Consider the following 57,671-nt stretch of genomic DNA (forward strand, 5'->3'; position numbering starts at 1 on the left):
AACGGAGAGCCACGCAACTCATTCGCCGATGGCGCTCACGGGCTTCTCGGGCTGGAGGGTGTGAACCCTCTCGAATTGCTACGCACCGGACGCGGCGAAGTCCGCTCCTATGGTGCACGCGTCGTGGACGGGCGAGTCGTCGAAGCCTACGCCGACGAGAATGGGTTCCGAGTCGTCACCGATGCCGGCGACCGCCTGCACGCCCGCCAGCTCGTGATCGCCACCGGAACCAGGGACCTGCTGCCCGAGATTCCCGGCCTCGCCGACCGGTGGGGACGCGACGCGATCCACTGCCCGTACTGTCACGGGTGGGAGATCCGGGATCAGCGGATCGCGTTGCTAGCAACCGGTCCGATGTCGGCACTGCAGGCAATGATGTTCCGCCAGTGGACAGACGACGTCACCTTCCTGCCGCAAGGACTCGAGTTTCCCGACGCCGACCACGCCAAACTCGCCGCCGCGAACATCACCGTGGACACCAGGACGGTGATCGGACTCGACGTCGTCGCCGATCGACTCGCCGGCGTGCGGTTCGCGGACGGCACGACAATGCCATTGGACGTACTCGTCGTCCCCACCTTCACGAGGGCGCGTCTGGATGGGCTAGAGGGACTTGGCCTGACAACTAGCGAGTCGCCGATGGGCACGGCAGTCGTCGTCGACGCCAGCGGTCACACGAACGTGCCGGGAGTGTGGGCGGCAGGGAACGTCGCCCACCCAGCCACGCAAGTCAGCGAAGCGGCAGCGAACGGCACCCGCGTCGCGATCACCCTCAACACCGAACTCATCTTCCACGACACCGAGCAGAAGCTCCCCGGAACGGAGAACAACCGATGACCGCCATGACCCCCGTCCGCGTCGACGTCTGGTCCGACGTGCAATGCATCTGGTGCTACATCTCGAGCGCGCGACTACGAACCGCGATCGAGCAGCACCCGGCACCCGTCGACGTAGTCCACCACTCGTTCCAGCTCTCCCCGGAAGCTCCCGTGGACATCGACCGTGACGAGCACATCCGCAGTCACGGCATGGACCCCGCGCGCATGGCACAGATCAAAGCGCAGCTCGCGCAGCTGATCACCGACGAGGGCCTGCCTTACGACCCGGACCGCACCCAGCCGACCAACTCCTGGCAAGCGCTCCAGCTACTCCATCACGCGGGAACGCTTGGCCGGCGTCCGGAACTCACCCAGCGGCTGTTCGAGGCGTACTTCGGTGAAGGTCGGCACATCGGGCACCTCGACGAGCTCCTCGCAATCGGCGCCGAAGCCGGCCTCGATCCCGATACCGCCAGAGATGTGCTAACCAGCAGGCGGCATGAGGCAGCAGTCGCCGAAGACATCGCCCGTGCACAGCAGCTCGGCGCCCGTGGGGTCCCGTTCTACGTCATCAACGACACCTGGGGGCTCTCGGGAGCACAGCCCGTCGAGCAATTCCTCCGTGCCTTCGGCGAGGCAAGCCGCGCATGACCGGCCCAAGCCCGACATCGGCCGACGCAACGACCACCTACTGTGACGACGGGATCTGCGCCATACCGACAGCGCTGACGCCCGCCGCTGTGCCTGTCCTCGAGGAATCCACGTAACGGCCTGACGAGGTACTCCCGGGTGAGCTGACGTCTTGCGCGTGCACTCCGCCATCGAACTTGCTGGCGGAGTTCCCGGCGGACTGGACGTAGCCTAGGACGGGCGCACCAGCGGCCTCGCTGGGGCTCTCTACCCCCACGGAAGGCAGACCCTCATGCGTCGATCGTTGGCGGCTCTGGCCATGTTCGCCATCGTGGCCGCGCTCACGGGATGTGGTGCAGATGCAGCGGATTCTCTGCCCGCTGCGACGACGTCGGGCGTGGTGCGACTTCCGCCCACGCAGGGCGTGTTCGACTATCAGCTCGGCGGTGCTTACGACCTCGTGCAGTCGGACTCCGGCGAGCACGCGCCCGACGTCGTCGCACGCGACGCGACCGCGGCGGCGCCTTCGACCGGATACGGCATCTGCTACGTCAACGGCTTCCAGACTCAGCCCGGCGAGGCCTCCTCATGGACCACGACCCGCGACTCGTTGCTCCTGCACGACGCGGACGGCCAGCCTGAGACCGATCCGGCTTGGCCGGACGAGTACATCCTCGACCCCTCCGCCGCCGATCAGCGCGACGGGATCCTCGCAGTGATCGGCCCGCTCATCGATGGCTGTGCCCGCTCCGGGTTTGCTGCCGTCGAGATCGACAACCTCGACACGTGGACGCGATTCGACCGGATCGACCCTGAGGGCGCTCAGGTGCTCGCTCGTGCCTACGTCGAAAGAGCCCACAGCGCGGGGCTCGCCATCGCACAGAAGAACGCCGCAGAGATCGCCCGCATCGGTCACGACAAGCTCGGATTCGACTTCGCCGTCGTCGAGGAGTGCGCGGCATTCCACGAGTGCGGCGAATACACGCAGGCCTACGGAACCCACGTCCTCCAGATCGAGTACCCCGACTCGCTCAAGGACGCCGGCATCGACTTCTCGGACGTGTGCGCCGATCCCGACCGCGCGGCACTCGCCATCCTGCGAGACCGCGTCCTGTTACCCAGAGGTGAACCCGGCTACATCTACGACCGCTGCCCGTAGTCGGCATCGTCGTCACCGAGGAACTCCGTGCGACCGGGGTGATCCTGACGTGCTCGGACAGGTCGCGCATGCGGAGCTATCCGGCCGCGATGTTGTCCCGGGAGAGTAGCGGCTCGCTCAGGTAGGCGACATGGTGATGGCCGCGCGCGTGGAGGTGCTCGCCGGCGAGCGTCGTCCGGCCTCGTCGTCGAGGAGGACGACCGGCGGATCTTCGCCGACCGGACGGGCACGGCGCACGTCCACGAGGACCAGGGGGAGTGCGGCATCCCGGCTCGTCCGGAGCATCGCCTTCGAGGCGGTGAAACACCGCCTCGCTTCTGGGACTCCGACATGGAAAGCTGCCTTTGGCAGGACCTGCTGTGGTGCCGCGCTGGCGGTGAGTTCCGTAGCGGGAGCAGCGCTTCGTTGAGGGGCATCTGTTTGAGAGAATCCCTCATGCCTCCTGATAACTCGGCAAGTCTGCCGCCGGTATCAGACGCCGAACGGCTCGACTCTGCTGCATCCCGATTCGTTCAGTGCCACCCGGGCTGACCTATTATGTCGCCGCCGCCAGGCGCCTAAGCATGTCTAAGGGCGATGCCTGCTGGCGCGTCCGATCGGAGTTCTCGGCGTCGACATCTGGGAGGCGTGCGAGCGACCTCATCGGCTCCTTCAGCTGGCGCCTGGGCAAGAGGGCTCGACCACGGAACTAGGAAAGACCTCATCGAGGGACGTTTGGCGCCATTCCCGAAGCAGACGGTGGAAGCGAACTGGGCCCGGCGCGTAGTTCTTCATTCCCTGGCTACGGGTACCTTCACCGTTGTAGTAGCCAGGTGTGCATTCCGCCAAGAAGTTTGTGTCCTTGACCGCGACGGCCTCCAGCATGGACAGCCACGCGTCTTCTGCGTCGGTAGAAGGTTCAACCCGCGACTCGCCTCGTTTGCGGGCGCTATCGAGGACCGCCGCGATATGCGTTGCTTGCTCCTGCAGTAGGTGTACGAAGTTGACTGAGTTGGCGTTCTGAAGTGATCCGAGGTGGTACAAGTTGGGGAATCCGTGAGAATAGAAGCCGTGCAGCGTTCGGGGCCCCTCGGCTGACCAAGTATCGAGCAGCTGGATCCCACTGACCCCGAACACGGGCAAAGTCCCGGAGACAACACCTGAGACGCCCGTATCGAATCCGGTCGCGAAGATGACGCAGTCCACGTCGTACTCGGTTTCGCCGACCACGATTCCCGTCTCGGTCATGGCCGTGATGCCTCCGAAGTCAGCGGTGTCGACAAGGGTCACGTTTGGCCTGTTAAACGCCTGTAGGTAGTGATCACTGAACGTCGGGCGCTTGCACATGTAGCGGTACCACGGCTTGAGTCGCGCCGCTGTCTCAGGATCACGAACGACTTCATCAACGCGCGCGCGAATCTGCGCCATCTTTCGTGCATCAGCGACCTCGACCATTCGGTCGCGGGCGCCGGGAGCCAGCGACTCGTCCACGTGCCCGGTCAGCATGGTCCGTTGCAGAGCTGCCGTAGATGTCCAACCGTCTCGAATGAGGTCTACGCGCGTTTCCTCGCCGGAGACTACTGCAAGAAAATTGTCCATCCGTTCCTGCTGCCAGCCCGGCGCGAGATTCTTGGTCCACTCCGCGGGTAGGTCGCAGTTGGCACGCTCGTCGACGCTCGAAGGTGTCCGTTGGAACACGAAGAGCTGGGCGGCATCGCTTGCGACATGGGGAATCACCTGGATGCCAGTTGCGCCTGTGCCGACGACAGCCACACGTTTGTCCGCGAGCCGAGTAAGCCCACCTGTCTGATCTCCTCCGGTGTACTCGTAGTCCCACCGACTGGTGTGGAAGGTATGGCCTTGGAAGCGATCGATGCCCTCGATGGAGGGGAGCTTCGGCTGGGACAGTGAGCCTGACGACACGACCACGTGGCGGGCATGCAACACATCCCCCTGATCAGTGCGAACCTGCCACTTCTCCGTGTCGTCATCCCAGCGCAGTTCCTGAACTCTGGTGTGGAAGAGCGCGTCGTCGTACAAGTCGTAGTGCCGGGCGATCGCGACCGCGTGCTGGCGAATCTCCTCGCCCGGCGCATACCGGCGTGTCGGAGTGGTACCTACCTCCTCGAGCAGTGGCATGTACACCGACGCTTCGATGTCGCAGTGGATTCCTGGATATCGATTCCAGTACCAGGTCCCGCCGAAGTCACCACCTTCTTCCACGATGCAGACATCCGAGAATCCCCGCTCGCGGAGTTTTGCGGCCGTCAGTAGTCCGCCGAAACCGCCGCCGACGATCAAGACTTCGACGTTGTCGCTCCGGGGGGCGCGAGCGCTTCGATGGATGTACGGGTCAGCCGTCCAATAGCCGAACGCCGTGTTCGCGGTCGTGTACTGACGGAGACCGTCGGGGCGGATGCGACGATCTCGTTCTCGACGGTACTTGGCGCGGAGTTGAGTGAGATCGACTTCGGTCATCTCGGTGTCGGCGAGATCAGGCATTGGGAGTTCCTTCGTTCGATGTCAGGTGTGCTCGGAGGGCTACGCCCGAGCCGGCGCGGTCGAGCGTGCCCGGGGGAGGAACGCCGCGATGGTCAAGGCGACCACGGCGGACGCCGCGCTCGCCGCCAGCACTATGCGGAAAGCGTCCTGAGTCGGAACAACAGTCGGCCCGACTGTGAGTACCATCTGGGCGAGGATGACGCCGGCGACGGCGCTCGAGATCGAGGTACCGATCGATCGCATCAATGTGTTCAGGCTGTTGGCTGCTGCAGTCTCGGACATGGGGACGGCGGCCATGATCAGCGCAGGCATGGCGCCATATGCAAGGCCGATCCCTGCGCCGATGATCATCGAAACGAGCACAATGTGCCAGAGCTCCGACATGAACATGATGTTCAAGCCATACCCGGCCGCGACGATGGCGGCACCAATCATGAGTGAGACCTTTGCGCCCGCGGCCCGGGAGATCCTTGCGGACAGGGGCGCCACCGCCATCATGACAAGCCCGGACGGCGCCATGACCAAGCCGACCACCAACATTGGCTGGCCGAGCCCGTACCCCGTCGTAGTGGGGGCTTGGAGCAACTGCGGAAGGACGAGGGACATCGCGAACATAGCGAACCCGAAGATCAAGGAAGCCAGATTCGTTAGGAGCACCTGCCGGCGGGCCGTTACCCGCAGATCTACAAGAGGAGCAGGATTTTTGAGTTCCCAAGCAACCCACAAAGCTAGGAGCGCAGCGGCCGCGACCAGCAAGCCAACCGTAAGAGGTGAACTCCACCCCCAGGTGGATCCTTTGGAGACCGCGAGCAAGAGAGATGCAAGCGCGCCAGAAACTCCGACAGCGCCGACGACGTCGAAGCGTCCTCCGCTGCGGAGCGGCGACTCCGGAACCAGCGTGGCAACCATTACGAACGCGACGATCCCAAGCGCCGCCGATACCCAGAACAGCACGTGCCAATCTGCATAGTCTGCGATGAGAGCAGCTGCGGGAAGACCGAGGGCCCCGCCGACGCCGAGGGAGGCGCTCATTGTCGCGGTCGCACCACCGAGCTTGTCGACGGGCAGTTCGTCGCGCATGATGCTGATTCCCAACGGGATAACTCCAGCGGCGAGTCCTTGGAGCACCCGGCCGATGATCAGCGGCACCAGGGCGGTGCTGACAGCGCCTATGACGGAGCCTGCGATGAGGAGAGCGACGCTGATGAGCAGCATGCGCCTCTTGCCAAACATGTCGCCGAGTCGCCCGACGGTGGGTGTCGCGACAGCGCCTGCGAGGAGGGTAGCGGTCACCGCCCATGTTGTGTCTGTCGGTGGGGCCGAAAGCAGTCTCGGCAGCTCTGGAAGCAGCGGTATTAGCAGGCTCTGCATGAGGGACACGACGATCCCGGCGAAGGCGAGCACGGCGACGAGGCGAGTGCTGCGGCCTGCAGGACCAGGTCGCTGGTCGATGAAGCGGTCAGGCAGAGGTATGGAGTCTGTGGAGGGGGCGGTCATCAAGATCCTCTCGGTAGAGGACAAATATAAATCAAGCGATTGACTGAATCAAGGATCATGTGCGCGATACCGCGATAGGGTGGGCCGACGAGACGGCAAGGGAGCGATGGCGTGGCCGACATGGCAATCCCTCGACTGACGCGAGAGCAGAAGGTCGAGACGACCCGCATAGCGATACTTGACGCTGCTGAGCGGCTCTACGCGGAACATGGCATCGGGGCCGTATCGAACAGGCAGATCAGCGAGGCCGCAGGACAGGGGAACAACACCGCTGTCGGATACCACTTCGGCACCAAGATCGATCTCCTTCAAGCGATCGTTCAACGGCATCAAGAAGACGTCGAAGCTCGACGAGGTATCTTGGTGGCGGACGCCGGCGACAGCTCTGATGTACGCGTGTGGGTGGACTGCCTCGTGCGGCCAACAGCAGACCATCTTGCTTCCTTGGGATCGCCGACCTGGTACGCGCGCTTGAGCGCACAACTTGTCGCCGATCCGGCACTGCGTGGATTGTTCGGCCCGAACGCGCGGAGCACGCCCGCTGCGTTGCTCTCCGTGCTTCGAGCTTTGGATCAGTGCCGACCGGATCTGCCCCAGACCGTGCGGGAACAAAGGGACGCGATGTCACGACAGCTCATCACGTACGGTTATGCCGAACGCGAGGAAGCGCTGGCTGTAGGCCGTCCAGCTGCCCTGCGGCACTCCTGGGAAGTCTTCACGACGGGTCTGGTCGACGCCATCACGGGTTTATGGCTCGCGCCTTGGACACCGGTCGACTAGGGAAAATCTGACGATTGCCGGTCCAGAGATTGCGGCGTCGAGAGGCGCGGCGGCGCGGTTGAGGGTGGCGAGCTTGCCGCAGCGAGACGCGAGACCGTGCCACTGCTTGATGTGGCACGGCCTGCCCGGGCCGGTCGCTAGGGCCGGCTTTCCCGCTCACGCGCGTCTTGATCGGCTGCCTCTCGACTCGCCTTCAACGCCATGATGGTGCCGCCCTCTTGGATCGGCCCTCGTGTCGTGTCGGTCACGATCGCCATCGTGTTCGTGCCGATTTGTGCCGCGTCCCGCTGTGGTCCATCGTTCGGGTCTTCCGCCTGTGCATGCCGTGCAGCCAGCTGCTCGCGAATGTCGGGCATCTGCTTCTCCCACCGGTTGGAGAGCAGAGCGAGGATTACCGCAAACACGGAGATGACAGCTGGGATCAGCCCCATGAGGGCGGCGATCGCGAACAGCGCCGAGGGCGGCTGCGTGTGGAGCGCACCGTCATATCCGGCTAGCCCCAAGAGCCAGCCAGCCAGTCCAGACGAGATGCCGCTTCCCAGATTCTGGGCGAAGTTCGCCAGTGCTCCGTTCGTGCTTTCCAGTCGGCGCCGCCCGCGAGCTTCGTTCATGGCCGAGCTATCGAGTAGCAGGAGAGGAAGGAGAAACGAGAGAGGCACGGCCGCGATGCCGACGAACGCACCGCCGATGAAAAGGACGACCAGGTTTCCGTTGGCGACGAAGTAGATGAGGTATCCGATGGTGCCCAAGATCATCCCGTACATCACGAGCCGCGAGACCGTGAAGCGTCGCATCAGTCTGGGAAGGAGCAACAGCAGTGGAAGAACGATGAGACCTAGTGGGGCGAGGGCGCCGGCGAGTGAGAGATCGCCGACGAGATAGCGGAAGTAGTATGCGCTAGCTCCGATATTGCCCACGATCGCAGCAAAGAGTTGAATGCCCATGATCACCCAGAGCCAGCCGTTCGACCGGAGCGCGGAGACGATCTCCCGAAGCGTGACCTTAGGCATGTCGGGGCGCTCGGTCTCGTACTTCTCTTTGACGGTGAAGAACCGGATGAGCCCGAGGGCTGCAAACGGGACAGAGAACATCCAGATCGTGACACTCCAGCCGCTGCCGGACTTACCGGCCATTCCCAACATGACCGGTAGGGCCGTCGAGACAACGATCGCGGTGAGGCCGGAGAGTAGTCCGCCACGGCTCGAGGCCTTCGCCCAGACCTGACGAGTGGGCAGCGCGCGCGCCATATAGAGAAGCCCCGCGCCGGTGAACAGCGGACCGAAAACCGCGGTATTGAGAACGAACGCAATGAACAGCCATCCGATGCGCAGCCAGAGACTCCAATCCGCCGTAGCCGAGAACAACACGCCGGTGAACAGCCACATGCCGAGGATGGCAAGATCGTACGGGCGTGCCTTCCCCAGTCGGGTCACGGGACTGCGATCCACGATCCAACCGGCGAACAACGTGCCGAAGGCGTCCAAGACCTTCGCGACGAGCAGTAGCGTTCCCACGATCGCGGCTGGGATCCGAAGGGTATCGGTCGCATAAATTGTGATGTACCCGAGGATGAGTACGTTCGCCACGTACGACATGCCGGGGGCGCACCACGCAAGGGTCTTACCCAACGAGAGTCGGTCCGAATCGACCGTCGACAGTGCGACGTCGTCCGCGCTGGAGGCCAGGCGAGGGGATTTGGGCATCATTGCTCCAAGAAGGGGATATGGACGGAAAACTACTATCCACCGCAAACTTCGTGGCGTCAAGCGTCATATTGATTCGTTTCACGGTCGCTGATCAAAGGTAGATGTCGCATTCAGAGAGAAATATTGCCAGTGGGTGCACATTTTGGGAGGGTGGAGGCATGGTGGAAGAAGCTGATCGGCGCGGACCATACGCGAAGAGCGCTCGTCGTAAGGAGCAGATCGCTCGAGCAGCCCTCGAGATCGTCGATGCCGTGGGTCACGACAAGCTCACCACTGCCGCGGTGGCTGCGGTGGTGGGTATGAGTGAACGAGCCGTCACATACCACTTCGCGACGCGCGATGACATCCTGGTGGCCGCTTTGGCTCTGAGCGATGCTGAAGTCGTGACCGAGATGCCTGCCGGTGCGAAGAGCTACGCGGAAAGTTTCGACCTCATCCCCGATCGGATCGTGCGATTTCACATGACGCACCCGAATCGGCAACGCCTGTTCAACTTGCTGAGTGCGCAGGCCTTGGATGCGCAGCATCCGGCCCATGAGTACATCCGCGCACACTCGCAGGAGACTGTCGCGGCACTTGCCGAACTCGTGGCTGGGCGTCAACGTCTCGGTCTGGCACATCCTGACCTGGACGCGGAGTCAGTGGCTCGTCAGATGCTGGCAACATGGAACGGACTCACGGCACAGTGGACCCTTGACTCCTCGTTCGATCTTGCCGATGAACTGAAAGCCGCGTTCCATTCCCTGACCGGGGCGCCAACGATGCAAGCGCGCGCAGTCATGCGAGAGGCTCTCGCGCAGATCTGAGAGGCCGGCTCACAATCCCTGGCCGGGCTCGCTCAAGCGCCGAACCGCGTCCATCCAGTTCACCGCGAGTAGGCGCCGCACGCCCTGGTATAACTCGTTGGGGAGGTCGAAGTCGCGCAGGTGCAGCCAGGCCAGCACCATACCCTCCACGTACCCGAGTACCTGTCGGGCTGCAGCTTGAGCGTCGAGCTCGGGGTGCACCTCGCCGCTGGACTGAAGACGTGTGATGATCTCGGCGAGACCGGCCAGTGCAGCGCGGGTGCGCTGCGCGAAAAAGGCGGCAGCCGGATGTCCTGGTACCGTCGACTGGCCGCCGAGTAGTGAGTACAGTCGGAGCCAGTTGTCCGCCGGGTCGGGTAGCAGAAGGTTGCGGAACACCTCGATAGTCAGGTCCTTCTCGGGGTCAAGAGCCGCGCGCAGCCCGGCGGCATCATCTGCTTCGCGGGATTCGACCACTCCGACCAGCAGGTGGTCGCGGGACGAGTAGTGATACTGGACAGTCTGATCCGGTACCCCGATCGCTCGCGCCACTGCGGCAATGGTGAGCGCTTCGGGCCCTTGCTCATCGACGATCTGGACCCCGGTCCTGAGGATCTGCTGGCGTCTGAGCGTGGAAGACCTGTACTGCCCACGCTTCGTCTTTGCGTCCATGACGCTCATGGTCGCGCCCCCTGCCGGTTGTGCTCAAACTTCACCTAAGCCAAGTTACCAGAGCGTCGCCGACGATTGCGTGCGCGGAAGTTCGCCAATTTTGAGGCCCAAAACCATAGGGCACCAAAAGTAGGCTATGGTCATGTCACCAGACCACGTCTGCCGATGAGGCGACACGACTCGTTGAGGAGCACCCCATGGCGAACTCATCACATGACAGCGGCGGAGTCGCTGCGCCCCCGTCGGAGATGCTGGAGGAGGGGCCACGAACCGGGGAAGCCTTCGGCCCACAGACTGCGATCTGGATCGATGCGGACAGCGTGGACGAGCTCTACTCCCGTCCAATTGTGGAATCGCGGGATTCTCAGAGCGAGCCGGTCTCGCATACCCGCATTGCCGGACGCTTTGAAGGAACCGATACCCGTTTCGTGATCCTACTGCCGAGCCCGTCGAAGTGGGCGGGCCGCTTCTTCCAGTGCGGCTACCCGCTGATGAGCGAGATCCCCGATACGACCCACGCGGAGTTTGCGCTAACGCGTGGGATTGCGGTCGTGCAGGCCACGGGGGCCGCCGGCTATCGCCACGATGCCGCTACAGCCAAGTTTGCACGCGCACTGCTTGCCGAACACCTCGGCGTTGAGGGTACTGGTATCGCCGGCTACTACTGGGGCGGCAGCGGGGGCTCACTTCAGATGGTGGGAGCTCTCGAGAACACGAGCGGTGTCTGGCAGGGCATCGTTCCGTTCGTCCAAGCCATCCCATCTAGCGTCGTCAACAACATGGCAGCTCTCGCGTTCGGGGGGCTCGTATTCGGTGACCGGATGGAGCAGTTGCGAGACACCATCCGGCCTGGCAGCGCGAAGCTGCCCGAGGACGTGCTCGACGAGACGCAATGCGCCGTACTGCGAGAACTGACCGAGTACGGGATTCCGCTCGGATCGTGGGAAGGTCTCGACTGCGACATGATCGTGCGCGTCCTCTGGATGCTGAGCGGCGGCGCACGTGCGATGGACCCAACGTATATGGACGACTTCTGGACGGGCGAGGGCTATCTCGGCAGCGAATCGTCAGATCTCGGCGAGCTCTTCCGTGCGCATCGGCGTCAGGCCACAGGAACGGTGATCGCGGTCAACGATGCGGAGGGCGAGACCGCTGCCTCCATCGTTCTGGATGTCGACCGGAGCTTTTTCCTGCAACCGGGAGTCGAGATCGAACTGATCGAGCGTGACGGCTCGCGCACCCCGCTGCGCGGACAGCCGATGCAGGACGGCGTCTTCGCGCTCGACGTACCCATGGCAGGGCTCGCCACGGGTGCCACCGTCGTTCTCGACAACAGCTGGATTCTCGCCTTGCAGGCCTACTTCCGATATCAGGCGCCCCGCTCGGAGGGCTTCGACGGATGGCGACAGTATTACCGTGACGGCGAACTTCAACAGCCCCGGCGTCCGGTCGATGTCGCGGAGGTTATGGCAACGGGCACGTCCGGCGGTGCGGCATTCAGCGGCGATATCCACGCGAAGATGATCATCATCCAGAACATGTTGGACGCGGGCGCGCTCCCGTGGAATGCGCTCTGGTACGAACGCCGCGTACGCGCGGCCAATCCCGACGCGGACTATCGCATCTGGTTCACAGACAACGCCGAGCACAACAACGGCCCGGTCTCTCCGGAGCAGCAACTCCGGATCATTCAATACGACGGCATCTTTTACCAGGCGTTGCTCGACATCGCGGCATGGGCGGAAAGCGGAGTCGAGCCGGCACCGACGACCGCGCACACTGTCAAGGGCGCCGTGGTGGACACCGCGCGGCGCGCGTCGCGCGGCGGCATCCAGCCTGTCGTGCGGCTTGCCATCGAGGGTTCATCATCAGTGACCGCGCGTGTCGGGGAAGGAGTCGAGGTGACTGTCACCGCTGACGTTCCCGAAGGAACAGGTCAGATAGTCCGGCTGCATTGGAATCTTCAGGGCGATGACAACTGGGCCGTCGACGAGAGCTTTGAGATCGCCGCATCGGTGACGTCCAAGCGTGTGGTGCGGTTTGAGGCGCCGGGAGTCTACTTCCCGGTCGTCCGCGCGACAGCCCAGCGGGACGGGGATCGTGCAGAGCGCTGGACGCTGATCCACAACCTCGATCGCCTGCGGGTTACAGTGCTCGCCGCTGACTGACTAACCCTCGTCGTTGGGTAGCACCACCGCACTACTTCTCGAACTCGACCACAGCGCCACTGCGCGTGATCGACCTCTCTCATCCAAGAACAAAGGAAATGGCGTGACCAGCAACGACTTCTCCGGAGAGACAGAAACTCCATGGGCAGGTGAGCACATCATCGACTGCCACCTCCACGAACGTCCTACCGATGACGCGCTGATTGCTCACCTCGATGGATCTGGAGTTTCGAGCGCGCTTGTACTTGCTTTCGACGACTTCGAGAAGCGGTTCGCCCGCCTTCGTACCCAACATCCCGGGAGGATAGCGGGCTGGGCCCGCGGCGCCCAGCTCGTTCCCGCAACGTCGACGGATCAGACGGCGGTCTCAGCTGCCTTCGACATGACTACATCCGACGTGACTGCGGAGAAGATGTCGACCCTGCGCCGGTTGAGACGTGAGTCGTGGAAGGGCTTCGCTGAAACTACGGGACCCGCCGAGGTGGATAGTCCTCAATCGCAGCAGGTATATGCGCTCGCCGCAGAGCTAGATGTGCCAGTCATGATGCACTTCCAGGAGTCCACAGTGCCGGGCCAACCCGTCTATGGCGTCCGCGGATTCAGTCGGCTCGAGAACATGCTCAAGAAGTTTCCCGATACGCGGTTCATTGGTCATGCTCCGGACTTCTGGGGTGGGATCGACGCTCGATATCGGGATGGTGGAGAGTACCTGCTCGATGCGGTCGCCGTTGGGGGCATCTCGGATCGCCTGTTGCGCGACTACGAGAACATGTATGGCGATCTCGGGGCGCCCAGCGCATTGATCCAGCTCAAGCGCGACCCGGAATTCACGTCGCAGTTTCTTGAACGTCACCAGGACAAGCTGATGTTCGGCAGCGACTGTGGCTGTGTCGACGGCCGCGGCTCCCTCCCGGCAAGCCCCGCCTGGCCGAAGAACGCCGACGATACCGCTGCCACGCCGTCCGACGCAGAACCACCGGCGATCGACGCTGAGACGGCGGCGGCGATGCAGACCGCGATGGCCAGACTCGGCGGGCTCGCGGGAAGATGCATCGCCCGCGAGCTGCTCAGCGTCGCCTGGAACTCCAGTTCGCGCCAGGTATTCAGGAAGCTCGCCGCTGGCAACGCACGCCGCATCTACCGGCTTGACTAGGCCACGGCTTGGGTGTCGCGGGCGCTGCCAACCCAGACCGCGCGGGAACAAAGGGACGCGATGTCACGACAGCTCATCACGTACGGCTATGTCGAACGCGGGGAAGCGCTGGCTGTAGGCCGGCCCTCTGCCTTGCGGCACTCCTGGGAAGTCTTCACGACGGGTCTGGTCGACGCCATCACGGGTTTATGGCTCGCGCCTTGAACACCGGTGGACTACCTGGAAGGCGCGGCTCCTTTAGCTTGACTACAGGCGCTCGGCGAGCCAAGCCGCCTGGCGCGGCCAGTGGGCAAATCCGCCGCCCTCGTGCCCGTTGAACTCGTAGACCTCGATCGTCGCGTCTTTCGTCGCAAGGTGGTTGTAGGCGGCGAAGACGCTCGACGGCAGCACGATGTCGTCCATGAGCCCCACGGAGAACAACGCGGGCTGCGTGATCCGACGGGCGAAGTTGACCCCGTCGAAGTACGACAGCGTATGGAAAACCCGGTCGACGCGATCGCGGTGCACCGAGAGGTAGCGTTCGATCTCGCGGAACGGGTTCTCGGGAGTGAGCGCGACCGACCGGCGGAAGTGGCACAGGAATGGCACGTCGGGCATGGCTGCGGCGATGCCGGGGTGCAGGGCGGCAGCCGCGATGCTGATTCCGCCGCCCTGGCTGCCGCCCGTCACGCCGATTCGCGACGAGTCCGCGTAGGGGAGGGCGCGCACGGCGTCGACGAGCAGGACCGCGTCGGTGAAGACCCGCCGGTAGTATTAGTCCTCACGACGCGAGATGCCGCGTGTCATGTATCCGGGAGTCGCACCGTCGGACCCGTGCGGATCCGGGGTGTCGCCGCCCGTACCCCAGCCCGCGCCCTGTCCGCGGGTGTCCATGAGCACGTGGACGTAGCCCGAGGCCGCCCAATGCAGGCGCTCGCCGGGCGTGCCGCGGCCTCCGCCGTAGCCGATGTACTCGATGACGACGGGGAGGCGTCCCGAACGGCGTGGACGCGTGATCCAGCCCCGGATCCGTTCTCCGCCGAAACCGGAGAACAGGAGGTCCTCGACGATGAGCTCGTCGATCGGCGTCACCGCGGCCGAGAGCTCAGGGGCGGCGGCGAAGGCACGGGACTCGGCGAGGGTCTCCCGCCAGAACGCATCGAAGTCGGCGGGCTCGGCGACGTCCGGGCGGAAAGAGAGGAGCTCCGCGAGAGGGAGATCGGTCAGCGGCATGTCCTTCAGCCCCGGATCGGATCGGCGGGTCCTGCGGCGATGACGGATGCGGCCTGACGGGCGGCGCCGAGGGCGACGTACTCGCCGGCATCGGGGATCACGACGGGCACGCCGAGGATCTCCGGGGCGATCCGGCGGACCGCCTCGGACTGCGCGCCGCCGCCGATCAGCAGAGCGCGATCGAGGGGGACGCCGAGGCCGCGGAGGGCGTCGAGGCCCGCGCCGAGACCGCGCAGCATGCCTTCGACGGCGGCGCGAGCGAGGTTCGGCCGTGTCGTCGACGCGAGTGTCATGCCGGTCAGCGTCGCGGTGGCGTCCGGGAGGTTCGGGGTGCGCTCGCCCTCGAAGTACGGCAGCAAGGTCAGTCCGCCGGCGCCAGGGGCGGCGGACAGGGCGAGGCGGCTGAGCTCGTCGTGCGAGATGCCGAGGAGGGCGGCGGCGGTATCGAGCACGCGGGCGGCGTTGAGTGTGGCGACGAGGGGGAGGAAGTGGCCCGTCGCATCGGCGAATCCGGCCACGGCGCCGGAGGGATCCACGATCGGATCCCGGCTGATCGCGCAGACCGTGCCCGAGGTTCCGATCGACACGACGACGTCGCCCGGCTCTGCGCCCAGACCGAGCGCCGCTGCCGCGTTGTCCCCTGCGCCAGGGGCGACGCGACGCCCGGCAGGGTCCTCGACCGACTCGGCCGGTCCGAGCACGCGCGGCAGGATCGCATCGTGGCCTAGTGCGGCGATCAGCAGCTCGCGGTCGTAGGAGCCGTCGGCCGGATTCCAGTAGCCGGTGCCGCTCGCGTCGGACCGATCGGTGACGAGCTCGTCGAGGACCGGGCCGCGCGGCGATCCGCTCTCGGGTCCGTAGCCCCGCAGGCGCCAGGTCAGCCAGTCGTGCGGGAGTGCGACCGCTGCCACGCGCACGGCGTTGCCGGGTTCGGCGTCGCGCAGCCAGCGCAGCTTCGTGATGGTGAAGGATGCGACGGGGACGAGGCCCGTGCGGGTGGCGAACTCGCTCGCGCCGAACTCGGCGATCAGATCCTGGGCGGCCTGCGCCGAGCGGGTGTCGTTCCACAGCAGCGCGTCGCGGATGACGGATCCGTTCGCGTCGAGCGCGACCATGCCGTGCTGCTGGCCGCCGATCGACCACGCCGCGACGTCGTCGATCCCGCCCGCATCGGCGATGGCCTCGTTCAGCGCGTGCCACCACATCTCGGGATCGACGGCCGTGCCGTCCGGATGCGCGGCGCGTCCGGCGCGGACGACGGATCCTGTCTCGGCGTCGACGATGACGACTTTGCACGACTGCGTGGACGAGTCCACGCCCATCACGAGGGGCATGCGGGTCTTCCTCTCACTACGGTGTGATGCGTCGAGGCCCCTCTCCAGCGTCGAGGCCCCCTCCGGGCAGCGCGGTTGAGAGGGGGCCTCGACGCTCAGAGGGGGCGTCGGCGGTGGGATTGTGGTCAGCGAGCGCCGAGGAGGTGCTCAGTGGCGAGCTGCTGCAGGCGCACGAAGCCGAAGCCCTTGCCGCCGAAGTACGCGTCTGCGTCGAAGTCCTCGTAGGCGGTGCGGTCGGCGAGGAGCGCGTCGTAGCTCTCGCCGGAGCCGAGGGTCGGGGTGGACAGCTCGTCGACGCGGGCAGCGGCCAGCGCCTCCTGCACCTCGGGGTCGGCGCGGAAGGCCGCGGCGCGCTCCTTGAGCAGCAGGTAGGTGCGCATGTTCGCGGCGGCGGAGTTCCAGACGCCGGTCTCGTCCTCCGTGCGGCTGGGCTTGTAGTCGAAATGGCGGGGGCCGTCGTAGGCCGGGACGCCGCCGGGGCCGCCGTTCTCGAGCAGGTCGACGAGGGCGAAGGCGTTGTGCAGGTCGCCGTGGCCGAACACGAGGTCCTGGTCGTACTTGATGCCGCGCTGGCCGTTCAGGTCGATGTGGAAGAGCTTGCCGTGGTACAGCGCCTGCGCGATCCCTGCGGCGAAGTTGAGCCCCGCCATCTGCTCGTGGCCGACCTCGGGGTTGAGGCCCACGAGCTCGGGACGCTCGAGCGAGTCGATGAATGCGAGCGCGTGGCCCAGCGTCGGTAGCAGGATGTCGCCGCGAGGTTCGTTGGGCTTCGGTTCGATCGCGAAGCGGATGTCGTAGCCCTTGTCAGTCACGTAGTCGCCGAGGAGGTTCACGGCCTCGCGGTAGCGCTCCAGCGCCGCCCGGATGTCCTTCGCGGAGTCGTACTCGGCCCCCTCCCTGCCGCCCCACATGACGAACGTCTTCGCGCCCAGCTCGGCGCCGAGGTCGAGCTGGCGGAGCACCTTGCGCAGCGCGTATCGGCGTACGGCGCGGTCGTTCGAGGTGAAACCGCCGTCCTTGAAGACGGGGGCGCTGAACAGGTTCGTCGTCACCATCGGAACGACCAGCCCGATGTCGGCCAAGGCCCCCTTGAGACGGTCGATCTGCGTCTGACGCTCGGCCTCGGTGGATCCGAACGCGAACAGGTCGTCGTCGTGGAACGTCAGGCCGTAGGCGCCGAGCTCGGCGAGCTTCTCCACGACGTGCACGACGTCGAGCGCCGGGCGGGTCGGGCCGCCGAACGGATCCGCGCCGTTGTAGCCGACGGTCCAGAGACCGAACGAGAACTTGTCCTCGCGGGTGGGAGTGAGAGCCATGATGATCCGCCTTTGGAGAGCTGAATAATAAGTTGCGGGAAACAACATATTTGGCTCCGCGAGATCTTGCAACCCCTGGCACACTGGATGCCGTGGGCACGGTGAGTGAAGTCTGGTCTGGTGGCGCCTTGGGTATCTCTCAGTCGGACAATGCCCGACGACTGCTCACGATTCTGCATCGCGAGGGCCCGCGCTCTCGTGCACAGCTCACCACCGCTCTTGGCCTGAATCGCTCCACGGTCGCCGCCCTCGTTATCGCATTGGCAGATGCCCAACTTGCCTTTGAGCGCGCTCCCGAGCTGACGCAGCGAGCGGGGCGCCCATCTCCTCTCGTCTCTGCGTCACCGGAGGTTGTCGCAATCGCGGCGAATCCGGAAGTCGATGGGATTCGCATGGCGGCGATCGGGCTGGATGGCACCGTGCGTCTGCGCCGCACAATCGGTATGCAGACGGTTCCCACGCCAGAGCAAGCGGCGGATGCAATTGCCCGGACCGTTTCAGAATGGCAAGCTGGTGCGCTTGCTGGCGCTCTCATGGTCGGGATTGGTGTTGCCGTGCCAGGTCTTGTGCGCCTTGAGGACGGGCGTGTGATGTTTGCTCCGCACCTCTCGTGGCGAGATGTGCCGTTCGCCGACCTTATTGCGCAACGTGCGGGACTGATGGTCGAGGTGGGCAACGACGCCAGCCTTGGGGCGCTCGCCGAACACAGGTTTGGCGCAGGTATTGGACACGAGGACGTCGTCTATCTGAATGGCGGCCCGTCGGGTATCGGCGGCGGAGTGATCGTCAGGGGTGAGCTCCTGCGTGGGGCGACAGGCTACGCGGGCGAGTTTGGGCATCTCATCGCCCCGTTCGAGAACGCTATCGATCGCCGCACAGCGTCCGGAAAGCTTGAAGATGAGGTGAACCCCGCACTGCTCGCCGCGGGTGGGGCGCGTGAGGCATCGCGTCAACTTCGAGTCTTCGCAGGCGCTGTGTCGAGCGCGATCAATGTGTTGGATCCGACGGCGGTGATTCTTGGTGGTGGCCTCGCTGACCTGGTTGCAGGGCGACGAGATGAATTCAGCGCCCTCGTCTCGTCGGGCACGATACGACCTGATGATGCTCCTGTGCTCATCGTTGCGGCGGCGCTCGCCGAGGACAGGCTCCTGGTGGGGGCCGCAGAGCTAGCCTTCGCGCAGCTTCTCGGTCAGCCGGGATACTGAGCGCTGCGGGGCTTGGATGTCGAACGCAGGCGGGCAGTGCGTCGTCACTCCGCATCTGCAGGCAAGGATAGCTGCACCGGCATCCCAGACGGCGTGGCGTCGTGCGACGTCGTCGTCGCCATGACCACCACGTACACTCGCAGGCGTGAGTGAGTCGAAGCTGCAGCGGGCCGTGGGGGTGCGGGACGTTGCGGCGCTGGCCGGAGTTTCGCGGCAGACCGTGTCTCGTGTGCTCAACGATCATCCGGACGTCGCGCCCGAAACGCATGCCCGTGTGGTGGCGGCGATGGAGGAGCTCGGTTACCGCATGAACAACGCGGCGCGGGCGCTGGGCACTCACCGCACGCGCACGATCGGGGTGCTCGCCTCGGATGCTCTGCAGTATGGACCGTCGCGGAGCATGGCGGCGATTGAGGCGTCGGCGCGGGCGGCGGGGTACTGGATCACAGCGGCGTTCGCCGATTCTGGTGACGAAGCGTCGGTCACTGCGGCGATCGAGCACCTGCGCGCGCAGTCTGTGGACGGGCTGATCGTGTTCGCGCCACACGCCCGCACGCTCGACGTGCTTGACGCGCTGCGGATCACGACCCCGGTCGTGATCCTGCACGCGGCAGAGCGTGCGGACTTCTCGGTGGACCAGCGGGCCGGCGCGCGCCTTGCAGTTGAGGTCCTCGCGAGTGCCGGGCATGAGCGGATCGCGCACCTGGCCGGCCCTGCAGACTGGCTCGAGGCGGTGGCCCGCGCAGCCGGCTTCGCGCAGGAGCTCGAGGAGCGCGGGCTGCCGGCAGGCGCGGTCTTCGAAGGCGATTGGAGTCCGCGCTCTGGGCACGAGGCGGCGGCGGCCGTCATCACCTCGGGGGTGACTGCGGTGTTCGCGGCGAACGACCAGATGGCGCTCGGCCTAATCGGCGGCCTGCGGGCGGCCGGGGTTGCCGTTCCCGAGCAGATCAGCATCGTGGGCTTTGACGATGTGCCGGATGCGGCGTACGCCTGGCCGCCGCTGACGACCGTGCGCCAAGACTTCGAAGAGGTCGCACGCCTCGCCGTCGCGCAGGTGATCTCCGGATCCGGTGCCGTCGATTCCTCGGGCCGAGCCGGATCCGATGGCGGTGCGGCGCGGCGCGTGACGGATCCGATCGCGCCCGTATTGGTCGTCCGCGACTCCGTGGTGCCGCCCCTGGTCTGATCTGTGCGGATTCGATCGGGCCTTGACGCCCTGTCCTCATCGGTGTCACAATTACCGTGACCGGTCACAGTCGCCCAAGATGAACTTCGGGCGGAACCCGAGAGGATCTGGATGGCCCCCTTCGCCCCAGAGATCGAGCAGGCGATCGCCGCGGTGCGCGCCGACGTCGCCCGGCTCCACGCCGAGCTCGTCCGCTACGGACTCGTCGTTTGGACCGGCGGCAATGTGTCGGGCCGGGTGCGCGTCTCGGCGGAGGGCGATCGCGACCTCTTCGTCATCAAGCCCTCCGGCGTCGGCTACGACGACCTTGCGCCCGAGAACATGATCGTATGTGACCTCGACGGAGCCGTGATCCCCGGCATGGCGGGCAGTGACCGCGCCCCGTCCAGCGATACCGCCGCGCACGCGTACGTCTACCGGAACATGCCCGAGGTCGGCGGTGTCGTGCACACCCACTCCGACTACGCCGTGGCCTGGGCCGCGCGCGGTGAAGAGATCCCCTGCGTGATCACCGCGATGGCCGACGAGTTCGGCGGACCGATCCCGGTCGGCCCGTTCGCTATCATCGGCGACGATTCGATCGGTCGGGGGATCGTTCAGACTCTGCGTGGGCACCGCAGCCGTGCGGTGCTCATGCAGAACCACGGCCCGTTCACGATCGGCGTCGATGCCGTGGACGCGGTCAAGGCCGCCGTCATGGTCGAGGACGCGGCGCGCACGGTGCACCTCGCCCGCGAGGCGGGGCCGCTCATCCCGATCCCGCAGGAGGCGATCGACCGTCTCTACCGGCGGTACCAGAACGTGTACGGCCAGAGCGCGGACGCCCGCCGATGACGCTGCGACGAAGCTCCAGCACCGCCCGCGATGACATCCTCACCGGGCGCACGAGCCTCGGCATCGAGCTCGGCTCCACCCGCATCAAGGCGTGCCTGATCGGATCCGATCCGTCCCACGTGCTGGCGACCGGATCCGCGTCCTGGGAGAACCGCCTCGAGGACGGGCTCTGGACTTATGGGCTGGACGAGGTCTGGGGCGGTCTCCAGGAGGCCTATGCGGCGCTCGTCGCCGATGCGCACGATCGCTACGGGGTGCGCCCCGAGACGTTCGGCGCCCTCGGGATCTCGGCGATGATGCACGGCTACCTCGCCTTCGACGCGGCGGGCGAGCTGCTCGTGCCGTTCCGCACCTGGCGCAACACGAACACCGCCGTCGCCGCGGCCGAGCTTACCGAGCTGTTTGGCGTGAACATCCCGCTGCGCTGGTCGATTGCGCACCTGCACCAGGCCGTCATCGACGGTGAGGAGCACGTGCCGCGGATCGCGAGCGTGAACACCCTGGCCGGGTACGTGCACGAGAAGCTCACCGGCGTGCGAGTGCTCGGCGTCGGCGATGCCTCGGGCATGTTCCCGATCGATTCCGCGACCGGCGACTACGACGCGGCACGGGTCGCGTCCTACGACGAGCTCGTCGCGGGCCGGCTGCCGTCTCCGCTGACGGACCTGCTCCCGGTGGTGCTCCCGGCGGGAGCGGCGGCGGGCGCGCTCACCGCGGCGGGCGCACGGCTGCTGGACCCGTCCGGGGCGCTCGGCGCCGGGATCCCGCTCTGCCCGCCCGAGGGGGACGCGGGCACCGGCATGGTCGCCACGAACGCGGTCGCCCCTCGCACCGGAAACGTCAGCGCCGGCACGAGCATCTTCGCGATGGTCGTGCTCGAACGGCCGCTCGGCGGGGCGCATCACGAGATCGACCTCGTCACCACGCCCTCCGGCGACTCCGTCGCGATGGTGCACTGCAACAACGGCGCGAGCGAGCTGGCGGCCTGGGCCGGGCTGTTCACCCGCTTCGCCGCGGCGGTCGGCGCGCCCGTCGGCGACGACACCGCGTTCGGGGCTCTCTTCCGCGAGGCGCTCACGGGTGAGGCCGACGCGGGTGGCCTGCTCGTGTACAACCACCTCGCCGGAGAGCCCATCGCGGGGCTCACCGAGGGGAGGCCGCTGCTCGTGCGTGCACCGGCCAGCGACTTCACGCTCGCGAACCTCATGCGCTCCCAGCTCTACGGGGTGTTCGGCACGCTCGCGCTCGGCATGCAGACACTCACCGGTGAGGGCGTGGAGCTCGACCGCATGTACGCGCACGGCGGCCTGTTCCGCACGGCGGGTATCGCGCAGCGTTTCCTCGCGGCAGCGTTGGGTGCGCCGGTCGCCGTGGGCGAAGCGGCGTCCGAAGGGGGAGCGTGGGGGATCGCGGTGCTCGCCTCCTACCTCGCGCACGCGGGCGACGTGAGCCTCGGGGAATACCTCGATCGATCCGTGTTCGCGTCGGCCGCCCTCATCGTCGCGGATCCGGATCCCGCCGATGTCGCGGGATTCTCGGCCTACCTCCATCGCTACCGGGCCGGCCTCGCCATCGAGGCCGCTGCCGTCGCCGCCCTCTGAACCTGACCGGACTCGCATCCCTGCGATCGCGGGTCCACCCGACCACTGCTCCGAACGGAAGACTCCGATGACCCGCACCCCGCTCACCACCTCGCTTGACGGCTACGAGGTCTGGTTCCTCACCGGAAGCCAGCATCTCTATGGTCCTGAGACCCTCGCGCAGGTCGCCGAGCAGTCGCGACAGATCGCCCGGATCCTCGATGAGGCCGGCGACGTGCCGGTGCGGATCGTGTGGAAGCCGGTGCTCACGAATGCGGCGGCGATCAAGCGCACCGCGCTCGAGGCCAACGCCGACGACCGTGTCATCGGTCTGGTCGCCTGGATGCACACGTTCAGTCCGGCGAAGATGTGGATCGCGGGTCTGGACGCGCTGCAGAAGCCGCTCGCCCACCTGCATACGCAGGCGAACGTGGAACTGCCGTGGGCCGACATCGACTTCGACTTCATGAACCTGAACCAGGCCGCGCACGGCGACCGTGAGTTCGGCTACATCCAGACCAGGCTCGGCGTGCCGCGCAAGACGATCGTGGGCCACGCCTCCGACCCGCGCGTCCGGCGCGAGCTCGGCACCTGGCAGCGCGCGGCGGCGGGCTTGGCCGCGTCGCGCGATCTGAGGCTTGCGCGCTTCGGCGACAACATGCGTTTCGTGGCGGTGACCGAGGGAGACAAGACCGAGGCCGAGCTGCGCTTCGGCGTGCAGGTGAACACGTGGGGCGTGAGCGAGCTCGCCGCCGCCGTCGACGCGGTTGAGGAGCCCGACGTCGATGCGCTCGTCGCCGAGTACGAGGAGCTCTACGAGGTCGTCCCCGAGCTGCGGCGCGGTGGCGAGCGGCACCCGTCCCTGCGCGATGGCGCGGCCATCGAGCTGGGTCTGCGCTCATTCCTCGAGGAGGGCGGCTTCGGCGCCTTCACCACCTCATTCGAGGATCTCGGCGCGCTGAAGCAGCTGCCCGGCCTCGCAGTCCAGCGCCTCATGGCCGAGGGCTATGGTTTCGGTGCTGAGGGCGACTGGAAGACCGCGCTGCTGGTGCGCGTCGCGAACGTCATGGGAGCGGGGCTGCCGGGCGGCGCGAGCCTCATGGAGGACTACACCTATGACATGACCCCTGGCGACGAGCTCATCCTCGGGGCGCACATGCTCGAGGTCTCTCCGTCTCTCACCACGCTGAAGCCCACGCTCGAGGTCCACCCGCTCGGGATCGGCGGCAAGGACGATCCAGTACGTCTTGTCTTCACCGCGGATCCCGGACCCGCCGTCGTCGTCGCACTCAGCGACATGCGCGACCGGTTCCGCCTCACCGCGAACGTCGTCGAGAACGTCCCACCACGCCAGGCGCTGCCGAACCTGCCCGTCGGCCGCGCCGTGTGGAAACCGCAGCCCGACTTCACGACCTCGGCCGCCGCATGGCTGACCGCCGGCGCCGCGCACCACACCGTGATGTCCACCGCCGTCGGCATCGACGCGTTCCGCGACTTCGCCGAGATGGCCGAGATCGAGCTCCTCGTGATCGACGAGGGCACCACCCTGCCCGAGTTCCAGAAGCAGGTGCGCTGGAACCAGGCGTACTACCGCCTCGCCCAGGGGCTGTGACGGTGACGGATCGAGTCGTCGCTCCGGCCGCGGCGCGGCGGTCCGGGCGTCAACTCCGGATCGCCGCGCACGGCTACGAGGCCGATATCGCCTCGGTCGGCGCGACGCTGCGCCGGCTGCGGTTCGAGGGCCGCGATCTCGTGGTGCCGTTCGACGCCGACGAGCTGCGTCCGAACTATCGCGGGGCGACGCTCGCGCCGTGGCCGAACCGCATCGTCGACGGGCGCTACACATTCGGCGGCGTCGAGCAGCGGCTTCCGCTCACCGAGCCGGAGCGCGGACACGCCCTGCACGGGCTCGTCGCCTGGACCGACTTCGCCGACCGGGTCGCGGAACCGGATCGCGTCGTGCTCGCCACGACCATCGAACCGCAGGCGGGCTACCCGTTCCGTGTCGAGGTCGAGGTGGAGTACCGGGTGGGCGCCGACGGACTCACGCAGGTCGTGACCGGGCGCAACCTCGGTGCCGAACCGGCGCCCTGGGGGACGGGCCCGCATCCATACCTGGTGGCCGGACCGGACGACATGTCGACCAGCGCGCAGCCGGTCAACGGCTGGACCCTGCGCCTGCCGGCCTCCGCCGTGCTCACGGTGACCCCGGATCGGCTCAGTCCTGTCGCACTCGAACCCGTCGATGCGCACCCCGAATGGGACTTCCGCACGCCGCGGCGGATCGGTGCGACCTTCATCGATCACGCGTTCACCTCCCTCGCGCGAAACGGAGGCGTCGCAACGGTCGAGGTCCGCGCCGGAGACGGCCGCGGCGTCGCGCTCGCCTGGGACGCGGCGTGCCCCTGGGTGCAGATCCACACAGCGGACACCCCCGTGGATCCCTCGACGCATCGGATCGGGCTCGCCGTCGAACCGATGACGTGCGCGCCTGACGCGTTCAACTCGGGTGCCGGACTCGTGGTTCTCGGACCGGGCGTCGAACACATTGCGTCATGGCGTATCCACGCGCTCACGAGCTGACAGACAAACACGTCCGGTGTGAGTGACGAGCACCGCTTAGTTGGCCGTGTCAGGTCTCCGCCACGCTCAACGACGGAGCGGTTGGACAACTGAGTCGAGAAACCGCTGCAGCACGTCCGAAGGTCGAGGCCTGCGCCGATCGAAGAGCCACTGCAGATGCAAACCATCTGACAACGCTACGAAGCTCGCGGCAAGGTCGTCGACCGACAGCGACGAATCGACTAGTCCTCGTGCTGCGACAGATTCGAATGCCGCGACTACGTACTCGTGCAACATGCTGTAGCGCGCCGTGAAGTGATCGTGCGCGGGGTGCGCGGCCGAAACCGACTCAGCGATGAGGACAGCTTGAAGCTCAAGCATGTTGGGGCTGTTCTCCAGCCAACGCTGCTGATCGACAAGGGCCTGAAGCGCGGCAAGGTCGCCCGTTTCGGGGAAGCCGGCGGCAGTGCGTTCCTCGTGGCGTTCGAGGACGCCGGTCAAGAGCTCCGACTTTGACGGAAAATGGTGGACCAGTCCGCGCTCGCTGATCGCTGCCCTTGCGGCCACCTCTTTCATCGTCGCCGCAAGGAATCCTGACTCTGCGAACACGAGCTCCGCGGCTTCAAGAATGCGATCGCGGGTTGCTGCCGTCTTCGCGTATGGCCCGCGCGGCCCCTCTCGACCTGACATCGGTCCCCCTTCAGTCGCCCACATCGGTTGGCAGACGAGTCACGTCAAACTACCACCGCGGCGCGAAGTCGAATCACCCGGTCGTGTAGCTCACCGATTCGACGATGACGTTCCCATGCAGGATCTCGACGCCCCACATGCGGCCAGTGAATCCCCCCGCAACTTCCGTCGAAAGGTAACGACCGTCGAACTCGCCGAGAGGTAGTTCCGTGCCATCTGCATTGACCAGGGCGAAGCCGATCAGGTCCGGTTCGGGATGAGCACCCCATTCCGGAGCCGGTCGCTGGTGCACACTCATCTTCACCGTGAGGGGCGCATGCGTCGACGACGGCATCCGTACCGGAGCGCTGATGATCGGGCCGGCGCAAAGTGTAACCTCGATGTGTTTCTCATCGATCGTGAGCGCATACCAGTGTTCGTCGTCGATCCTGAGGATGACTCTTGCGCTCCCGCGAGAAACATCGAGGCGAAACTCTGCCGACCAGGACGGATCGAGCGCGCGCGTCAACAGGATGGGCCTCGACTCCAGCCCGGGGGTCGCCACGAGATTGAGTCCTTGGGGGCATGGCGTGCTGAATGCCGTGGGGCTAGTGCCAGGCGCCACCCAGCGTGGATGGAGACTAGCGTCGCTGAAGCCGTCCGTGAAGCTGTGGTCCCGGGCGGGAACCTGAAATCGATCCTCGCGTACGACCGGCCAACCGTCTCGCCAGTCGATGCCGGCGATGAAAGTCTCTCGGCCGTTGACGTGGAAGCCGTGCCCGATCCCTCGTGGGCGAACGCCGAGATAGACCATTGCCCACTCTCCGGTCACGGTTTGGATCAGGTCACCATGGCCCGTGTTCTGCACCGAGCTGCTGGTGCTTCGGTGAGTGAGGATCGGGTTGCCTGGAGCGCCCTCATAAGGTCCTCGTAGCGATCGTGAGCGCGCCACGCTGGCAACATGTCCGCGTTCGGTTCCGCCCTCGGCCACGAGAAGATACCACCATTTGCCAACCTTGTAGAGATGGGGGGCCTCGATGTGCGGCAGCCCCGTCCCCTCCCAGAGGATCAGCGGGTCGCTTAAGAGCTCGCCAGAGGCCAGATCGATCGGTGCGGACGCGATTCCAAGCAGGTCGGGATGAAACGACTTCCAGGACAGATGAGCTGTACCTTCGTCATCCCAAGTGAGGTCAGGATCGATCCCTACTGCGCCCGGCACGAACACGGGATCCGACCAGGGACCCTCGGCGTGATCGGCGTTGACGATCAGCTGACCATCGAATGGCCGTGAAGTGTCCGTGGTCGCGAGCCAGAACCGCCCTTTGTGGTGACGGAGTGTTGGCGCGTAGATGCCGCTGCTGGGTGTTCCAGGGGAAGGTCGCAGCTGGGAGGGGCGGTCGAGGGCGTTGCCGACCAGCTCCCATGTGACGAGGTCGTTGCTTCTGTGAATGGGTATGCCGGGGGAGTACTCAAAGCTCGACGTTGCGATGTAATAGGAGTCGCCGGCGCGGCAGATTGTCGGATCTGGATGAAAGCCGCTGATCACTGGTTCGGTCATTGTCGCCCGTTCTTCGTCCAGTCGTTGGGTTGATGTTGGGCTCACGAAAATATCGATAAGCCGCGAAATTCAGAATCATGCTTTCGAGCGCATCATCCGCGACGCGCAGCCGTACACCGTGAGGTGCTCATTCAGCAGGATCAACGACGTGCTTTCAGGCGCCGATCGACGGCGTCGACAACCACTCCGGGCCGCGTAGCCGCCCGTTCGCCGCCGTGGCCCGCGACTCGAGCTCGCATCGTCGGCTTAGCGGGGGACCGTCTCCTGATACTGCCAGGGAACTGAATCCGCTTGATACCAGGAGATGTCCGCACGTTGCCACATCAAGCTGTGTCGCGCCAGCCGCGCTCGATACTCCTCCCAACTCGAGACGCCAGAGGACCAGGCGACCTCGGCAACCGCAGGAAGCCTCGGAAGCAGCAGGGCGGCCCGTGCCCCTCTCGTATCGGCGTGCTCAGTCCAGAGCGCGGCCTCCACGCCCACTATCCGATCTGCGGGGATCGTCGGTGTCACCGTCGCCGGATCCCATTCCAGGTAGGCACCCAGCGGTGTCGGTGGATAGAGTCGCATCCCGAAGTCCTCAGAGCGTTGTCCGGGATCTAGGGAGCGATCCTGGTGGGGGCGGTCTAGATAGGCGTGTCCGGTTGGGGAAAGCACCACGCGAACACCCTTCTGCTCGATATTCCGGGCATCTCCCGCCGCCTTGCTGAAGTTCAGGGTTAGCTCCCTCAGGACGTCGGGAGGGAGCATCCTGGTCGCGAGCTCGGGCTGAGTGTCCGTTGAATCCGTCGGATCGTCGATCTCTTCCGAGCTTGAGAAGTCGATCCAATGCTGCACGAGCTGTCCGGGCTGTACACGAGCGCGGCTGATCTCCTGCCAGCCGATCGGGATCTTTCCGCAGGCGACGGTGCGCTCGAGGACCCGCTCCACGAAGGAAACGTGCGCTGCATCGTCCATTCCGAAAGCCTCATCGCCGCCGACGTGGAGGTAAGGGCCGGCAGTGACGGACGCCAAAGCCTCCACAATGTCGTCAACGAACCTCCACGCCGTTGCAGAGGCGGGATCCAGATTCGCTCGTGGGAAGGGGCGATCAAGCTCCGATACCGCAAGCCTGTTCAGTTCAGGATAGGCGCGGATGGCAGCTCCGACGTGCCCAGGCAGGTCGATCTCTGGGATAACGGTAATGAAACGATCGGCGGCGTAGCGACTCAATTCGGCCAGGTCAGAGGCCGTGTAGTAAGACGAGCCCGTGCCGGTGAGACGTGGCCATCCGGGCATTTCAAGCCGCCAGCCTTCGTTGTCGCTCAGATGCAGGTGGAGAACGTTGACCTTGTACAGGGAGAGGACATCGATGATGCTGCGGATCTCGTCGACCGGAACGAACGAACGTGCGGTGTCCAGCGAGAGTCCGCGCCATCCATACCGTGCTGCGTCCACCACCTGAAGGTGAGGAATGGTGCGACCCAGCGTCGCGAAGAGCTGCACAATCGTGGTCAGGCCTCGATGAAGGCCCTCGGCAGAGTCCGACGTCACGAGAACGCCAGAGCCATCGATAGTGAGTGCGTAGGCGCCATCCGCGCTCACCGACTCAGGGGACAACCCAGTGCGGTCGCCCTCGCTCTGCAACTCGATCCGGACACCGATCTCGGAGTTGGGTGTTGCGCTCGGCCGGCTCAGGTCGATCCCTGCCCATCTCTGGAGATCATCGCGGAACCGTGTGGCGACGGTGAATGCAGAAGGATGATTGAAAGTGATGCAACTGATTGCATCGATTGCTAGCTCACCCCTATTGACGGAGAGGTCGGCCGGTCTCGGGATAATCGGGAGGGACTCGATCAAGGGACGACCTCGATTTCGACCTTCGCGAGGGCAAGATCGCCTGCGGATGCGGACACGCGAATAGTCCCCTCGCGTGTTGGACGGATGATGGCCAGGAGGCGTCCGCGAAACGCGCGATGGGTGGACTCACCGAACGGCTCGGGATTATCTGGTCGAGCACTCCCGAGCGCCTGCAGGACGCCGGCACCTTCGACCATGACCGTTACGCTGCGTTCGTCTGAAGCGATCAGCGTTTCCGCTTCGTCGACGAGTTCGATGGGGAGATAGACCAGGCTCCCCGAGTTCAGTCGAAGCGAACGGACCTCTGGGCTAAGGCGTAACCGGGTGTTCCCGAACCGCGATCGCAGCGTGGTGCGTCCGGTTTCGGTCCCTCCCGACCATCCGACAGCAACAAGCTCGCCGGGCTCATATGCGACATTGAAAAGGGCGGTGAATCGATGGTTCGGGCCCGCCGGGCGGCGGCCGAGAGTCTGGCCGTTCAGGAGCAGTTCGACTTCATCGTCGGCAGAGTAGACCTCGGTCACGATCGGGCTACCCGTCTCAACGCCCCAGTCCCAGGAGCCTTGACTGTCCGACCAAGCCCAGCCGCCCGTAATCTGGCTGAGGCCGATGGACTCGGGGCTGCGGACAGCGATGTACGGCGCCGCCCTCAAACCGAACACGATCTCGCGGAAATAGGACGCTGGGCGACGGAACCCAGTGATATCGAAGTCACCGCACCATGCGAGAAGCCATGGGAACGGTGCCTCGAGTTCGAGAGACTCGCCTTGGTACCGGGGGCGTCCGATGCCGACTTCACCGATGTAGTCCCATCCGGTCCAGGTGAAGTCTCCGATGACGTTGGCATGCCGCTGTACCAGGGGCCAGTTGTGGGCGATTCGAGCAGGGTAGGTCTCGCTGCCGACGATGATGCGTCGAGGGCGCTCTTGCGCGTCGAGGTCGTAGCGGGCGTCCCCATAGTTCATACCGGCCACGTCTAGGATGCCGAACGACTCGGCAGTTCGAGCGGTCACGAGTGGCGAACGGCTGAGCTGGTTCATGCCGTCCATGGTGTCTTCAGCACTCATCGCATCGTTGACTCCGCCGAAGCCAGTGCCCTGTTCACCTGTCTCGTTTCCGAACGTGCCTGATTGCATCATTCTTACGACGTCGTCGATGACAGAGACGAATCCGTTGATTCCGTTCGTCACGAAGCGATCAGGGTCCAGCGACTTCACCTTCTCGTACATCCGGCGACCGAGTTCGGCCCCGAACCCGTCTCCGGTTTCCGGAATCTCGTTCCCAATCGAGTAGAACATCACGCTCGGATGAGTTCGGTCGCGCCTGACCATGGCTTCGAGATCGCGCTCCCACCACTCGGGGAAGGCGATCGAGTAGTCGAAGGACGACTTCTGTACGGTCCAAACATCGAAGGACTCGTCCATCACGATCATTCCCAGTGCGTCGCATGCGTCGAGCATTGCTTCGCTTACGGGATTATGCGAGCTCCGGATCGCGTTGAACCCCGCCTCTTTGAGGAGTCGGATCTTACGGAACTCGGCATCGGCGAAAGCCGCGGTGCCAAGCAGGCCGTTGTCGTGATGTATGCACGCGCCGCGCAACTTCACAGGCGCGCCGTTGATACGCAGGCCTCGTCGTGGGTCCAGGTCCAGGGTTCGGATCCCGACATGAAGTTCAGTCGAGTCGAACGCTGTTCCGTCATCCAACAACTCCACGGTAGCGCCATACAAGTAGGGGTCGTCGACGCTCCAGCGGTGCGGGTCATCCACGTAGGCGCGGATGCGAACGAACGCGGTGGCCTGTGGAAGCACCGTCACGGGCTCCGCGGCGTCGGCAATCGTCAGCCCGTTCTGGGCCGTGAGCCGGACGCACGCTTCAACGGTTCGCGTCTGCCGTGTGAGGTTCGCGACGGGGAATGCGAACTCGACCACGGCCAGCTCGTCATCGATGGCAGGGGTCGTCACCTGGAGGTCGTTGGCGCGGATGTGGACCAGGTCGCGAACCTCAAGTCGAACGTCCCTGTATATGCCCGCGCCGGCGTACCAGCGTGAGTCGTCATGGGTGCGCATCTCCACACGCACGATGTTGGGCTCGCCATAGCGCAGGTACGGATCGAGGACAGCGTCGAACGGCATGTAGCCGTTGGCTCGATGTGTGACAAGGGTCCCGTTCAGATACACCATCGCATCTCGGTAGACCCCGTCGAAATGGAGGATGACGTGCTTACTGTGCCACAGGTCGGGAACGTCGAACGTCTTCGAGTACTGGAATGCGGCGCTAGGGAAGAACGCTCCCTTGCCACGGTTCTCGGTCGCCCGGGGCATGGTGATCAATGCGTCATGCGGCAGCGCGACTATCTGGGATTCCGTTGCGCCGCCGAGTTTGGCGAACAAACTGACTTGCGGTGCAACGGCCCAGTCGTGGTTGAAGTTGATGATGGTCATACGTGAGCTCCGTGGTGAGGCTGAGGGATATTGTGGGAGTTTCAGCGGACCGCTTTGACTTTGATGTAGATGATCAGCGCGCCCATCAGGGCGAATGCACCGGCCAAGAGATACAAGAGGGTGTAGTTCTTCGCATCTGTGGTCGCCCCGAACGTAATGACGAGCGCAGCGATCAAGGGCGCGATGATGTTGGGGATACCCTGCGAGAAGGCCATGAGTGCGTTGTAGCGCCCGGCATCCGTGTCCCGTTCCGGAAGGACATCAAGGACGATCGCCTGATCGACCGCGCTGAAGACTCCGACGCCGAGATTGGTCACGAGCATCCCGATGCTCAAACCAACGATGTCGCTCGCGACCGCGACGATGACGGAACCCGCCGCGAACCCGAGCGCGCCGATAAGGATGAAGATGCGTCGTCGCTTGAGCTTGTCGGACAGGAAACCACTGCCGAGACCGCCGACGATGCCACCAATGATGCCCAGCATCGAGATACCAGCCACAACGCCTGCGACTTTCTCGACAGGCATCCCGAGCCGCTGGGCGAAGAAGAAGGTCGTATACGTGGTGCTGCCTGTGATGCCCATGAAGAAGACGAGCCTGCCGAGCCAGTTCCATGCGTAGGCCGGGTACTTGCGCGGGTTGAACACGTACTTGGAAGCGACCGTGCCGAACGAGACCGGCGCCAGCACTTTTCCGCGGGTGTCGGGGTCTTTCATGAGCACGGCGAAGAGCGTGACGAGTACCGCCGCAACGACACCCGGAACTACGAACAGCAGCATCTGGCTTCCGACCAGCGTCGACGCCAGCGCCACGCCGAGCACCGGAGCCGCCATGGTGGCGAAGCCGGTCAATCCCGCAACTCGACCTCGCTGAGATGGCGGAAGCCGGTCGGCCTGGACATTGATCAGTGCCAGCGCAACCGTGTTGAGGCCGGTCGCCGTGACGCTCCATCCTGCGTACAGGAGCCCGATATTGTCCGCGATGCCTAGGATCGCGAGGCCTGCGAGACCGACGAGAACGCCGCCGATCAGGAACTGACGTCGCCTGCCGAATCGAGACCGTGTTCGGTCGCTCCAAACGCCGAGCGCGGGGCCAGTGATCATCCCTCCCAAGGCGCCGACGGCAGCGAGGCCGCCAAGAACTTGCTCTTGACCGGGAGCGATGCGGGCGAGCGCGACAGAGAGCGAAAAGGCCGACGGCAGGATGAAAGCCAGCATCGTGGCGAACGTCGCCAGGGTGACTCCTGCGATGAAAACCGCCCCGACCTTCGGTGGTTCGGTGGGGGTGCTGACTGCGGCAGTTTGAGGTGCGATCTGGCGGTTGGCCGGAAGAGGCGCCGGTGTTGCGGTGGTGGCCGAGACGCGGTCGTATGTCGGCCCGTGATGCTCGACGTTAGATGGTGTCGTGTTGGCCGTTCCGTGAGTCTGCTCTGTTGGCTTGGTGGCTTCTGACATGGGGATCCTCCTCGATCCGAATGGCCGCATTAGCGTCCGCTAGGTGCTGGAGGACGACGCTAGCATAAATTACGCGCCAAAACGGTAAATTCATTGACCCGAAACGACCGAGCGCACCCAGCAGGAACCGGGTGCGCTCGGCAAAAAGATCCCTCGAGGGTTCAGTCGAGGCGGTAAATACGCTCAGCGTTCGTGGAGGCTAGCTTCCGGAAGTCCTGCCGTGAAGTTGTCGTCCAAATCACGGACAACAACTCTCGCGCAATGCACCGACCAGCGAGGCCACCGGCGGCTGCCATCGCAGCCTGCATCGCTGCCGCGGTCTCGGCATCGATGTCGTCGAACGGGGAACCGCTCGCCAGCTCAGTTGCGGCTGGCGTCGGCGCCTCGACGCTGCCACGCCCATCTGCGCATCCGCAGTCGCTGCCAAACATCAACTTCCCGCTGTGTCTTGTGAGAAAGTCGGCCGTGAAGTCTCGATCGCGCGTGAGCTGGAGCAGCGCGGACGGCGCACCGAGATCACCGAACATGTTGGGATACTCGCTGAGAAGTCGATCTGACAGTCCTCCTGGTGAGACCCGATCAGTCAAGTATTGGCCACCATCGCGATATCGGGAGTCGATACCGCCCCAGAAGTCTGGTGCGTGGCAGACGAAGCGTGTAGACGGGTACTTCTTGAGCATTGACTCGATTCGGCTGAAGCCTCTGATCCCGTAGACGGGCTGCCCGGGCACCACCGCCTCTTGGAAGTGCATCATGACGGGAACGTCGAGCTCCGAGGCAAGGGCATAGACGCGCTGAAGGGCGGGCCCATCGACTTCGACCGCGCCCACGGTCTCAGCGAACCCCTTCCAGCCCTGATCTTGCAGGTTCCTCAGAGCGGTCCGCGTATCGGCTGCGGTCACGATCGAGAGAGCCGCGGACATTTCGAAGGCGGAACTGTTTCGACCAGCGCCTGGCCTTTCGCCGGGAATCAGCTGTGGGCCTCGTGCCCACCCCGCGAACCGGCCCGGATGTTCGGCGTGCGAATCGCTGTACCGATCCTCAAAATCGTCGAACGCGAGGACAAGAGCGCTGGAGACGCCAGAACCATCCAGATGCGCGATCATCGCTTCCAACGTTGGGCGCTCATGGAAGTGGCAGTCGATCACCCGCTCCGCCGCCCATGGCGTCTCGGCAACCGTGTCCACAGTCATCGGACGTCCCCGGCTGGAGTCAGCGGGGTCGAGGCTTCGTCGAGGCGCACTTCTGCGAAGAAGACTCGGTCAGCGCTGGTCAGGAGCCGAGTGGTCCCTTCCACCTCGAAGGCCCCCTCCGCTCGTGCGTTGTCAGAGTCAAAGCCGAGGAACCAATCGACCTTAGATGGCTCGATCGCGAAGTCGTGCGTCAGATTCGTGAAGGCGAGTTGCTCGGCGTGCACGGTGAACGTCACCATCCGCGACTCGCCTGCCGCGAGATCAAGCCGCACGAATCCACCCAGCTGTTGGGCGGGACGCGTGACGCCAGCGGTGTTAACTCGGAGATAGAGCTGAACAGTGGTCGCTCCGGATCTGTCGCCAGTATTCGTGACGAGAGCCTGCACAGTTGCGGAGCCGTGCATGTCGACCTGTGTGTCGCTCCGGGCGTGAGTGAGAGCGAACTCGGTGAAACTCAAGCCATGGCCAAAAGGAAACAGCGGTCCCGCATCCATGTCGAGGTAGAGATTCTGGACGCCCGGAGGCAATGGATTCCGATGCCCGGTACCAGCGACCTTGTGGTGGTACACCGGAATCTGTCCGGTGTGACGGGGGACGCTGTAGGGGAGCTTGCCGCTGGGATTCACCTGACCGAACAGGACATCGGCCACGGCGCTCGGTCCGAACGGGCCGGCGTATGTCGAGACAAGGATCGCGTCGGCACCGAGAACCGAGTCGGGAAGCGTGTAGGCCCGCCCCTGAACGAGGACGACCGCCAGCGGGGTACCCGTCGCGGCAACAGCGTCGGCAAGGCGTTGCTGGGCTGCGGGGAGTGCGATGTCAGCGGAGTCGCTGCCTTCTCCCTCGGTTCGTTCGCCGTTGAACCAGAGGCTGGCACCGCCCAGAGCGAGCACGACGACATCCGCGGCCTTCGCGGTCTCGACTGCCTGATCGAACTGTTCTGCCGAAAGGTCGGTGGTGAGAGTGCTGCCCGGCGCACTCACTGTTTCGGCGGAATAGCGTGTCACGGCCTCAACAAGTGAGCTGGCATTGAGCGTCTCGCGCACATATTCCGCCGCGCCCACGGCGGGCAGCAAGGAGTCGTTCCAATGTGCCATCCCGGGGTCGGCGCCGACCATGTTGCCGAGCGCGCCGGAAGACATCTTCACCATCATCTCCCTGAACGCAGGATAGGTGTAAGTCGGGAACTGGAGCTCGACCGCGTCCGCGTGGGGGCCGATCACTGCCACTCGCAGACCGTCCTTGGCAAGGGGGAGGAGCCCGTCGTTCTTGACTAGCACGACCGAGCGGCGTGCCAGCTCTTCCGAGAGCTCCCGGCCCTCGTCGGCGACGTCTGTCACCTCGATGCGCTCGGCTGGGTACGGGTTCTCGAACAGCCCGACCTTGAACTTCGCAGCGAGGACGCGGCGGACCGCGGCGTCGACGAATGCAATCTCCACAGCGCCCCGTTCTACTTCCTCGGCGAGTGTGTCGCCGAAACCGAACGGCGTCGGGAACTCCGTGTCGAGTCCGGCCTCGATCGCAAGGCGCCCGGCTTCCGCGGGAGTCCGGGCGGCTCGCTGCCGGTGTACGAGCTGCTCCAGAGTGCCGTAGTCGGAGGAAACGAACCCATCGAAGCCGAGGGTTCCTCGGAGCAGATCAGTGAGCACCTCGCGCGATGCGCCTACAGGTACGCGATCGACATCCGCGTACGCGTTCATTACCGACCCGAGACCCGCCATCTGGATCGCAGCCTCGAACGGGAAAGCGAACACGTCCCGAAGTCGTCTGGATCCCGTCTCCGCGCCGGACAGGTTCACTCCGCCCTCGGCCAGACCGTACGCGAGGAAGTGCTTCGCTGTGGCGATCACTCCATCGCGGAGGTCCGCACCTTGCAAGCCGTGTGTGTATGCGACCGACATCGCCCCACTCAGATACGGATCCTCGCCGTACGTCTCATGCACCCGGCCCCAGCGTGGATCGAGCGCAACATCCATCACTGGTGCCAGTGCTTGCCGGAAACCAGCGCGTCGCATCTGCTGTCGGATGATGTCGGCCATGTCCTGAACGAGGTCAGGGCTCCACGTGGCGGCCAGACCGATGCCTGTCGGAAACACCATGTGGCGTCCGGCGAGGAAACCGTTGAGCGCCTCGGCGTGGATGAGGAGCGGTATGCCCAGGCGGGTGCCTTCCACGACTCGTCTCTGCATGAGTTCGACCAACTGAACCAGTTCCGTTGGGTCGTCGATGCCGAAGTTGGAAACATGCCCCGGGGACATGTCGAGCGTCGCCTGCAGATTCGTTGGGGCGGAACCGTCGGGATTGACAAGCGCCCAGGGAGCCACAGAGATGAGCTGATTCGTCTTCTCTCGAAGCGTCATCACCTCAAGAAGACGTTCGACTCGGCCTTCGACTGGCATTGATGTGTCGAGGTGGGGGCGGTACTTGTCGGACATGGCACTCCGTTGTTCTCCGACGAGGGCGCCTGAATCAGGTCCTCGTCGCTCGTGGTCCGTTGCAGACAGCAGGGCAATAAAGGTCTATCCGGCTGACGGCGTCGCTGCCAGGGGCATGCGCAATATTCGCGGGAGTCTGTTGGATGCGCAATCCACGCAATATTGCGTGGATTGCGCATCCATGCGTTGACACCGTCCGAGAGGCGAACTTAGCCTGATCGGCGTCGTTCCGTAGAACGGTCTACACAGTAACTGCCGAAGCCTGCGAGGCATCGGCGCGAACCCAATGGAGGGTGAAATGAATCGCAGAACGAAGCTGGCTGCTGCAGCCGTCTCGGCAGCCTTCGTCGTCGGCTTGGTTGGTTGTTCCAACCCCGTCGGCGGCGGCTCGGACTCCGGAAACGGTGATGCAGCCCCGGCCAAGAGCATCACGATCTGGCACAACACCGCTGACTCGCCGGCGCTGTTGAACCTGTACAAGAACTTCACCAAAGCGACCGGAATCAAGGTTGATCTGGTCGACATCCCGTCGAACTCCTTCGAGACCACCACTCAAACCAAGTGGACGACCGGCGACAAGCCGGACATTCTCGAGTACCACCCGACGGCCGCGGCCATCCTGCAGTTCAACCCGTCGAGCTTCCAGGATCTCTCGTCGCAGGACTTCGTCGGCAAGTCGGGCGACCTCTACAAGAGCGCGGGCTCGTACAACGGCAAGGTCTACGCTGCGATCACGCAGCTCCCCAGCATCTTCGGCATGTACTACAACAAGGCCGCCTTGCAGAAGGCGGGCGTGGATGTCCCTAAGAACTGGGACGATCTCCTCGGCGCCTGCAAGGCACTGAACTCTGTTGGCATCACCCCGATCTACGAATCGGGCAACAGCCAGTGGCCGACTCAGATCCTGCCCGCGTCTTACGTCGCCGACAGTAACAAGAGCAATGAGTACGGGCAGGCCCTCTTCGAGAACAAGCAGAAGGTCAACGACCCGAGCGGCGCAATGGTCAAGGGCATCGAGGCGTACAAGTCTCTGCAGGACGCCGGCTGCTTCCAGAAGGACTTCGCAACCGGAACGTTCGAGAAGTCGACCGATGCGGTCTACACCGGTTCTGCTGCGATGACCGCACTGCACTCGGACGCGCTGACTCAGTTCGAGCAGACTGCAGGAAGCGCGGAGAAGGTCTCCGAAGCGGTTGGCTTCACTGGCGTCTCCGCCAAGAACTCCACCGCCTGGTATAGCCCCAGCCCGCTGGGAAGCTACTACGCGCCGAAGACGGGCGACAAGTCGCGACAGGCTGCCGCGCTCAAGTTCATCCAGTACGCGACGGGTGAGGGCTACGCGAAGCTGATCGAGGAGGGTAAGACCTACCCCGTGATCCAGGGGGTTGCCGACCCCACAGGCCTGGCCCCGATCCAGAAGCAGTTCAAGGAAGCGTACGACAGCGGCGCAACCGTCGGCGTCAACCTTCCTGGATGGAACACCTTCACGGCGGAACTGAGCAAGCTCCTCAACGGACAGGAGACCGCGCAGCAGGTCGCTGACAACATGGAGGCCAGCGTGCAGCAGGCCGCGAAGGCGGCGAGTCTTCCCGGATGGTGATCTCCGCTGTAGAGGCGAACGAGCAGTCGGCTGGGGGGCGTCGCGTGCGGCGCTCCCCAGCGGGGGCCAGCCGAGGGCGCCGTCCCGTCCGCTGGTTCTGGTTCCTGCTGCCGGCGCTGGCTCTCGTCCTTGTGTTCTTCATCGTTCCGTTCGTTCTGAATATCCCGTTCGCCTTCACGCAGTGGACCGCGTACAGCCCCGAGATTAAGTTCAACGGGCTCGACAACTTCCTCTTCCTGTGGAAGAACGGCACGCTCGGCAACGCGGTCGTCGTAACGCTGGCCTATGCGGTGATCGCGATGGCTGTCCAGAATGGCATCGCGATGTCGCTCGCTCTGACCCTCCGCAAGACCACCCGGATCAACTCCGTGTATCGGTCGATCTTCTTCCTCCCAGTTCTCATCTCACCGCTTGCCGCTGGGTTCATCTGGCGCGGGATTGTCGACCCGCAGGGGCCGCTGAACGCCGTGATCGCCTGGATCGTCCCCGGGTTCGATTACGCATGGTTGGGACACCCCATCAGCGCGCTTGTCACCGTGGCCTTCATCGACGGCTGGAAATGGTCAGGGATTGCCACGCTCGTCTACATCGCAGGCCTCAACAGCATTCCCGACGAGTTGATGGAGGCGGCCTCACTCGATGGGGCCGGCCCCTGGAAACGCTTCTGGCGCATCAGCTTCCCTCTGCTCGCGCCAGCATTCACATTCAACATCGCCACGACACTCATTGGCGCGCTGAGTGCGTACGACGTCATCGCATCGACGACGAGCGGCGGCCCCGGCAACTCGACTACGACTATCAACGTAGCCCTTCAGCAGCAGTTCGGCTCGAGCTTCTACGGCACTGCCAGCTCCCTGGGCCTGACCGTAACCATCCTCGTCATCGCGATCGCCGTTCCGCTCGTGTCCTGGCTCCGGAAAAGAGAAGTCGCATGAGCACCGTCACTGCAACAGTCCCGGCTGTCACCTCTCAACGTTCCACCCTGCGCTGGCAGAGCGTCGTCAAGTACATGCTTCTTACGCTCTTCGCAGTCCCCTGGGTGGGAGTTCCCCTTTGGCTCCTGGTCGTGAACTCGTTCAAGACCGTCGGTGAGGCGTCCCAGCTCACGCTCGCCCTTCCCACGAAATGGGCGATAGCTGAGAACTACACGGCGGTGTTCGTCGCCGGCAACTACCTCACTGGGTTGAAGAACAGTCTCCTTGTCGCGATCCCGACGATCATCGTCGTACTTTTCCTGGGCTCGCTCGCGGCGTGGGCGTATGCGCGAAGCAAATCTAAGGTGACGCAGGTGTTCTTTTACATCACGGCGCTATCGATCCTGCTCCCGCCGGCGATCATCCCGACCATCTACGTGCTCAGCACACTGCATCTCGATGGTTCGGTATGGGGCTATGCCCTGATGCAGATGGGTACGCGTATCGGAGGCGTCATCTTCCTCACGACAGGGTTCGTCCGTGGCTTGCCCACCGACCTCGAAGAGGCGGCCGCCATCGATGGCGCATCGCGAATGCGCACCTACTTCTCGGTGATGCTGCCTCTTCTGCGGCCGATCCTCTTCGTCGGAGCGGTGCTTCTTGTGATCAGCGTCTGGAACGACTTCTTCTTCGGTCTGCTCCTCCTTCGTGGGGGCGACAACGCCACGCTGCCGCTGACGATGTACTCATTCGCCAGCTCTGGCGAGCACGGACTGAACTGGAACCTCGTCTTCGCGCACGTCGTGATGACGAGCCTGCCACTCGTCGTGGCATATCTATTCGCTCAGCGTCAGGTGCTGGCGGGACTCACGGAAGGGTCGTTGAAGGGGTGACTTCCGGCACAGAACGGTGGGCGGTGTCGTTCGAGCATCGCTCGCCCGCACTCGGCGTCGGGACGCCGCGGCCACGCATCTCCTGGACGCTACCGGCCGACGTTTCTCAGCAGGCCGGGTACGAGATCGAGGTGACGAGCGAGGACGGCACGCGTTGGATTGAGCAGGTCGAAACCACGGCACAAACCCTTGTGCCGTGGATAGGCCCGGACCTCGCATCCCGTGATCGTCGTTCCGTTCGGGTGCGAGTCTTCGATGAGAGCGGCACGATGTCTCGTTGGAGCGATGCGGCTGCTCTCGAGGCAGGTCTCTTCGAACCGAGCGACTGGACAGCGCGGTACATCACCGCTGCAGATCCCGTGGACAGCCCCGTGGTCTTGCGAAGCATGTTCAACGCCACGCTTCCTGTCGTCAGGGCGCGTCTTTACGTCGCGTACCGAGGAATAGGGGAGATTCGACTCAATGGCGTCGCCGCATCCGACGAGGTGCTCGCGCCGGGGTGGCAGTCGTATCATCACCGGGAGCTCTACTCCACGATCGATGTGACCGAGAGCATTCAGGACGGCTGGAACGAGATCGAGGTTCTGCTCGGAGACGGGTGGTTCCGCGGCCGCCTCGGATTCCTCCAGCAACGTGCACTCTATGGTGACCGCGTAGAAGCGCTGGCGCAGATCGAACTTGACTACGGTCACGGTAGACGCGCCGTTTTCGGGACCGGGGACGGTTGGCGGTGGGCGCCCGGGCCGATTCAATCGGCAGGGCTCTACGACGGTGAAACGTATGACGCTCGAGCCGAGCTGGACGATTGGGTCGACGGATACGCCGACAACAGCGAATGGTCGCCGGTGGTGGTCCTCGACGGCCCACCTGAGCGTCTCGAGGCTCCAGTCGGACCGCCAGTACGGCGCATTGACACTGTCGCGCCTGTCAGGATCTTCCGCTCGCCTTCGGGAAGGACGCTGGTCGATTTCGGGCAGAACGTAGTCGGATGGCTGCGACTGTCGATCGAAGGCGCGGCAGGCACGATGATCACGCTCCGTCACGCCGAGGTACTCGAAGACGGCGAACTTGGAATCAGACCGCTTCGGAGCGCTGCTGCCACAGACAGATATGTGCTGAGAGGGGGCGGGCGGGAGATCTGGGAGCCGCGATTCACCTATCACGGATTCCGCTACGTTGAGGTCGAAGGGTGGCCTGCGGAAGGCCCTCGGCTTGACGACCTAGAGGCTGTGGTCTTGCACAGCGACATGGAGCGAACTGGCTGGTTCTCGTCCTCTCATGCCGATCTCAACCAACTCCACAACAACGTGCTGTGGAGTATGCGGGGGAACTTCGTCAGCATTCCCACCGACTGCCCGCAAAGGGATGAACGCCTCGGCTGGACAGGGGATATCAGCGTGTTCGCACCCACCGCGACATACCTGTATGACTGCATCGGTATGCTCCGCTCCTGGCTGCGAGACCTTGCTCTAGAACAGCATGCAGACGGTCTGGTTCCCTTCTTCGTGCCAGATGTACCTTTCACTGAGGATGTCAAGGACGTTCCTGGGTTGGCGCTCTCCCACACCGCAGTGTGGGGGGACGCTGCTGTGCTCGTTCCGTTCGCGCTTTACCGCGCCAGCGGAGATCTTGAGATCCTGGAAACCCAATGGATCTCGATGAAACGGTGGGTTGACGGAGTGGCGAGGCTCGCCGGCGATTCGCTCGTCTGGGACCAGGGCTTCCAATTCGGTGATTGGCTCGACCCCACTGCACCCCCTGACAACCCTGCTGCGGGCGCCACTGAACCGGCACTCGTCGCGACTGCCTACTTCGCCAACTCTGCGAAGATGCTCGCGGAGGCCGCTAACCTAACTGGGCGGCTAGACGACCAACAGAAGTACGCCGAGCTCGCCGCGGCCGTCGCAGCCGCGTTCCGCGATCGATTCTTGACCGAGTCGCTGCGCCTTTCCAGCGACACACAAACGGCATATGCCATCGCGCTCTGCTTCGACCTGCTGGAAACTGAACAACAGCGCCGCACAGCGGCGCAGCGCCTCGTCGCTCTGGTCCGGGAATCGGGGCATCGAATCGCGACCGGGTTCGTCGGCACAGCTCTTATACTCGATGCGCTCACTGCAGCCGACGCTCTCGAGGACGCATACTCGCTACTGTTGCAGACCGAATGCCCCTCCTGGCTCTACCCTGTCCGGATGGGCGCGACAACCGTATGGGAGCGTTGGGACAGCATGCTTCCTGACGGCTCGATCAATCCGGGCGAGATGACGTCCTTCAATCACTACGCGCTCGGCGCGGTGGCGGACTGGATGCATCGAGTCATTGGCGGTCTGTCGTCAGACGCGCCCGGTTGGTCCCGCATCAGAATCTCACCCCGTCCTCATCCGTCGATCACGCAGGCCCAGACGTCTCACATGACTCCCTTCGGTCTGGCCGCGGTGGAGTGGCGAACCAGCAGGGGCGCGCTCGATCTGGAGGTGGTCGTTCCGCCAGGTGCGACGGCGGTCGTGGATCTGCCCGGTATCCCCAGGCGGCCTCTGGGCCCAGGGAGATACGTCGTCCACCAGCCGGCTCACGGGCACGATCTCGTCATTTCCGAACGTCAGACGGTGGATGCGTGACGGATCCGGAACAGCCAGTTTCAGTCGAGTCGTTGTTTGGCAAGCGTCTCGACGCTCCGCGGCGCGCAACGATTCGGGACGTTGCAGATCGGGCCGGTGTCTCAACAGCGGCCGCCTCCAAGGTCCTGCGTGGGGCATATGGCGTCAGTGAGAGCATGCGAACGCGAGTGCGTGCCGCGATGGATGAGCTGGACTACCGTCCCAACGCAGCTGCTCGGGGGCTGCGGGGAAAGACGTACACCATCGGTGTGATGCTCTCCGATATCCACAACCCGTACTTCGGCGTTCTGACGGACGGTGTCCGCGACAAGCTCGGTCCCGCAGGATACGAGATGTTGATCGGCCCAGGGGGAGCGAGCCCTCGATCGCAGCGCGCCATGATCGACGCGCTGATCGACCGGGGCATGGATGCGCTCGTTGTCATCGCTCCCGTGATCCCTGGCGAAGTACTTGATCAGACGGGGCGTCAGATCCCGACTGTCGTGGTCGGTCGACACGGACTCGGTCGCATCCGCACGTATGACACCGTCGCCGGGGACGATCGCCGAGGGTCATCGATCATCGTCGATCATCTGGTCGGACTCGGGCACCGCCGTATCCTCCACCTCACCAACGGGAACGATGGCGCAGACGAACCGGAGTCTCCGGAGTATGTGCGCGCAGAGGGGTATCGGGAGGCGATGAGACTGCATGGCTTGGAGGAGCATATCGATGTTCGAGTAGCACCGTGGTCTGATGCAGGTGGGCGCGAGATCGGTCGTCAGATCTTGGCGATGAGCGACCCGCCCACTGCCGTGCATGCCGGAGCGGATGTGGCGGCATTCGGCCTACTGGCTGAGCTTTGGGCTGCAGGCGTTGATGTCCCAGGAGATATCTCAATCGTTGGCTATGACAACTCGCCTATGGCGAGCATGCCTCCTATCCATCTCACGTCCGTCGACCAGAGCGGTCATCGGATGGGTGAGCTTGCCGCGGAGGTTCTGCTCGAGCGGCTCGAGGGCAGGGACGCTCCCCGGGCAGTCCGGATCGAGCCCCGGCTGATGACCAGAGGAACAACCTCGTCGCCTCCACAGGAGCCCCGCGGTCAGTCCTCTCCGCTCTGACTGGCGGGCGTCGACGCTAAGGTCGAAGACCTCACGACCAAGCGCGTCGGAAGTTCGACGCGCTCGCCGCGAGGTTCTTGCCCGGCGCGCAGCTGCCCGACCATCTCGACCGCTCGCGCAGCCAGGGCTCGGATCGGCTGGTGAATCGTCGTCAGTGGCGGATCCAGGACTGTGGATCGAGCGGTGTCATCAAACCCAACAATGCTGAGGTCGTCGGGGATCCGAAGCCCCAGTCGTTTGGCCGCGGTGTAGACGCCGACCGCCATGTTGTCATTGACCGTGAATATTCCGAAGGGGCCTTCGCCACGGGTTACCGAAGCGAGCTCATCAATGAGTGGACGGGTGGTCCAGTCGCCCTTGACGACGTCAAGCGTCCCGGACGGCACGTGCTCGTAGACAGCTCTCGAGAAGCCGCTCTCACGTGCGCGTCCGAAGCGGAGCCGCGGCTCGCCTGTAACGCAGATGAACCTCTTGATACCGAGGTTGGCGAGATGGGCGCCCGCGTCGTAGCCTCCTTGCCAGTTCGTCGTCCCGACACTTTGCAGCTCGGTGCTATGGTCCGACGCGGGCTCCACAAGAACAAGCGGGATGTTAAGGCCGTCCAGTCGTGAAAGCTGTGTGCGCGTTGGGACGATCAAACCCAGAATCACCCCGGCTGGGCGTCGTCGAGCGACGCGGGCGGGCCAGTCCTCTTCGGGGTCGTCACGTTCCAACGTGAGGACGAGGTCGTAGCCGAGCTGAGCTGCTCCCTGGCGGGCACCCGCAGTGATCTCTGCGGTCCATGCATCGTCATAGGTTCCGAGCACCAACTCGATGGTCCGCGAGTCCGAGGAAGAGGGACGACCCCGGGTGGTGGTGGAGCGGCTGTATCCGAGCGCACGCGCAGTGTCCTGTACTCGAACGCGGGTCTCAGACGGGAGGTCGCCTCGCCCTGACATCGCTCGCGACACCGTCGTGACGGACACGCCGGCGGCTTCCGCGATATCGGCCATTGATGGACGTCGGCGATCCTCGGGTGGCACAGCCATCATGCATCCTCCTCTGCATCTATTATTGCGCAACCTACTGGGCGGGCCGCGAGCCCCGGTGCGATGGTGATACAGCCGCTTGCTGACGAAAGCAACGGTGGGCGTGACGACTAGCGCAACGCCGCATCGTACGAAATGTGGAGTTGAACATCATGAGTCGCTCGGTCGCTGAACGAGGAACAACGCCTACCGGCGCCCGCATCGAAAGTGTCTCGGCGGCGGAGAATCCGATCATTGCAGGCATGTACCCCGATCCGACGATCTGTCGCGCGGGGGAGTACTACTACTTGGCCACCTCAAGCTTCGAGTACTTCCCGGGCGCGCCGATCTTCCGGAGCAAGGACCTCACCAATTGGAGTCAGATCGGTCACATCCTGACTCGTCGTAGTCAATTCTCGGTTGGTGATCGGGGCCCATCGAAGGGAATCTACGGATCGACCCTACGTCACCACGATGGACGGTTCTGGTTCGTGACCACGAACGCGAATGACTACGAGGCAGGTCAGCTGCTGGTGTCCGCGGCTGATCCGAGCGGGCCATGGAGCGAGCCGGTGATGATTCCCAACGCCATCGGTATCGACCCCGACATCGCGTGGGATGGTGAGACGTGCTACCTCACTTGGAAGCGGCTTAGCTTCACCGACGGGGACCTCGAGCTTGTGCAGGCGGTTGTCGATCTCGAGAGCGGGGAGATCGGCCCGACGTACCAGGTGTGGCAGGGCACCGGCATGACCGCAGCAGAAGGCCCTCACCTGTACCGAGTTGGCGGCTACTGGTATTTGATGTTGGCCGAAGGCGGAACCGAGCGGGGTCACACCGTCACAGTCGCGAGATCTCAGCACCCCTACGGGCCTTTCGAAGCGTGTCCGCAGAACCCGATCCTCACTCATCGGAGCCTCGGGCACTCCGTGCAGAATGCCGGTCACGCTGATCTGGTGCAGACACACGACGGTGGCTGGGCTGCCGTCTACCTCGGAGTCCGGGCACGCGGCTCCATACCTGGATTCCACGTGCTGGGTCGTGAGACGTTCCTTTCAGGAATCTCATGGGTCGACGGCTGGCCCGTGTTCGATGAGCATCGCTATCACCTCGTGCCCGACGACCACGGCTTCGTGGACGACTTCACGGCAGGCCGCTTGGATCTCCGGTGGGTGGTGCCGGGCGGGCAACCAACGGACGCCGTCGCCCTCAGCGCGGATCTTGGGCTTTCGTTCACAAGCAGCTGGCGCAGCGGCGCCGACTTGCTCTGCGCCCGAGTGAGAGATCTCAGATGGGAGTCCGAGGCTCTCGTCGAGGGCGACGTTGCCCACGTGCTGCGGCTCGATGATCGTCATTGGTACGGCGTCGTGATTCGAGACGGCATCGCACGAGCCGAGATGAGGATCGGTGATCTGAGCCAATCGATCGGCTCCGTCGAAGTGGATGGGGGTGCGATCATACGCATCGAGGCGGTTTCTCCGGCGACACTCAACGTTCCCCTTGGCCACGCCGGACCGGACGACATCATCCTTTCCGTCGAAGTCGGGAGCATCCACCATGAGCTGGCGCGGCTGGATGGACGCTATCTTTCGTCGGAGGTCGCCTCCGGGTTTACGGGCAGAGTGCTTGGATTCGGTAGCCCATCCGGGCACGGAGTTGTTAGATCCGTGAGGTACAAGCCGGCTGGGTAAGCGGAGCACTGGACTCGATCTTCGTGCGGTACAAGAGAGTTCTAGACCTTCGACCTGCAGACCGTTTCAATATGTGGCACGCCCTCCACTGATGTCATACACGGCTCCCGTCGAGAAGCTGACCGCGTCAGACGTCAGCCAGGCGACGAGCTCGGCTACTTCTTCGGGGCGGCCAACGCGTTTCATCGGGATGAGGTTGGTGATGTGTGCAAGAACGTCTGGCGATGTGTCGTCATTCATCGGCGTGGCGAACACCGCTGGCGCGATCGCGTTCACCAGGACGCCAGTGGTTGCTAGTTCCTTGCCTGCGGACTTGGTCAGAGCGATCACTGCAGCCTTCGATGCCGAGTAGATCGCCAGGTTCGGGTTGCCATCTTTGCCTGCCATGCTGGCGAAGTTCACAACCCGACCCCAACGGCGCTCCACCATGCCGGGGACGAACGTACGCATCGTTGCGACCGTTCCGAAGACGTTTACGTCAAGGACTCGGCGCCACTCACTGCTTTCCGTCGCGAGGAGAGGCTTGTTCGGGCCGACGATCCCGGCAGAGTTTACGACGATGTCGACATCGCCGATCTCGGCGGCAGCCTCGGCTAGCGCGTCTTGGTCGGTGACATCAATTTGCACGTCGACGTCACCGGCGATGTCCATTGTGAGGACGCGAATTCCGTCGGCCCGAAGTCGTTCTGCCGTCGCGGCGCCGAGTCCTCTCGCGCCACCAGTGACCACTGCGGTTCTCATCATGTCTCTTCTCTCGGGTGTGCCTGGGGCTTCAGGGCTACGTGGACCTTTGGCCCGGGGCCCGCATCGACGGGGCGGTTCCCTGCCAGGGTGCTTGCGACGTCTTCGAGCGCGATGGTGGCCGAAATGATGGGGCGGGGGTCGACTGCCCCGGAGCCGAAGGCCTCGATGACACCTTCGAGAGCTTGACTCGCTCCGAGAACTCCTACGGCCGTGACATCTTTCAGCGCCAGCATTCGGGTGTCGATCGAGCTTGGTGAGCCGGCCAGCCCGACGTAGACAATGCGTCCGGCTGGTTCCACGAGATCAAGCGCTCTGGCCGGAAGGGCTGGGTCGTTGGAGCAGTCGATCACCGCATTCCAAGCCAGATCCGGAAGCGAGGAATCAGTCCATACGCGGTCGAATCCCACCGAACGTGCGAACGCGACCGAACGCTCAGACTTGCCGAGCAGGTGGACTTCAGCGCCTTCGGCCCGCGCGAACATTGCGCAGAGGATCCCGATAGTGCCAATGCCGAGGATGAGGACCCGGCTGTCGTCGCCTAGTTGCGCGGCCCAAACTGAGCGCAATGCGTTTCCGGCGGGTTCCACCAGGGCGCCGGCAGCGTCGTCGATGGTGTCGGGGAGCGCGTGCAGGAAGCGAGCGGGATATGCCATCTGTTCCGCCAGAGCACCCGACTTGCCACCTCGGATGCCAAGCTCTGTGCGAAACTCGCACACGTGGTGATGACCGGCGAGACATCGGTGGCAGTCGCCGCAACCCAGCATCGTGTCGCCCGTGACGCGACGTCCAATCCACGCAGGATCGACGTCGGCAGCGACGGAAGTGATGATACCCATCCATTCGTGTCCGAGTCTGATGGGATACGCGGCGTTCCCATCGTGCAGGTATTGCATCTCCCCGGTGAAGAACTCGGTGTCGGTTCCGCAGATCCCAGCACGTTGAACTTCGACGATGACCTCACCGGCTGAGGCGACAGGGAGGTCAACGTCTTCGACTCCTGCGTTACCAGGACCGCGCACAACGAACGCTCTCATCGTGGCGCCACGACGAGTTGCTGTTGCGCGCCAAGCCCGGCGATCGCTAGGTCCATCACATCACCGGCTTGGAGCCAGATCTCGGGACGGAACCCCATTCCGACGCCGGGCGGCGTGCCGGTGTTGATCAGGTCGCCTGGTTCCAGGACCATGAACTGCGAAATGTAATGGACGATGACGTAAGGATCGAAGATCATAGTTGCCGTCGAGCCAGATTGGCGGAGGACCCCGTTCACGCTCAGGGTCATCGTCAGGTCTTTGACATCATCGATCTCATCTGGGGTCACCAGCCATGGGCCGGCGGGGTTAAATGTTTCGGCTGACTTCCCCTTGAGCCATTGACCGCCTCGCTCCATCTGGAAGGCGCGCTCTGATACATCGTTGACGAGCGTCCATCCCGCGATGTGGTCGGCAGCGTCCTCGACTGTTTCCAGGTAGCTGGCTCGCTTTCCGATGACGATGCCGAGTTCCACTTCCCAGTCGGGCTTCGTTGATCCTCGTGGAATGCGGACATCGTCATACGGTCCGACCAGCGTGTTCGGTGATTTGGTGAAGAGGATCGGTTCGGCCGGAACGTCCTGCCCCGTCTCCTCCGCGTGATCCGAGTAGTTCAGCCCAACGCAGATGATCTGATGAGGGCGCGCGATCGGGGCGCCTACCCGCTGGTCACCGAGAGGTGCTATCTCGCCTCGCTCGAGTCGCCGTTCGACGACGGGGCGAATGACCTCGATGCCACCAGCGGCGAAGAACGCCTCGTCGAAATCGCGCACGACATCGGACAAGTCGATATAGCCGTCGTCGCTGACCAGGACGGCGGGTTTCTCGGCCCCGAACGGGCCGATGCGAAGCAGCTTCATTTGATCCTCTCAGTCAGTAGCGGGTTTGGTCTGCCGTTCCAGGGCGGCTGGGGTAGCCCACGCACGCCGGGTTTGGCGGTGAAGAGTCGTCCAGAGAACGGGAAGTCGAGCAGCGCCTGTTCGTCAAGGTCCTGGGTCGCTGTCGTTATCACGAGGGTGTCCAGTTCGAGCCCAGCGAAAGCGACGCTAGACGTATGCGGCGCCGGGACGGCGATGGATGCCGCGAGCTGGCCGGCGGGCGAATATCGGCGCACTTCGCCCAGACCCCACATGGCAACCCAGAGATGATCCTCCACGTCGATGGTCATCCCATCGGGGTGCCCTTCCTCGAAGGAAAGGAATACCTCGCGTGGTCCTGATCGCCCTGTCTGCGCATCGTAGGTGCGGCGATACACGCTCCGGCTCAAGGTGTCGACACTGTAGAGCAGCGTGCCATCGGCGGACCATGCGAGTCCGTTCGAGAGCGTGAGATCGTCATCGATCTTGCTCAAGGTGCCGTCAGCCTCGACGCGACTAAGCCTCTCTGACGCCGTCGCCTCACTGAGAGCAAGCGTGCCGACGACGAATCGGCCGTAGGGGTCCACCTTGCCATCATTGAAACGGCTGGCGTGGTGGATCGTCTCGGCGAAGGGAATCGTGCTGCCGTCGCTGCGGCGGACAATCAGCCGGTGGCGTCCAGCCACGAGCCAATCACCGTCTTCGGAAACGACCACCGCACCAACGGTGTCATCGACATGTACTCGACTGATGACACGTATGGTGTCGTCGGCACGGAGCACTCCGACATACACGGTGCCGTTGTTGATATCCACCCAGAGAAGCTGGGAGCGCACCGGATCCCAATGCGGACCCTCGCCGAGGGAAAAGCTCTCTACCGTGGCGACCTTCGCCGAGGGGCTCATGCCTGCTCCCTTGGCTGTGCAGTGCCGGCGGCGGCCGTTGCGAGGACGGTGGCCGCGGCCGCCTCAAGATCAGCTATCGATGTCCGGTAGGCGACTGCGCTGACGCTCACGGCACCTGATGGGATGCTCGGGGAGGCGAGATAGATCGGCACGGCGAGGCAGTTGATCCCGACCTCGTTCTCCTGATCGTCAATTGCGTAGCCACGTCGGCGAATTTCGGTGAACTGCTCATGCAGGTCATGAGCGGTCGTCGCGGTTCTCGGCGTGCGCCGTTCCAGGACGCGGCTTCCGATCCAGTGGGAAACGTCCTCGAACGTGGTCAGCTTGGCCGCAAGAAGAGCCTTGCCAACACCGGTGCAGTGGGCTGGGTTGCGTCCGCCGACGGTGGAGGTCAGCCGCACCGCACCTGTTTGCGGGTCGATCTTGTCGCGGTACACCACATCGGGTCCGTCCAGAACGGCGAAATGAATCGTTTCGTTGAACCTCTCTGAGAGCCTTTCGAGGATCGGTCGTACTCGAATGTGCTCCGGGCGGGCTTCATGATGCGCGAACGCAAGGCGCAGGAATTCATCGCCGAGGATGTAGTGTCCGTGGCCGTTCTGGTTGGCAAGGCCAGCGCGTTTGAGTGAGGCAAGTGCGCGATGCACGGTTGGCTTTGGGTGCCCCGTTAGGCGGACCATCTCTTCCAGGCTGGCTCCGCTCGGGAGCCGTGCGAGTTCCGTGAGCACAGCGAGGACTCGGTCGGTGCCGACGAGACGTTCTTCGTCCGCCTGCTGGATAGATTTTTGCGCCATCGGCCTTGTGCCTTCCCTTGAATCGCCTAGGCTAGCAGCAATTTCACTATCCTGATCAACCTTCCGAAAGTTGGAACAATGACATCGGACCTTCGCAGTTCCGAGTGGTACGCAGGCGATGACCGGAACTCATTCATCCATCGGGCATGGATGCGCCGAGGGGTGCCCGACAGTGCCTTCGACGGACGGCCTCAGATCGCGATCGCCAACACCGCGTCCGACCTGACGCCCTGCAACGCGCATCTGAATGAAGTAGCGCAGTCCGTCAAAAATGGTATTTACGAGGCCGGTGGCATCCCCCTTGAGTTGCCGGTGGTCTCGCTAGGGGAGACTCAGGTTCGCCCGACCGCAATGCTGTGGCGCAACATGGCAGCGATGGCGACCGAGGAGATGTTGCGGGCCAACCCGATAGACGGTGTGGTGCTTCTCGGCGGATGTGACAAGACGATTCCCTCTCTGCTGATGGCAGCCTCATCGGTGGACCTTCCCGCGGTCGTGGTGCCCGGCGGACCGATGATGACCGGGCACTTTCGAGGCGAGGCCCTCGGCTGTGGAACCGACGTTTGGCGGCTCAGCGAGGAGGTCCGAGCCGGGACGCTCAGTCAGGCGGAGTTCACGCGGTCCGAGTCATCGATGATCCGCAGCAAGGGGCATTGCAACACCATGGGCACCGCCTCAACTATGGCGCTGGTCGCCGAAGCTCTGGGGACTGTGATGCCCGGCCTGGCGGGAACGCCGGCGTCGGACGCTCGTCTGCTGGCTGGAGCGCACGACACGGGGCGTCTCGCCGTCCAGATGGTGGCGGAGGATCGCCGGCCGAGCACGTTCTTGACCCGGGCGAGCTTCCACAATGCGATCGTGGCCCTCGCGGCGATTGGGGGTTCGACCAACGCCGTCGTCCACCTGCTCGCGGTCGCTGGGCGTCTCGGTATCGAGCTGACAGTCGATGACTTCGATCGCATCGGAGGGCAGGTCCCGCTGTTGGTGAACCTTCAGCCGGCCGGCCGTTACCTCATGGACGATCTGCAGCGGGCAGGTGGCTTCCTCGCCGTTCTGCGCGAAGTGCGCGACCTGCTCGACCCGGCGGCGCTAACAATCACTGGAAGGCCCCTCGTCGACTATCTGGACGATGCTCTGATCTGGGATCAGGAAGTCATCACACCGCGTTCCTCTCCTTTGCAAGCGAGAGCCGGAATCAGAGTCCTACGCGGAACGCTCGCCCCGGGTGGAGCAATAATCAAGCCCGCCGCAGCGTCGCCGCGGCTGCTCGCACACCGAGGGCGAGCTGTCGTGTTCGACAGCATCGAAGACTTCCACGCACGCATTGACGACCCGGAGCTGGATATCGACGAGGACTCCGTCATGGTGTTGCGTGGATGCGGACCGAAGGGCTATCCGGGGATGCCGGAGGTCTCCAACATGCCGCTACCGAAGAAGCTGCTTGCGCGAGGTGTGCGCGACATGATCCGCATCTGCGATGGGCGCATGTCCGGCACAGCGTACGGCACGGTCGTACTCCACGTCACACCTGAGGCTGCAGACGGCGGACCTCTCGCGCTTGTCCGGACCGGCGACTGGATTACCTTAGATGTCCATGCACGCCGTCTCGATCTTGACGTTCCCGCAGAGGAGCTCGCTGTTCGCGCCCCCAGCCGCGCCACTGTCGACGGATTCGCCAACCCGCGCCGCGGGTGGGAGCGGCTCTACGTCGACCACGTCCTCCAAGCAGACCGAGGCGCGGACCTCGATTTCCTTGTCGGTTCCAGCGGTTCGGCGGTGAGCCGCGAGTCCCATTGAGCAATCATCCTGCGAACACGATAAGAAAGACGCGTGAAGGCAGCGACGATCTATGATGTGGCGCGACGGGCTGGCGTGTCTCATCAAACCGTAACTCGATACCTGCAGGGCTTCGAGGGCATTCGCCCCTCGACGCGCGAGCGAGTCGCAACGGCCTTAGAAGAGTTGGACTATCGACCAAACTCGGCGGCACGTCTGTTGAGGACCCGCCAGACGAATCGCATAGGCGTCCTCGCGGATCGGATCGATGAGAGCGGGCCGGCGCGCATCCTTAGCGGAGCTAGCCAGCTTGCACAGGAGCGCGGCTACGTGCTTGACATCGTCGTGGCGGACGGGACGAGCGCAGCGTCCGTCGCGGCCTCGCTTGAGATGCTTACCGAGCATCAGGTAGCGGGTGTGCTGGCCACCGCGCAGACGGAGATCGTGTTCGATGCCTTGCGCGCGCAGAAAATACCGGCGCCGATGCTCCTCGAGTCACAGTTCGGGCTTGTTGAGGGGCAACCGTCATTGAGTGAGGTCGCGGGTCGTGTCGCTGCGGACTTCCTGCTCGACCTCGGCCATCGTGACATCGGGTATGTTTCGGGCTCGCACATTTGGCTCGCTTCGGAAGGACGCTTGAAAGGTTTCGAGAGCCGAGTCAAGGAACGCGGCGGCCGGCTCGTCTGGGTGCGCGAGGGCAACTGGTCGCCGTCCTCCGGGGCGGACGCGTGGCGTAGCCTGTCTGCTGACGAGCGGGACATCACCGCGGTGGCAGCCGCGAACGACAGCATGGCGATGGGCTTCATCTCTGCCGCGCACGACGATGGTGTCGCGGTTCCTGCCGACCTCAGCGTCCTGGGAAACGACGACATGGCGGAAGCCGCGTACTTCCTGCCAGCACTTTCGACTCTGCAGATGGACTTCGAGGGGGAGGGGCGCTTCGTGCTCGACACCCTAATCCGCGAGATTGAAGGTCTCCCGCCGCGCGAGAACCTCCTGCTGGGGGAGCCGAAGGTCGTCATTCGCGCCTCGACGGCCCCCGTGTTTCGGGCACGTAACAGCTGAGAGAACGTACTTGCGCTTGAGGCCCACGCGAGGCTAGTCTCCCACTCAATGTTGTCGACAACATTTGAATGACCCCAACGGAAAGCAGTGCTGCAATGGCGTCAACCCCGTCCTTCTCCGGCATCCTCTTCGGTGCCGCGTACTACTCCGAGTACCAGCCCGCAGGCACACTGGAGCGTGACCTTGACTTGATGAAGGAAGCGGGCTTCACCGTTATACGTGTCGGCGAGTCGGTGTGGTCGACATGGGAGCCGCGCGAGGGAGTTTTCGAGCTCGACTGGCTTCAGCCTGTCCTCGATGGAGCGCTCAAGCGAGGGATCAGGGTGATTCTCGGCACGCCCACCTACGCAGTGCCGCCGTGGCTACAGCGCCGGCACCCCGAAATCGCCGCCGAGAGCGCCACACGCGTTCGCAATTCCTGGGGCGCTCGGCAGGAAATGGATCAGAGTGAACCCGCGTACCGGTTCTACGCCGAGCGCATCGTGCGGAAAGTTGTTGCCCGCTACGCCCACCACCCGGCTGTGATCGGATACCAGGTTGACAACGAGCCAGGCTTTCAGCTGCCACACAACGAGCAGACCTTCCAGCGATTCGTCGAGTGGCTTAAGACCCGCTACGCCAGCGTCGAAGAGCTCAATGCTGAGTGGGGTCTCGTCTACTGGTCGCACCGGCTCTCAGACTGGGCGGACCTATGGCGACCGGACGCGAACTCGGTGCCTCAATACCAGATCGAGTGGCGCCGATTCCAAGCGACCCTGGCTGTCGAACTCATCTCCTGGCAGGCAGAGATCGTGAGGGAATATGCGCGCCCCGATCAGTTCGTAACCACGTGCCTGTCGTATTCGCGCTCGCAGATCTCGGACGACGAGATCGTGACTTCGCTAGATGTCGTCGCTGGCAATCCCTACTACAAGATGCAGAACGGCTTGGAGACCGGGGTGGAGCTTCCTCGCCCGGAGCTCTGGTGGAGCACCGGCGTGTGGGCGCTCTTCGCCTGGGCAGACCGCGCCTACTCGTCGGCGCAATCTCAATTCCTCGTCACAGAGACCAACGCGCAGTCGGTTGGTGAGCCGTGGCAGAACCACCCGCCGTACTCTGGCCAGATCAAGCAAGCGGCTTTCGCGCTGCTGGCGCGCGGCGCTCGGATGATCGAATACTGGCACTGGCACACGCTCCACTTCGGCGCCGAAACGTACTGGGGTGGAATACTCCCGCATAGCCAGGTCCCGGGCCGAATCTATCGGGAGGTTGCCGAGCTTGGTGCGAGTATCGCGCGGATCGGCCCGGCGCTCGACGCGTTCGAGCCAGATGCCGACGTGCTGATGCTGTATTCGACCGATACCAAGTGGTCATTCGAGGCATACCCGCCGCTGCCTTCCGAAGATGGAGGCCCAAATAGGAGCGCCTACGCTCATGTTTTCGATTCGTTCTATCGAGGACTGTTCGAGGCGGGAGCTCAGATACGAGTCCAGCATGTTCGGCAGTTCCTGGAGACCGCAGTCGACGAACTCGTCCAGCGGTTCCCCGTTCTCATTGCGCCGGCGATCTACGTGGCCGACGATGGCACGCTCGCCCGGCTACGCGAGTATGCGGCGGCTGGAGGTCATCTCGTCGCCGGGGTGCGCACGGGATATGGTGACGAGCTCGCCCGCGCCCGGCATGCCGTCGCTCCCGCATTCTTGGCGGACGCGGCCGGCATCGACTACGACGAATACAGCAACATCGACGTCAGCTTGGCGGTCACTGGGGGGGACGAACTTCATATTGAGCACGGCGCGGCGGGAACCGGGTGGCTGGAGATCCTTCGGGTAGATGACGCTGATGTTCTCGCAAGGTTCTCGAAGAACGAGATGGGTGCCGTCGCGGCTGTGACAAGCAAGAGCTTCGTCAACGGACGAGTGACCTACGTTGCGACAGTGCCGAATGCGCCGCTCGCGCGCAGCATTGGTCGGTGGTTGGTCCCGGATCGCGCGAGTCAGCGCTGGGCGGCTCATTCGAAAGTCTCCATCGCCACGGGCAGCACTCCTGGCGCCCAGATCACGTTCGCAACGAACTGGTCGGGAAAGGTCGCGGATATTGTCGCGCCTCACGCCGTCCGTGACATCGAAACCGGTGAACAGTACTCCGCTGGCACCCGCATACTCCTCAGGCCAAGGTCCGCAATCTTGCTTGAGGCTCCTCATGCTCCACACCCGGGCGCATGAACCCAACCCACCACGGAAAGAAACCATGAGAACACGTAACACAGCAGTGCTGCTGGGGACGATCGCCACGGTGGCGACCCTCGTACTCAGTGGCTGCAGCTCCTCACCGACAAACAGCTCCGCGACTGAGCCTGTCTCGCAGGCTCAGATCGACAAGGCGATGAACACGAAGACAACCCTCACCTACTGGACCTGGGTGGACGGCATCGATAAGTCCGTCGGCCTCTTCGAGAAGAAGTACCCGAACATCAAGGTCAACGTCGTCAACGTGGGATCCGGTGCGGACGAGTATGCAAAGGTCCGCGCGGCCTTGAAGTCCGGCAAGGGATTCCCTGATGTCATGCAGCTCGGGTACGACTACATCGGATCCTTTCAGCAGACGAAGAGCCTCTTGGATCTCACTCCGTACGGAGGCAACAAACTCAAAACCCAGTTCACCGAAGCCACCTGGAATCAGGTAGCCAACAAGGATGGTGTCTGGGCGATCCCGCAGGATTCCGGTCCGTTGGGGAACCTGTACCGCGAGGACATCTTCCAGAATGCCGGCCTCAACGGTGCACCTAAGACGTGGGATGACTTCGCCAAGGCCGCGGAAACAGTCAAGTCGAAGACCGGCTCCTACATCACGAATCTTCCCGGGAACGACATGCCTCAGATCGTAGGCTACCTCTGGCAGGCCGGGGTGAAGCCGTTCAACTACTCGGGGGGAACGACTGTCGGAATCGATGTCAACTCCGATGGTGCGAAAAAGGTCATTTCGTACTGGCAAGACCTCATCAAGAAGGATCTTGTCTCCGTTGACCCCGACTTCACCGACGAGTTCTATCAGGGACTCTCGAAGGGCAAGTACGCGAGCTGGGTCGTCCCGGCATGGGGGCCGCTGTTTCTGCAGGGCACAGTCAAAGACACCAGCGGTCTCTGGCGTGCCGCCGAGGCTCCTCAGTGGACAGCCGGAGCACACGTCTCCGGCAACTGGGGCGGTTCCTCGAACGCTGTGACGGCGAAGACGGCCAATCCGATCGCCGCATACGAACTTGCGAAGTTCGTGAACACAGAGTTCGATTCCACCATTCATCTCGCGAACGACGTGTCGCTGTTCCCGACCACGACCAAGACGCTTGAGTCCCCGGAATTCACGGACGCGAAGAGTGATTTCTTCGGCGGACAACAAGTCAACAAGCTGTACGCAGACATCGCCAAGACCGTCGACCCCAAGTTCGACTTCCTGCCGTTCATGGACTACGCGAACTCTTCGTTCAACGAGACCCTCGGCAAGGCCATCACCGAGAAGGGCGACCTTGGCGCGGCTCTCGATGAGTGGCAGAACAAGCTCGTCACATACGCGAAGCAGCAGGGCTTCACGGTCAAGTAACAAGTCGGCTCGCCCGGGAGGCAGCTCCCGGGCGAGCCCGATCATAGAAGAGACCCCATGAGTACAGTCACCAGGCGTCGCCCGAGCCGCCTCCATCGTCCTCAGACAGTCGCGGCATGGATGCTGATCATCCCGTTCCTCGTCGTCTTTCTCGCCATGTTCGTGGTGCCTCTGGTTTACTCCGCGTACCTCAGCATGTTCACATCGCAACTCGTCGGCGGAACCGTCTTCAGCGGATTCGCCAACTATGCGCGGGCACTGCAGGACCCGAGCTTCTGGTCGGGTCTTGGCCGGGTGTGCTTGTTCCTCTTCATTCAGGTCCCCATCGGCCTCGGGCTCTCGATCTTCTTCGCGCTGGCGCTCGACAGCGGGCGTGTGCGCGGCGGCAAGTTGGCGCGCCTGCTGATCTTCGTTCCTTACGCGGTTC

The 57,671-nt window shown here is 64.1% G+C and carries 43 protein-coding genes and 1 pseudogene (2 of these 44 cut by a window edge); 24 read left to right on the forward strand and 20 right to left on the reverse strand.

Features of this window, described 5'->3' with window-relative positions; all coding sequences use genetic code 11:
- The 3 genes from ACIPY5_RS15110 to ACIPY5_RS15120 form a co-directional block, all read left to right on the forward strand.
- A protein-coding gene (locus ACIPY5_RS15110; RefSeq protein ID WP_400972036.1) for an NAD(P)/FAD-dependent oxidoreductase crosses the window boundary here: on the forward strand, window positions 1-837 show its 3' portion. It extends 120 nt beyond the left edge of the window; only the last 837 of its 957 coding nucleotides appear in the window; the start codon falls outside the window, past its left edge; it ends in the stop codon at window positions 835-837.
- Complete coding sequence (locus ACIPY5_RS15115; protein WP_400972038.1) at window positions 834-1,469, forward strand: DsbA family protein; 636 nt, start codon at window positions 834-836, stop codon at window positions 1,467-1,469. The genes ACIPY5_RS15110 and ACIPY5_RS15115 overlap by 4 nt, the downstream gene beginning before the upstream one ends.
- A gap of 271 nt (window positions 1,470-1,740) precedes the next feature.
- Window positions 1,741-2,607, forward strand: coding sequence for an endo alpha-1,4 polygalactosaminidase (locus ACIPY5_RS15120; protein WP_400972040.1), 867 nt, complete (start codon window positions 1,741-1,743; stop codon window positions 2,605-2,607).
- Between the two features lie 651 nt (window positions 2,608-3,258).
- On the opposite strand, the gene ACIPY5_RS15125 is transcribed toward ACIPY5_RS15120, so the two are convergent.
- Entirely contained in the window at window positions 3,259-5,088 is a 1,830-nt protein-coding gene (locus ACIPY5_RS15125; protein ID WP_400972042.1) for a flavin-containing monooxygenase, read from the reverse strand.
- Window positions 5,089-5,127: 39 nt separating this feature from the next.
- The gene (locus ACIPY5_RS15130) at window positions 5,128-6,585 is read right to left on the reverse strand and encodes an MFS transporter (protein WP_400972044.1); all 1,458 of its coding nucleotides are present in this window, start codon (window positions 6,583-6,585) and stop codon (window positions 5,128-5,130) included.
- A 120-nt stretch (window positions 6,586-6,705) separates the two neighbouring features.
- Here ACIPY5_RS15130 and ACIPY5_RS15135 point away from each other — a divergent pair, with 120 nt between their 5' ends.
- The gene (locus tag ACIPY5_RS15135) at window positions 6,706-7,365 is read left to right on the forward strand and encodes a TetR/AcrR family transcriptional regulator (RefSeq protein ID WP_400972161.1); all 660 of its coding nucleotides are present in this window, start codon (window positions 6,706-6,708) and stop codon (window positions 7,363-7,365) included.
- A gap of 137 nt (window positions 7,366-7,502) precedes the next feature.
- Here the strand turns inward: ACIPY5_RS15135 and ACIPY5_RS15140 are convergent, their stop codons facing one another.
- Entirely contained in the window at window positions 7,503-9,068 is a 1,566-nt protein-coding gene (locus ACIPY5_RS15140) for an MFS transporter (protein WP_400972046.1), read from the reverse strand.
- A 161-nt stretch (window positions 9,069-9,229) separates the two neighbouring features.
- On the opposite strand from ACIPY5_RS15140, the gene ACIPY5_RS15145 reads away from it, so the two are divergent.
- Window positions 9,230-9,877: a TetR/AcrR family transcriptional regulator gene (locus tag ACIPY5_RS15145; RefSeq protein WP_400972048.1), complete on the forward strand. Its 648-nt coding sequence runs from the start codon at window positions 9,230-9,232 to the stop codon at window positions 9,875-9,877.
- Window positions 9,878-9,886: 9 nt separating this feature from the next.
- Here ACIPY5_RS15145 and ACIPY5_RS15150 read toward each other — a convergent pair whose 3' ends face one another.
- Complete coding sequence (locus ACIPY5_RS15150; protein WP_400972050.1) at window positions 9,887-10,528, reverse strand: TetR/AcrR family transcriptional regulator; 642 nt, start codon at window positions 10,526-10,528, stop codon at window positions 9,887-9,889.
- A 197-nt stretch (window positions 10,529-10,725) separates the two neighbouring features.
- Here ACIPY5_RS15150 and ACIPY5_RS15155 point away from each other — a divergent pair, with 197 nt between their 5' ends.
- Together ACIPY5_RS15155 and ACIPY5_RS15160 are read left to right on the forward strand one after the other, a co-directional pair.
- On the forward strand, window positions 10,726-12,696 hold the full coding sequence (locus ACIPY5_RS15155) for a hypothetical protein (protein ID WP_400972052.1): 1,971 nt from the start codon (window positions 10,726-10,728) through the stop codon (window positions 12,694-12,696).
- Window positions 12,697-12,799: 103 nt separating this feature from the next.
- Window positions 12,800-13,849, forward strand: coding sequence for an amidohydrolase family protein (locus tag ACIPY5_RS15160; RefSeq protein ID WP_400972054.1), 1,050 nt, complete (start codon window positions 12,800-12,802; stop codon window positions 13,847-13,849).
- Window positions 13,850-14,095: 246 nt separating this feature from the next.
- Here the strand turns inward: ACIPY5_RS15160 and ACIPY5_RS15165 are convergent.
- From ACIPY5_RS15165 to xylA, 3 genes and pseudogenes are all read right to left on the reverse strand, one after another.
- Window positions 14,096-15,061: pseudogene (locus ACIPY5_RS15165) on the reverse strand (acetylxylan esterase).
- Between the two features lie 5 nt (window positions 15,062-15,066).
- Window positions 15,067-16,395 carry a xylulokinase gene (gene xylB / locus ACIPY5_RS15170; protein ID WP_400972056.1) on the reverse strand — a complete coding sequence of 443 codons (1,329 nt, stop codon included), beginning with the start codon at window positions 16,393-16,395 and terminating at the stop codon, window positions 15,067-15,069.
- Between the two features lie 125 nt (window positions 16,396-16,520).
- Complete coding sequence (gene xylA / locus ACIPY5_RS15175; protein WP_400972058.1) at window positions 16,521-17,711, reverse strand: xylose isomerase; 1,191 nt, start codon at window positions 17,709-17,711, stop codon at window positions 16,521-16,523.
- Between the two features lie 92 nt (window positions 17,712-17,803).
- Between xylA and ACIPY5_RS15180 the strand changes: the two genes are divergently transcribed.
- The 6 genes from ACIPY5_RS15180 (at window position 17,804) to ACIPY5_RS15205 (ending at window position 25,099) form a co-directional block, all read left to right on the forward strand.
- Window positions 17,804-18,916, forward strand: coding sequence for an ROK family protein (locus tag ACIPY5_RS15180; protein ID WP_400972060.1), 1,113 nt, complete (start codon window positions 17,804-17,806; stop codon window positions 18,914-18,916).
- Between the two features lie 145 nt (window positions 18,917-19,061).
- Window positions 19,062-20,102, forward strand: coding sequence for a LacI family DNA-binding transcriptional regulator (locus ACIPY5_RS15185; RefSeq protein ID WP_400972062.1), 1,041 nt, complete (start codon window positions 19,062-19,064; stop codon window positions 20,100-20,102).
- A 111-nt stretch (window positions 20,103-20,213) separates the two neighbouring features.
- Window positions 20,214-20,936, forward strand: a complete 723-nt coding sequence (locus ACIPY5_RS15190; protein WP_400972064.1) for an L-ribulose-5-phosphate 4-epimerase — start codon at window positions 20,214-20,216, stop codon at window positions 20,934-20,936.
- On the forward strand, window positions 20,933-22,537 hold the full coding sequence (locus tag ACIPY5_RS15195; RefSeq protein ID WP_400972066.1) for a xylulokinase: 1,605 nt from the start codon (window positions 20,933-20,935) through the stop codon (window positions 22,535-22,537). Before ACIPY5_RS15190 ends, ACIPY5_RS15195 begins: the two co-directional genes overlap by 4 nt.
- Window positions 22,538-22,604: 67 nt before the next feature.
- A complete protein-coding gene (araA, locus tag ACIPY5_RS15200; RefSeq protein WP_400972068.1) occupies window positions 22,605-24,128 on the forward strand; it encodes an L-arabinose isomerase in 1,524 nt (507 codons plus the stop codon).
- A 2-nt stretch (window positions 24,129-24,130) separates the two neighbouring features.
- Window positions 24,131-25,099, forward strand: coding sequence for an aldose 1-epimerase family protein (locus ACIPY5_RS15205; RefSeq protein WP_400972070.1), 969 nt, complete (start codon window positions 24,131-24,133; stop codon window positions 25,097-25,099).
- Between the two features lie 66 nt (window positions 25,100-25,165).
- Here ACIPY5_RS15205 and ACIPY5_RS15210 read toward each other — a convergent pair whose 3' ends face one another.
- From ACIPY5_RS15210 to ACIPY5_RS15240, 7 genes are all read right to left on the reverse strand, one after another.
- Entirely contained in the window at window positions 25,166-25,768 is a 603-nt protein-coding gene (locus tag ACIPY5_RS15210) for a TetR/AcrR family transcriptional regulator (protein ID WP_400972072.1), read from the reverse strand.
- Between the two features lie 73 nt (window positions 25,769-25,841).
- Entirely contained in the window at window positions 25,842-27,305 is a 1,464-nt protein-coding gene (locus ACIPY5_RS15215) for a family 43 glycosylhydrolase (protein ID WP_400972074.1), read from the reverse strand.
- Between the two features lie 246 nt (window positions 27,306-27,551).
- Entirely contained in the window at window positions 27,552-29,144 is a 1,593-nt protein-coding gene (locus ACIPY5_RS15220) for a family 20 glycosylhydrolase (RefSeq protein ID WP_400972076.1), read from the reverse strand.
- Window positions 29,141-31,588, reverse strand: a complete 2,448-nt coding sequence (locus ACIPY5_RS15225) for a glycoside hydrolase family 2 TIM barrel-domain containing protein (RefSeq protein ID WP_400972078.1) — start codon at window positions 31,586-31,588, stop codon at window positions 29,141-29,143. The genes ACIPY5_RS15220 and ACIPY5_RS15225 overlap by 4 nt, the downstream gene beginning before the upstream one ends.
- A 41-nt stretch (window positions 31,589-31,629) precedes the next feature.
- Window positions 31,630-33,042 carry an MFS transporter gene (locus ACIPY5_RS15230; protein ID WP_400972080.1) on the reverse strand — a complete coding sequence of 471 codons (1,413 nt, stop codon included), beginning with the start codon at window positions 33,040-33,042 and terminating at the stop codon, window positions 31,630-31,632.
- Window positions 33,043-33,203: 161 nt separating this feature from the next.
- Complete coding sequence (locus ACIPY5_RS15235) at window positions 33,204-34,235, reverse strand: amidohydrolase family protein (RefSeq protein ID WP_400972082.1); 1,032 nt, start codon at window positions 34,233-34,235, stop codon at window positions 33,204-33,206.
- Entirely contained in the window at window positions 34,232-36,670 is a 2,439-nt protein-coding gene (locus ACIPY5_RS15240) for a glycoside hydrolase family 3 N-terminal domain-containing protein (protein WP_400972084.1), read from the reverse strand. Before ACIPY5_RS15240 ends, ACIPY5_RS15235 begins: the two co-directional genes overlap by 4 nt.
- Before the next feature lie 298 nt (window positions 36,671-36,968).
- Here ACIPY5_RS15240 and ACIPY5_RS15245 point away from each other — a divergent pair, with 298 nt between their 5' ends.
- Genes ACIPY5_RS15245 through ACIPY5_RS15265 form a run of 5 tightly spaced genes read left to right on the forward strand, consistent with a single transcriptional unit; the run spans window position 36,969 to window position 43,798 of the window.
- Entirely contained in the window at window positions 36,969-38,270 is a 1,302-nt protein-coding gene (locus ACIPY5_RS15245; RefSeq protein ID WP_400972086.1) for an ABC transporter substrate-binding protein, read from the forward strand.
- The gene (locus tag ACIPY5_RS15250; protein ID WP_400972088.1) at window positions 38,264-39,205 is read left to right on the forward strand and encodes a carbohydrate ABC transporter permease; all 942 of its coding nucleotides are present in this window, start codon (window positions 38,264-38,266) and stop codon (window positions 39,203-39,205) included. The genes ACIPY5_RS15245 and ACIPY5_RS15250 overlap by 7 nt, the downstream gene beginning before the upstream one ends.
- On the forward strand, window positions 39,202-40,077 hold the full coding sequence (locus ACIPY5_RS15255; protein ID WP_400972090.1) for a carbohydrate ABC transporter permease: 876 nt from the start codon (window positions 39,202-39,204) through the stop codon (window positions 40,075-40,077). The genes ACIPY5_RS15250 and ACIPY5_RS15255 overlap by 4 nt, the downstream gene beginning before the upstream one ends.
- The gene (locus tag ACIPY5_RS15260) at window positions 40,074-42,695 is read left to right on the forward strand and encodes a family 78 glycoside hydrolase catalytic domain (RefSeq protein ID WP_400972092.1); all 2,622 of its coding nucleotides are present in this window, start codon (window positions 40,074-40,076) and stop codon (window positions 42,693-42,695) included. The genes ACIPY5_RS15255 and ACIPY5_RS15260 overlap by 4 nt, the downstream gene beginning before the upstream one ends.
- Before the next feature lie 32 nt (window positions 42,696-42,727).
- Window positions 42,728-43,798 carry a LacI family DNA-binding transcriptional regulator gene (locus tag ACIPY5_RS15265; protein ID WP_400972163.1) on the forward strand — a complete coding sequence of 357 codons (1,071 nt, stop codon included), beginning with the start codon at window positions 42,728-42,730 and terminating at the stop codon, window positions 43,796-43,798.
- Here the strand turns inward: ACIPY5_RS15265 and ACIPY5_RS15270 are convergent.
- Entirely contained in the window at window positions 43,780-44,829 is a 1,050-nt protein-coding gene (locus ACIPY5_RS15270; RefSeq protein WP_400972094.1) for a LacI family DNA-binding transcriptional regulator, read from the reverse strand. The genes ACIPY5_RS15265 and ACIPY5_RS15270 overlap by 19 nt on opposite strands.
- 134 nt (window positions 44,830-44,963) lie before the next feature.
- Between ACIPY5_RS15270 and ACIPY5_RS15275 the strand changes: the two genes are divergently transcribed.
- Window positions 44,964-46,496, forward strand: coding sequence for a family 43 glycosylhydrolase (locus ACIPY5_RS15275; RefSeq protein ID WP_400972096.1), 1,533 nt, complete (start codon window positions 44,964-44,966; stop codon window positions 46,494-46,496).
- A gap of 66 nt (window positions 46,497-46,562) precedes the next feature.
- Here ACIPY5_RS15275 and ACIPY5_RS15280 read toward each other — a convergent pair whose 3' ends face one another.
- From ACIPY5_RS15280 to ACIPY5_RS15300, 5 genes are read right to left on the reverse strand one after another with little or no spacing between them, the layout of a single operon-like run.
- Entirely contained in the window at window positions 46,563-47,240 is a 678-nt protein-coding gene (locus tag ACIPY5_RS15280; protein ID WP_400972098.1) for an SDR family NAD(P)-dependent oxidoreductase, read from the reverse strand.
- Window positions 47,237-48,274 (reverse strand): zinc-binding dehydrogenase, encoded by a 1,038-nt coding sequence (locus ACIPY5_RS15285; protein WP_400972100.1) that lies wholly within the window; start codon window positions 48,272-48,274, stop codon window positions 47,237-47,239. Before ACIPY5_RS15285 ends, ACIPY5_RS15280 begins: the two co-directional genes overlap by 4 nt.
- Window positions 48,271-49,131 carry a fumarylacetoacetate hydrolase family protein gene (locus ACIPY5_RS15290; protein ID WP_400972102.1) on the reverse strand — a complete coding sequence of 287 codons (861 nt, stop codon included), beginning with the start codon at window positions 49,129-49,131 and terminating at the stop codon, window positions 48,271-48,273. Before ACIPY5_RS15290 ends, ACIPY5_RS15285 begins: the two co-directional genes overlap by 4 nt.
- Window positions 49,128-50,033: an SMP-30/gluconolactonase/LRE family protein gene (locus ACIPY5_RS15295; RefSeq protein ID WP_400972104.1), complete on the reverse strand. Its 906-nt coding sequence runs from the start codon at window positions 50,031-50,033 to the stop codon at window positions 49,128-49,130. Before ACIPY5_RS15295 ends, ACIPY5_RS15290 begins: the two co-directional genes overlap by 4 nt.
- Window positions 50,030-50,827 carry an IclR family transcriptional regulator gene (locus ACIPY5_RS15300; protein ID WP_400972106.1) on the reverse strand — a complete coding sequence of 266 codons (798 nt, stop codon included), beginning with the start codon at window positions 50,825-50,827 and terminating at the stop codon, window positions 50,030-50,032. The genes ACIPY5_RS15295 and ACIPY5_RS15300 overlap by 4 nt, the downstream gene beginning before the upstream one ends.
- 78 nt (window positions 50,828-50,905) lie before the next feature.
- Here ACIPY5_RS15300 and ACIPY5_RS15305 point away from each other — a divergent pair, with 78 nt between their 5' ends.
- The 5 genes from ACIPY5_RS15305 to ACIPY5_RS15325 all read left to right on the forward strand — a co-directional run.
- Window positions 50,906-52,624 carry an IlvD/Edd family dehydratase gene (locus ACIPY5_RS15305; protein ID WP_400972108.1) on the forward strand — a complete coding sequence of 573 codons (1,719 nt, stop codon included), beginning with the start codon at window positions 50,906-50,908 and terminating at the stop codon, window positions 52,622-52,624.
- 33 nt (window positions 52,625-52,657) lie between these two features.
- Window positions 52,658-53,668, forward strand: a complete 1,011-nt coding sequence (locus ACIPY5_RS15310) for a LacI family DNA-binding transcriptional regulator (protein ID WP_400972110.1) — start codon at window positions 52,658-52,660, stop codon at window positions 53,666-53,668.
- 95 nt (window positions 53,669-53,763) lie between these two features.
- Entirely contained in the window at window positions 53,764-55,872 is a 2,109-nt protein-coding gene (locus tag ACIPY5_RS15315; protein ID WP_400972112.1) for a beta-galactosidase, read from the forward strand.
- A gap of 25 nt (window positions 55,873-55,897) precedes the next feature.
- Window positions 55,898-57,244: an ABC transporter substrate-binding protein gene (locus ACIPY5_RS15320; protein ID WP_400972114.1), complete on the forward strand. Its 1,347-nt coding sequence runs from the start codon at window positions 55,898-55,900 to the stop codon at window positions 57,242-57,244.
- Window positions 57,245-57,364: 120 nt separating this feature from the next.
- Window positions 57,365-57,671: the beginning of a carbohydrate ABC transporter permease gene (locus ACIPY5_RS15325; protein WP_400972116.1), read on the forward strand. 539 nt of this gene lie beyond the right edge of the window; the window shows 307 of its 846 coding nt (coding positions 1-307); the start codon lies at window positions 57,365-57,367; its stop codon lies beyond the right edge, outside the window.

Origin of the sequence: Microbacterium sp. NPDC089698, assembly GCF_044749045.1 — a bacterium.
Lineage (GTDB): Bacteria > Actinomycetota > Actinomycetes > Actinomycetales > Microbacteriaceae > Microbacterium.

Bases quoted from the DNA above. Each gene is read 5' to 3' on its own strand.
- ACIPY5_RS15115 (WP_400972038.1), top strand. From the start codon at position 834: ATGACCGCCATGACCCCCGTCCGCGTCGACGTCTGGTCCGACGTGCAA.
- ACIPY5_RS15120 (WP_400972040.1), top strand. From the start codon at position 1,741: ATGCGTCGATCGTTGGCGGCTCTGGCCATGTTCGCCATCGTGGCCGCG.
- ACIPY5_RS15125 (WP_400972042.1), bottom strand. From the start codon at position 5,088: ATGCCTGATCTCGCCGACACCGAGATGACCGAAGTCGATCTCACTCAA.
- ACIPY5_RS15130 (WP_400972044.1), bottom strand. From the start codon at position 6,585: ATGACCGCCCCCTCCACAGACTCCATACCTCTGCCTGACCGCTTCATC.
- ACIPY5_RS15135 (WP_400972161.1), top strand. From the start codon at position 6,706: ATGGCAATCCCTCGACTGACGCGAGAGCAGAAGGTCGAGACGACCCGC.
- ACIPY5_RS15140 (WP_400972046.1), bottom strand. From the start codon at position 9,068: ATGCCCAAATCCCCTCGCCTGGCCTCCAGCGCGGACGACGTCGCACTG.
- ACIPY5_RS15145 (WP_400972048.1), top strand. From the start codon at position 9,230: ATGGTGGAAGAAGCTGATCGGCGCGGACCATACGCGAAGAGCGCTCGT.
- ACIPY5_RS15150 (WP_400972050.1), bottom strand. From the start codon at position 10,528: ATGGACGCAAAGACGAAGCGTGGGCAGTACAGGTCTTCCACGCTCAGA.
- ACIPY5_RS15155 (WP_400972052.1), top strand. From the start codon at position 10,726: ATGGCGAACTCATCACATGACAGCGGCGGAGTCGCTGCGCCCCCGTCG.
- xylB (WP_400972056.1), bottom strand. From the start codon at position 16,395: ATGCCCCTCGTGATGGGCGTGGACTCGTCCACGCAGTCGTGCAAAGTC.
- xylA (WP_400972058.1), bottom strand. From the start codon at position 17,711: ATGGCTCTCACTCCCACCCGCGAGGACAAGTTCTCGTTCGGTCTCTGG.
- ACIPY5_RS15190 (WP_400972064.1), top strand. From the start codon at position 20,214: ATGGCCCCCTTCGCCCCAGAGATCGAGCAGGCGATCGCCGCGGTGCGC.
- ACIPY5_RS15195 (WP_400972066.1), top strand. From the start codon at position 20,933: ATGACGCTGCGACGAAGCTCCAGCACCGCCCGCGATGACATCCTCACC.
- araA (WP_400972068.1), top strand. From the start codon at position 22,605: ATGACCCGCACCCCGCTCACCACCTCGCTTGACGGCTACGAGGTCTGG.
- ACIPY5_RS15210 (WP_400972072.1), bottom strand. From the start codon at position 25,768: ATGTCAGGTCGAGAGGGGCCGCGCGGGCCATACGCGAAGACGGCAGCA.
- ACIPY5_RS15215 (WP_400972074.1), bottom strand. From the start codon at position 27,305: ATGACCGAACCAGTGATCAGCGGCTTTCATCCAGATCCGACAATCTGC.
- ACIPY5_RS15225 (WP_400972078.1), bottom strand. From the start codon at position 31,588: ATGACCATCATCAACTTCAACCACGACTGGGCCGTTGCACCGCAAGTC.
- ACIPY5_RS15230 (WP_400972080.1), bottom strand. From the start codon at position 33,042: ATGTCAGAAGCCACCAAGCCAACAGAGCAGACTCACGGAACGGCCAAC.
- ACIPY5_RS15235 (WP_400972082.1), bottom strand. From the start codon at position 34,235: ATGACTGTGGACACGGTTGCCGAGACGCCATGGGCGGCGGAGCGGGTG.
- ACIPY5_RS15240 (WP_400972084.1), bottom strand. From the start codon at position 36,670: ATGTCCGACAAGTACCGCCCCCACCTCGACACATCAATGCCAGTCGAA.
- ACIPY5_RS15245 (WP_400972086.1), top strand. From the start codon at position 36,969: ATGAATCGCAGAACGAAGCTGGCTGCTGCAGCCGTCTCGGCAGCCTTC.
- ACIPY5_RS15250 (WP_400972088.1), top strand. From the start codon at position 38,264: ATGGTGATCTCCGCTGTAGAGGCGAACGAGCAGTCGGCTGGGGGGCGT.
- ACIPY5_RS15255 (WP_400972090.1), top strand. From the start codon at position 39,202: ATGAGCACCGTCACTGCAACAGTCCCGGCTGTCACCTCTCAACGTTCC.
- ACIPY5_RS15270 (WP_400972094.1), bottom strand. From the start codon at position 44,829: ATGATGGCTGTGCCACCCGAGGATCGCCGACGTCCATCAATGGCCGAT.
- ACIPY5_RS15280 (WP_400972098.1), bottom strand. From the start codon at position 47,240: ATGATGAGAACCGCAGTGGTCACTGGTGGCGCGAGAGGACTCGGCGCC.
- ACIPY5_RS15285 (WP_400972100.1), bottom strand. From the start codon at position 48,274: ATGAGAGCGTTCGTTGTGCGCGGTCCTGGTAACGCAGGAGTCGAAGAC.
- ACIPY5_RS15290 (WP_400972102.1), bottom strand. From the start codon at position 49,131: ATGAAGCTGCTTCGCATCGGCCCGTTCGGGGCCGAGAAACCCGCCGTC.
- ACIPY5_RS15295 (WP_400972104.1), bottom strand. From the start codon at position 50,033: ATGAGCCCCTCGGCGAAGGTCGCCACGGTAGAGAGCTTTTCCCTCGGC.
- ACIPY5_RS15300 (WP_400972106.1), bottom strand. From the start codon at position 50,827: ATGGCGCAAAAATCTATCCAGCAGGCGGACGAAGAACGTCTCGTCGGC.
- ACIPY5_RS15305 (WP_400972108.1), top strand. From the start codon at position 50,906: ATGACATCGGACCTTCGCAGTTCCGAGTGGTACGCAGGCGATGACCGG.
- ACIPY5_RS15315 (WP_400972112.1), top strand. From the start codon at position 53,764: ATGGCGTCAACCCCGTCCTTCTCCGGCATCCTCTTCGGTGCCGCGTAC.
- ACIPY5_RS15320 (WP_400972114.1), top strand. From the start codon at position 55,898: ATGAGAACACGTAACACAGCAGTGCTGCTGGGGACGATCGCCACGGTG.